The sequence below is a fragment of the Brucella sp. TWI432 genome (genome assembly GCF_039674445.1).
Classification (GTDB): domain Bacteria; phylum Pseudomonadota; class Alphaproteobacteria; order Rhizobiales; family Rhizobiaceae; genus Brucella; species Brucella chromiisoli.
In genome coordinates, this window is record NZ_JBDJNL010000011.1 from 1 (window position 1) to 57,671 (window position 57,671).

Sequence of the window (57,671 nt, forward strand, 5' to 3'; positions counted from 1 at the left end):
TCAAGCACTATCGCGGCATTGCAACACGTTACGACAAAAACCCGGCCAATTTCCTGGCTGCTGTCAAACTCATCGCTGTCCGCATCTGGTGCATCAGTTTATGAGTCTACGTCGTAAGATTTGGACCCAATCCGCAGATCACCATACCGGCCAGCGGTCTCTCGAAATGCCGCATATAAAGGCCTGACAGAAGACCGCACTCGATCACATGTTCATAAGGTCAGAAACTTCTTGCACAACGGGCGGCAACCACAGAAGACACAAGTGGTCCGCAGCGAATGCTTACAGAAGTCGCCGAACGTGCCAAGACATATTCCCCACGGTAACCATCGGGCGGTTACGTGCTTCGGCGTTTAAATGGACCCGATACCCGCGTCGAAAAATTTACCCCTCCTTTTTTTGAAGCAGATTGTGAAAGAGCTCGAAAATCAATCGATAACGGATTTGTTCGCAATTCTTAGTAAAGTTGGAAAATAATTAATAATAGATAACCACCGACATGTTTCCAGATACCCTGTCGGTGGTTTTTCAATTATTTATCGAATAATCGTGCAGAAAATCTATTTTCTGTTACGATACTGGATGTTTGCAGTTCGCAAATATGAGATTGCAGTAGAACCACTGTGGGTGGATTGGACTCCATATAAAAAATCAAAGTCTAGGTGAAAATTTGAATGTTGGTATAATTTGCAGATTGCATAAATTCATCATCTGGAATTTTGTCAGTTACCAAAATATCTATATCATCTAATGAACCTAGCTTTACCATAGCACTTTTGCCGAATTTTGAGCTATCAACGGCTAGGATGACTTTTTTTGATAACTGAATTGCTGAAGAAACGATTGTTACTTCATTCTGATCATCATCACATAAGTCACCATCTTTATCGATACCGCTTACCGAGATGATTGCGAAGTCAAACTTAAAACGATTTATAAATTCGTTAGCGTTATGGGGTAATATGCTACCATCAAATGGTCGAACAATTCCGCCTGGTATTGCTAAAGTAAAATCTGTTTTTTCACTGATAATACCTGCAGATCTTAAACTGTACGTGATAATTCGTAAATTATTCTTTGAAGTTAAATAATTGGCGACTGCTTCACATGTTGTTCCAGTATCAAGAAATATGCTTGAATTGTCTGGAATGATATTTGATACGATTTGTGCGATACTAGATTTTTGAATATTATTATCAATCCTACGTTGACGATAGGTGTCAGTATCAAGCATTGCCAATGCTGATGCCCCACCGTGAAGTTTTCTAACACTACCTTTCTGTGCGAGATCGTAGATATCACGTCTGGCCGTTTGTGTTGTTATATTGAAACGCTGAGCGATCTCATCAAGAGAAACAAAGTGGCTATTTTCAATCCATTGAATTATCTTTTTCTGTCGTACTTCTTTCTTTTTATCATCCTTATATGACATATTCATTAATTCCCTACCGTGCTCAAGCATATTAAAGTCGCTCATTTTGATTACTATTAATCAGTTCCACTAAAAGGGCATTTTTGTAATTTTATATTAATTTTAAATGTAATATTTATGACAGATATAACAAATTTTGGCTTATGAATTTAATAAACTATTAAAATAATTAATCAAAATCCAATTATTGCGATTGGAAAAGCTATCAAATGATAACTTTATTAAAAGTCCATCGTGTGTGAATCACTCTTTTTGTAATGTTATTGACATACGATCCAGTTAAATGGGGAGACACCATCATTTAGGGGTCACAAATGCAAACAATATCGAAATGGTTAATTTTCTTGGCTACAATATTATATGCCTCGACTGCGGTTAATCAGGCTAGCGCTGGCGAAGCTAATCACACAAAGGGTGACTATCAGTTAAATCTATTCGCCTTTAACATTGCATCCATGGCGGTGGGCGCTGAAAGTGCCTTCGCTAAATGGCTTACCAGCTACGATCCTGATGTTTTATTGTTCCAGGAAGACTATAAAAATTCGAGAACGTCTCTTGCTAAAACTATCGCGGAAAACAGAAGTATAGCTTTAGATAAAATAGTCGGTAATCATAGCTTTCATGATGGGCATGGCATTGCGTCTCTCGTCGGCGGTGATGCATTTGATACGAATAGTTTTAGATTAGTACCTATTAATACAGGTCTTCAAATGACGGAAGAGCCGCACCCATCAGTACGAATTAGAAAAGGTAATCAAGACTTCGATATCGTCTCTGTTCATTTTAAAGGAGATGATAGATCCGTCGGTACAAATGCACGACGTGATATCGTTGCGGACGCATTGCTTTTAGGCGAGATGGCGGATGGCTTTCGACTGCCTACTGTCATGGGGGGCGATTTTAATGCAGGTGATACTTCGGCTACTGGTCTTCGTCCCAACCAAATCTACCCTACGGCTGATAATCTTCCGACGACTATGAGCATTCTTAAAAAAAGCGTTCAAGTTTTTCGTTCGGATGTTGAACGTGAGCCCTTCGCCTATCAAAAAGACGAAGATTCGAATTATACATGGCCCAATCCAGGGTATGGCTGCACGACTAGTCGAGGGTGTTGGGGTAGTACTCAAAGATGGGATCGTACACAGATAGATCATTTTGTTATAAATAGGCCTTATGCAAAATGGTTTTACGACATGAAAACGGCAGATGATTTTAAAGCCGATGTAGCCCTTAGAACACTTAACGCTAAGGGTGCATTATCTGACCACAACCCGATAAACGTTAAAATGGGTTGGGTAATGCCAATATCTGAAATGATTGATCCGGAGAATGAAAGTAGCGGCATTCGTTTAACATTCGATTCAAACCTAACTGAGCAGGCGGCTCAAGCTGGAGCAAAGGCTAATTGGTATTCTGCTGAACTTAAGGAATTTTATCTTTCCAGAAACAATGATAGATCTGATGTTTATTTAGGTCAGATGGTTGGTGCTGATGGAAAACCTGTTCTCACGACCACTCAAATTACCACTGCTCTGGGCCTTCAAGACCCATCAGTGGCTGCAAGGCTGGGTACGGACACTGGATTAGATTTTTCGACAGATCCGAATGCCGTCTTTAAAGTTCAGTTGGATTGTCATAACGCTGCACATCTTTCATTAAGTAGTGCGTCTGAATATTGCATCGATGATCATAGCCGTTTTTCAGAGCTAGTGATTTCAGACGGGCAAACTGTAGTATTTGACGAAGCAGAAGCGCTTGGTTCTTCAAGTGCTAAAATTATACTAAATAATGGTGGACTTAGAACCACGAATACAAACGATTTATGGGCGACTTTGACATCCTCTACAACCGCTGTCAGCCAATCAATCTATTTACAATCGGTTGGATGGATCAACGTTTCGGCCCCAACGGCTTCACTTAGTTTAAGCGGTGCTATTGATGGGCAGGGCTCACTCGTAAAACAAGGTGATGGTGCACTCGTTTTGGATCATATAAATTCCTTTACGGGCGGAACCTTGGTTGAAGGCGGTGTGCTTCAGGCTGGTGTAGATGGTGCATTCGTCAACAACACGGCTTTCGCCGTGAATGGTGGCAAGCTTGATCTCAATAATTTCAATGTGAGCATGTCGTCGCTGATGGGTGAGGGCGGAACATTGAGCCTTGGTTCTGCAGCTTTGACTGTAAACCAGTCTGCCAATACGCGTTTTGACGGCAACATTGACGGTACTGGCAGCCTTACGAAGTCCGGCTCAGGTGTTCTGGTTCTTAATGGTGCCGACACCTATACAGGTGGTACAACTGTAAAAGAAGGCGGTCTGGTCATCGGTGATGCATCCCATTCAGGTGCATTCCTTGGCGGCACGGTTAGCGTTGAAAACGGCGCACATCTTAGTGGCGCAGGCTTCATCGGCGGACTTTACGCTGGTGCTGGCAGTATCATAGCGCCGGGCAATTCTATTGGCACGCTGAAGGTTACCGGCAATCTGGCATTTGATGCGGGAGCTACTTATGTTGCTGAAATTGATGCCGCCGGTAAAAGTGACCGTATCGATGTGAGTGGAACGGCAGCGCTTGGTGGCGCTAAGGTTTATGTAGAAAAGGCTGCTGGCACCTATATGCCGGGCAAGCGTTACACCATTCTGAGTGCTGAAGGCGGCATCACAGGTACATTTGGCGATATGAGCCAGAACATGCCTTTCGTAGATCTCGGTTTGGCTTATGACGCCAATGCGGTTTACCTCGATATCGCTCGTAACGATGTCGACTTCATTGCTACAGTAAAGACAAGTAATCAGAAGTCGGTAGCCCTCGCTGTGGAAGAGCTTGGTGCTGGCAACGCTGTTTACGACACGGTCGTCATGCAGGACAGCGAAGACAATGCGCGCCGCGCATTCAATGCTCTTTCGGGTGAAGTTCATGCTTCAACGCGAACTGCGATCATCAATGACAGTTCCATTGTTCGAAATGCAGTTATGGACCGCATTGGTGCAGCATTTGGTGGTGAGCGAAATGCTGCATCCTCGTCGGTCGCAACGGATGTTGATTCAGCTCAGATTTCCGCACCGCGCGCAGCAATCTGGGGACAGGCGCTCGGTCAATGGAGTGAAACCGGAGCTGACGGAAATGCCGGTAAGTTGAAGCAATCCACGGGTGGCTTCGTTGCAGGTTATGATGCGGAAGTTGTCGAAAACTGGAGGCTGGGTGCTCTCGCAGGATATAGCCGCACCAACTTCGATGTGAATGATCGCAACTCGTCGGGCCACAGCGATAATTATCATCTGGGTATCTATGGTGGCACTCAATGGGACGCGACACTGTTCAAAGCAGGCGTTGCCTATAGCTGGCACAAAATCGAAACTGATCGTTTTGTCGCCTTCCCGGGCTTTTCAGAGAGTCTTGATGCGGATTACAGCGCAAATACCTTCCAGGCTTTTGGTGAACTCTCACATCGTTTCGATCTGAATGGAACAGCGATTGAGCCATTTGCGAATGTTGCTGTGGTGCGTCTGCAAACAGACCGCTTTAACGAGCATGGCGGCAATGCTGCGCTGCAGATTGGAAAAGAAACAACGACAACTACGTTCACTACGCTTGGTCTTCGTGCTTCTGCTCCTGTCGTGTTTGGCAGCATGAATGCCAAGCTCAACGGAACAGTCGGCTGGCAGCACGCCTATGGCGACACTATACCGACTGCTGCAGCTGCATTTGATGCTGGAACAGTATTTGAAGTGGCTGGTGCACCAATTGCCAAGGATACTGCGATTATCAAGGCTGGTTTTGATATTGATCTCGGCAACCAGACGACCTTGGGTCTTGAATATTCTGGTCAGTATGGTTCGAGCTTTAATCAGAATTCGGGTAAGGCCAAGCTTAGCGTAAAGTTCTGAAAATCATGATCTTTTATCGCGCATCGTAATAATATGGCGCGCGATAATACTCTTTAAATATCTCAGCCCTGTGGACGGATTTGACTACGGCGTAGACTCATAAACTGATGCACCAGATGTGGACAGCGATCAGTTTGAGAGCGGCTAGGAAATGTCCGGGTTCTTGTCGTAACGCGTGGCGATGCCACGATAGTGTTTGATGCGATTAAAGAAGCGCTCGATCAAGTTTCTCTGGCGATAGACCCATGGCGAGAACGCAAATACGTCCTTACGGTTTGATTTGGGAGGAATATTGGCCCAGATTTTCCGTTCCGCTGCGGTCTTCCGGATCGTATCGGTATCGTATGCTTTGTCCGCAAGCAGCGTACCGCCTTCTTTGATGCATTCTAAGAGCCCCTCAGCCTGTGAACAATCAGCGGCCTGTCCACCTGTCAGGCAAAGTTTGATCGGACGGCCTTCTGCATCAACAATCGCGTGGATTTTGCTTGTGAGGCCGCCACGGGAACGTCCCGTGCCAACCATCGTCGGCATCCCCTTTTTTCCTGTGGCTCCGTGCTGGTGAACGCGGACACAGGTACTGTCGATCATCACGATATCATCGTCATAGGCTTGATAGACGGCCTCCAGCAGTCGATGCCAGGCACCAGCCCGTCGCCAACGAACGAACCGGTTGTAGCAAGTCGTTGCAACACCATAACGCTTAGGGATTTCAGACCATGACGATCCTGTGCGGAAGCGCCATAGAATGCCATTTGTCAATCGGCTTTTAAACGGGACCTTGGGGGATGCGGAGTAAAACTTGGACCACCGGAGGTAGTTCATGTATTCCCATGCAAATAGAATTCGCGCCGTTGAGCTATATATCCAGCTTGGCAAGCGGGTTAAGGCGACGATCCGCCAATTGGGCTATCCGACAAAGAATGCGCTGAGAAACTGGTATCGCGAATACCAGCAGCATCAAAACCTGCGTGTTGGTTGGCTCTGTCATGCTTCGCGTTCTCGCCGATGGAAAGTGGGTGGAAGGTGCGATCGTTACAATAGAAGACAAGACGCATGAAAATGAGCTCGCCTTTTTCTATGTGGAATCGGATGAGCATGGCCGGGGTGTCGGCCAAAAAGCGTGGAAAGAGATCGAGCGGCGGTATCTTGAAACCCGCCTGTGGACGACGCACACGCCCTATTTTCGAAAAGCGCAACATTCACTTCTACGTCAATAAGTGCGGGTTCAAGATCGTCGAATATTATAATTCTCGGCATCCTGACCCGCACGATACGTACGACTCTGATTCCAACGATAGCGGCATGTTTAGATTCGAGAAAAACATGGCCTGTCCAGGATGTTGACCCTTCCCGGCAATTGCGCCGGCAAAATCAGCACAACAACCCGGGTTAGGGGTGATTGCCAACGCCGTTTGCCCGGCGTGTCGTCCCGTGGCTGGCTCCCGACCGCATCAAACCATGCGGGTAAGAACATCGGTCGGACCGCCCTTGTCCATCAGTCGGTGTTTCAGCGCTCCCAGCACGTGGAGTCCGATTAGCACCAGAATGGCGTAGGCGCTGTACCTGTGCAGCGTCTGGAAGACAGCAAAAGCATTGTCGTTCTTGGGAAGCAGTTCCGGCAGATGCGGAATGAAGAAGAACGGGATACCATCACTCTGCGAAAAACTGCTGGACAGAGAATAGCCGAGCAGCGGAACAAGGAGTGTGAGAAGAATGAGAAGCTTGTGAACTGCATGTGAGAGGATTCTCTCCCACGGCGCGAGAGCCGAGGGCGCTGACGGCATGCTCGTTGCGTAGAGCGAGCGAAGCGCAAGGTGGACAATCGCAATCAGCCAGACGAGAATGCCGAACTGCTTGTGGTTGGGATAGAAGATCGAGGCGGTTGCCATATCGCTTTCCGGCAGGCGCGTCATATACCAGCCCGATGCAATGAGCCCGATGATGAGGCAGGCTCTTACCCAGTGAAGACAGCGGATCGGAAGGGGATACTTAACAGCCTTGAGATTGTCGGTGTTGATGGCTGACATCACAATGGTCTCCTTGATGGGATTGGTCATCTCGCCAGATTGGCGCTGGCGAATGAGAAAGACGGGCTCAGTGGACCGCCTTGACGTTGTTGAGGGCAAGGAATACGGCTGCCGAAAGCAGGCCGATCAGCGTGCACGCCGCGGTCAACAGAACCGCATGCGCCTGCGAAACGGCACTCTCGCCGGCGGTTACCAGTGCCGCAGTGACGTTTTCGGGCAGCTTACCTGCCAGGACGTAGGTATCTCGGGTCGAATGGCGAGCAGCATCTGCAAGCTCAGCCGGAACTCCTGCCGGCAGAACCAGTGCACCCATGTAGATTGCTGACAGCGCCACGCCGAAGAAGGTTATGCCGAGGCCGGTGCGAAGCTCCTGACCGGCAGCCCCTGCCTCCTCAGCCTCCACGGCTCCCATGATGGCGATTGATGAAGCCGTAAGGCCGATGCTGAGCGATAGTCCAAGCAGCATCAGGCATGCTGGTACGATGAAGCCGGGGTCATGGAAGTCCATTCGCGCCAGCCCGAGAAGGCACAGAGAGGAAAACAGTAGGGACGCGCTCGCGACCGTGCGAAGCCCTAGCCGGTTCGACAGGAAACCGGAGAAAGGACCGCCGACAGCAGCAGCAATCATGATCGGCAGCATGAAGAGGCCTGCCTGCAGCGGCAACTTTTCGAGCACAAACTGCAACTCCTGGGCAAGCGTGAGTTCGACACCTGCCAGCGCACCCGACGTGACGATCGCAGGGCGGGAAAAGAGGGTTACGTCAAACATTGGCTTCGCCACGGAGAGCTTGGAGCGAACGAAAATCGTTAGAGCCGTCGCGCCGATAAGAAGAGCGAGCACGACGATCAACAAGGGTTCCTTGCCGGCGAAACCGGTTTTGACGGCATAAGCCAATCCGATGAGACCGACAATTAGCAGCAGAGCCTGGCTTATCTGCCAGTTGCCTGAAGAATTCATTTCCTTTTTCGGCAGGATGAGAGCGATGATCGGCATGATGACGAGCACGACGGGAATATTGATCAGGAAGACCGATCCCCACCAGAAATGCTCGAGAAGCGCGCCGCCGACCATTGGACCGACCGCTGCACCGGCGGCTCCGACCGTGCCCCGGAGACCAAGCGCCATCGCGCGCTCCCCCGGGTCTTCGAAGGTGCGCCTGATGATGCCTAGGACGCAAGGCAGTATCATCGACGCGCCGAAGGCAAGCAGGATACGCCCGGTGATCAACATCCAGGGCGTCACCGAAAACGCAGCCACGAGGGAAGCAACGCCAAAAACAAACAGGCCGGTCAGAAGCATTTTCCTGTGGCCGATCCTGTCGGCCACGGTTCCCATCGGCACGAGCAATCCGGCCATCAGGAGAGAATAAATGTCGATGATCCAGAACACCTGTGTCGTCGAGGCCCGCAGCGTCAGCGACGGCACGGCGATATGAAGGATCGTCATGTCGATTACAACGGGCATAAAATGCCAGCATGACCGCAATGAGAATGAACCACCGACACACGTGCGGCGGGGAGGGGGCGTGACGTTATTCGGGTCGACAGACACCGTCATTGTTTTCACCATCAGAGGTCTTGATCGCGCAGGGCTGACAGCGGGCTGAAACCGCGACCACTTCCGCAGCGTGGACCGTATTGGCAGTACTTTGTTGTTTCATGGAGGCGTTGTGGAGAAAGCGTGGAGGCGACTTCCGTCGGTCAAGCCCGGCGACTGTGGTCAGGCGACCGGCGGGCCGAGCGGATTCTCGAACATCGCGCCGCCTTTGGCGGATGGCGCATACCGAATCGTGCCGCCTTGGTCCTCGATAATCGGGCGCACCACGGAGAGACCAAGTCCGTTGCCGGCCTTTTCCATGATGACCGCTCCTGGTGTATCTTCTGAAGGGTTCGATGGCCCAGGGCGCGATATCCTAACCGAGCCCAGGACCTTCATCGATAACGCGCAGGCGGGTGACGCGGTCTTCTACGCCAAGCATCACATCGATGGCACCGCGCACGGCATGACGACGCGCATTTGTGACGAGGGCAAGAAGCACCTGCCGAATCCGCATCGCATAGGCTTGAACCACGATATCGGCGAGACTGAGCCGAAGTTCGAAACGCTCCTTCCGCAGCTCCTGCTCCACCAGGTTACCGAGCTGTTCGATTTCCTGCTTCAGCCGCACGGGCTCGAGGCACAGGTCAAGATGGCCGCTGTCAGCCAGCGTCACGGTGCGTAGATCTTCGACAAGCCGCGCCAGCGAATCCACTTGCATGACCAGGGCTTGAAGCGCAGTTTCGTCCGGTTCGAACACGCCATCAATCATCCCTCGGAGACGGCCCTTAAGGATCGTGAGCGGGGTGCGTAATTCGTGAGCGATTGTGGCGTTCCAGAGTTTCATATCGGCCGCCAGGTCCTCGAGACTCTGCGCCATCGCGTTGAAGTCCTAGACGAGATGGGCGGTTTCGGCCCACAGGCTGAACGCATCATTGCGCGCATGGCGGTGTGGAGTGGCGATCAGTGTGTAGCGGCTGGGGCGGAAGATCGTGCCGGCTGAAGGCGCCGTGCCTAAAACGGTGCTTTGAACCGACCCGCGGCCTTTCGCAGCGAACAACGGTTTCCGGAGGTCGATCCCCTTTCAAGAGCTAAGAACGTTATGCTCATACGATTTGACCGGGTTCGAAGGTGAATTTGCGACCAAACCTATCTGACAGAACTTTGTAGCTGGTTTGCTGATTGTCCCCGTAATGAGGCAATCAGTCGAGTTTCGCGGGAGTCACCTGTCAACATAGACTGCTGCGAGATTGCCCAGATCCCAGTTTCCGCCGGAAAGGACGGCACAGACTTTTTCTTCAGGCTTGACGTCGAGTGCCCCCCCAAGCAAAGCGCCGATCGTGATAGCGGCTGCAGGTTCGGCAATGAGCTTTGCGTCCTTTGCCAAAGCGCGCATTCCCTCGACAATATGGTGATCGTCGACGAGGACGATTTCGTCGACATATTTCTCGATGATGGGATAAGGGTTCTGGCCTGGAACGCTGATTCTCAGACCATCTGCTATCGTGTTTTGCAAGGGTAGCGAGGTCCGCTTCTTGTTGATACGGCTGAGAAAGTACTTTGGTGTCAGCGCGGGCTCCGCTCCGATCACGCGCACACTGGGTCTGGTCTCTTTAATGGCCGTGGCGATCCCTGAAATCAGTCCGCCGCCGCCGACCGGCACAATGACTGTATCCACGTCAGCGAGATCATCTAGGATTTCACAGCCGATCGTTCCCTGTCCGGCCATGACAATCGGATCTTCAAATGCGTGAATCGGGGCATAGTGGTTTTCTGAAGCGATTTCATAGACCCTTTCCCATCTGGCCGCAGTGTCGCCGTCGAATAAGACGACCTCCGCCCCAAGGGCCTTTGTATTCTCAATCTTGATTTTGGGCGTGTTAACAGGCAGCACCAATATCGCCCTCACACCCAGCATCCTGGCGGCATAGGCAAGTCCCTGTGCATGATTGCCCGACGATGTCGCAATTATGCCGTTTGCGATTTCTTCCCTGGAAAGCGAAAGAGCCTTGTTTAGCGCCCCTCTTATTTTAAAGGCTCCGGTGATCTGCAGGGTTTCAGGCTTGAGGTAGAGCTTGCAGCCAACGGTCTCCCCAATCTTGTCCGCGCGCAGTAGTGGCGTGTGTCTGACATGGGGTTTCAGTCGGGTGCGGGCGTGGAGGATATCCTGTATCGTCGGAAAACTGTTCATAGCTGCTATCCGAAAAAGGAAAAGAAGGTGCCGACATTAGCGGCAATGGCGTTTTCGTAGATTGTTCGGGCTGTGGTGTTGTCCTGTATCGCCATGCCGGTGGAATCGAAAATAGTGATTTCATCATTGCTTGTCCGGCCGGGCTTTGTACCCAACAGGAGCTCTCCGATTTCAGCGTGAATATCGGTCATTGTGATAATGCTCTTCTGCAGCGGGTGCCACGTTTCACCCTTTTGTGTGCATTGCTGGACGGAATCAACAACGATCTTGGCGTGTCTGAAAAGTTCTGGGTCCAGCTCCTGTTTGCCCCGCTGATCCGTACCGATCGCAACTGTGTGCGTGCCAGGCCTCACCCAATCAGCCTGTACGACATCACCTTTGCCCCGCGGTGTCGTGATCACAATGTCGCCTCTCTCAACAGCCTCCTTTTTGGAGGGGGCGATGATTACGGGAATTGCGAATTCGCGTTCGATATCGTTCTTGTAGTCGGACAAAGCCGAAGGGGTGCGGCTCCAAGCATGGATTTCCTGAATCTGTATGACCTCCCTGATTGCCCGGATCTGCATTCTCGCCTGACTGCCTGTGCCGATCGAAGCGACAATACGGCCGTTCGGTCTTGCAAGCGCTTTTACGGACACGGCTCCGGCGGCCCCGGTGCGGAGCGCCGTGATCAGGCTTCCGTCCATGACACAGATCAATGCACAGCTCCTGGCATCGAAAAGGAGAATTGTCCCCATGCTGTTCGGCACGCCATGCTCTTCAGGATTTCGGGTAAATCCCCCGGAGTGTGCCTTCATCGAAATGATTTCAGCCTGCTTGTGATAGCCCAGCTCGAAATCTACCTCTCCCCGCCTCGCAGGAAGACCAATCCCGATGTAATAGGGCTGCTCGACCTGATTGCTGCTATAGGCTTTATAGGCGTCTTCGACAGCGCCGATGACTTGCTTCAAGTCGATGAGCCGCCTCACTTGATTCTTGTTAAGTAGAAGCGTCTGCATCGCTGACCTCCGTTCGTTCGCGACCACCGGAGCTATCGGCGGCTGTGACTTTTTCTTAAATCATCACCGGTCAGAGCACTATTTCCTGTCATATGCGAACCCTTTGCAAGCAGATTGTTGCGATGCAGGCCGCTGCTTTCGCAGAAAATTTGTCATCCTCAGGCGATGGGAAGAACGGTCGCACCTAATATTACCAACCACCAGGCGCACGAACCGCGAAGAGATTTGCGATCTCTAACAGCGTCCACTGCCGTGGAGGCCAAAACGAGTGGAAGCGCTGTCAGGATTACGAGGGGCTTGGACGCATTGATCACCGCACGAAATGGATGTGCGGCTTCGCATGATATGGTGAGGCAGACACATGCGCATCCACGGAGAAGACGTCCCTGAGCAATTCCCGGGTCAGTACATCTTGAGGCGTGCCTGACGCGACGATTTTCCCGGCCTGCATGACGAGCAGCCGATCACAGAACATTGCCGCATGGTTCAGGTCGTGCAGTGCAATGATGCTGGTGACCGCGAGCTCTGAAACGAGGCGCAGAAGGCTGATCTGGTGATGAACGTCGAGATGGTTGGTCGGTTCATCGAGAATGAGTTCTGTCGGCGCCTGGGCAATCGCTCGGGCAAGGTGGGTGCGCTGTTTTTCGCCGCCGGACAGGCTCTGCCAGGTATCGTTGCGTTTGCTGGTCAGTTCCGTGCGATCGAGCGCACGGTTGACTGCCGCCTCGTCGTCGCTGGTCCAGCCGGAAAACATTGATCGATGCGGGAAGCGGCCAAGCTTGACGACATCCACGACCTTGAGATTGGCGTTGGTGGTGGCGTGCTGCTCTATGAACGCCACGCGTTGCGCGATCGATTTTCTCCGGATCCTGCCGAGATCCTGTCCGTCAAGTGTGATCTGTCCCGAAAAAGGGCGATTGAGCCCGGCAAGGAGGCGAAGCAGGGATGTCTTGCCCGAGCCGTTTGGCCCGAGCAGTCCCAGCATTTCGGTAGGCCTGGCAATGAGCGACACGTCGTTGACGATCGTCTTGGAACCGACCTTCCAGACCAGATTGTTGGCCTTAATGCTCATGATGCTCGCTGCAGCTTGTAGAGAATGACCGAGAAGAAGGGGACGCCCACCAGGGCTGTGACCACACCGATAGGCAGGACCTGCTGAGGGACCAATGTGCGCGAAGCAATGTCCGCCAGAACCATGAAAACTGCGCCTGTAACCGCACAGGCCGGCAGGAGCCTTGCGTGAAGGGGGCCTACGACGAAGCGGGCGGCATGCGGAACGACAAGACCGACAAAGCCGATCGTGCCAACCATGCTGACGATTGTCGCCGTCATGATCGCGGTCAGCGCAAAAAGGATGACGCGTGTCCGACCGACATCGATACCAAGGGACGAGGCCGCCTCATCACCAAACGCAAAGGCATCAAGAACGCGGGAGTAAAAGATGCAGACGACCAGTCCCAAGCCGACCACGACCGAAACAAGGGCAAATTCCGGCCATCGGACACCGCCGAAACTGCCCAGCAGCCAGAACATGACGTCGCGTGCCTGCTGGGCATTTCCAGAGGTGGTCACAATATAGGAGGTTGCCGCGTTGAAAAGTTGCGACGTGGCGACCCCCGCGAGGATCGTTCGGTCTGCTCCGCCGCGCGCGCCGTTCGATAGCAGCGCGACAAACACAAATGCGGCGAACGCGCCAGCGAAGGCCCCTGCTGAAAGCGAGAAGGCGCCGGCGCCGATACCGAGTATGACGACTGCGACGGCGCCGGTCGAAGCGCCAGCGGAAATGCCAAGCACGTAGGGCTCGGCCAGCGGGTTGCGCAACAGCGCCTGCATGATGGCGCCGCACAGCGCCAGCCCCGCGCCGCAGAAGACCGCAACCAAAGCCCGGCTCAGCCGGTACTCCCATATCACGGTCTCATGAATCCTGTTGAGTTCGACCGCCGTCCAGCCCAGCTTGTTGGTGATGGCCGAGTATGTCGTCGACAGGGGGATTGGCATGTCGCCGATTCCCACGCTGATGCCGACCGCAAGCGCGATGGAAGCAAGCGAGCCAAGCGCGATCCCCACCATGGCGGGGACCCGTTTCGCGTGGTTGCCAGACGATATGAGGCCGGTCTGTGTTATCACTTCAGACCAAGCGTCTTAAGCTGTTGAGCGATCTGCTCGGCGCCATAGATAGTGCGCACCGTCGGGTTCATGGCCTGACCGTCCATGACCACGATCGCATTCTTCTTCACCGCCGGCATCTGGCTCGTGCCCGGATCGGTCTTCAGGAATTTGATCTTGGCCTCGGACTTATCGAGGTCCCACCGGTTGCGATCAACCTGTGCGACAACGATAACGTCCGGATTGCTGGCGATGATGCTCTCCCATCCAAGAGCAGGCGACTCGGCCTCGGACGTAATGGCGTTCGCTCCACCGAGCACATCGGCGATAAAGCCGGATGCACTGTTCTTGCCACCAAGATAAGCATCGGCAGACGGTGAGGGGCTGGAGAACCAGAAGACGTAGGACAGCTTCTTACCATCTTTCGGTGCATCGGCGCGTAGCGCAGCCTCGCGTTTTTTCAGGTCGGCAATTAGCGCATCTCCGCGGTCGGACACGTTGAATATTTGCGCGAGTTCGTTGATCTCCTGGTACAGGCCTTCCATGTTCCAGAGTTTCGACCGGTCGCCGTAACCAAATTTGTCCTTGGCGGCGCCATCCGCAACGCAGGTGCTTGGTGAGATGTAGCTTGGCACGCCGATCTTGTCGAAATCTTCCCGCTTTGCGACCTTGCTCGATGGGCCGAGCAGGCTTGGCAGCGCGGCCGCCACGAAATCCGGGTTTTGCGCCAGAATGGCCTCGAAGGTCGGAAACTCGACGGTCAGAACCTTGACCTTAGCATTGGCTTCGGCAAGTTGCGGAAGAACCTTGTTCGGCCAAAAAGCGGTGCCGACCATTTTGTCCTCGAGACCGAGAAGCAGCATGACTTCCGCGCTGTTCTGGCCAAGTCCGACGGCACGCTCTGGTGCCTTTTCGAAGGTAACTTTCGCGCCGCAGTTTTCGATTGTGAGCGGATAGGCTGTGGCGGCTGCTAAAGCCGGCACTCCTAGCAAACTAATTATCGCGCATATACCTGCACCTGCAAACACCCTGTTCATCGTCTCGCTGATCCTTGCTTTAATGCCTCAACCAAGTCTGAGCATCCTGTTACCATCAGCGGCGAGAAAAACAAGATTATTATCCTCATCTTTTTACTAGACGTGACGCAGGGGTATAATATTGTCGAGGATAATCACTGTAACTGGCCTTACTCTGCTCCCTCAAGCAGATCGCTTTCCTGAACGAAGATCGATCGACGCCCAACATCCATCAAATTTGATAAGCCAACGAACGCGTTCGTCAGCTGAAGGCTCGACTCAGATCGCTTAAAAGCACGCGGATGTTTGATCGTTTTCGACCGCTCTCGCTGCCTTACTTTACCTACGTTCCTTGTTCCGTAACAACCTGAAATCTCGAGATGGAAGCTTAACGTTCACCGTCTTGAGGAGTTTTTCGCGCTGAAAGAGATCAGCGGCAGTCAATGATAAGGCCGCCGCCCATCAACCAGCTGCACCACAGACGGTTTTGCTTCGTTGGATGGCATTTCGAGAATGATGTTCAACGAGTCCGGAGCGATTTTCTCCATGACTAGCGCTACTTTGGCAGATTAACAGACGGTTAACGATAATCGGCTACCTTTGGTCCCTCAAAAAGGGGGGCGGTGGATGATGGAGCAGAATATTGCACTGGCGGATTGGCTGAAGCCGTTCGTTGAGAAGCTTGATCACAAAAAGCGGCGGCAGATGTGCCCGGTATATGTTTCAGGCCTGATCGGACCGGGTGATCGCAAGAGTATCGAGCCGATGGCGGAACGCCTTGCGCCCGATCATTGCGACCGTCTGCATCATTTCATCTCGGATGGAATTTGGGACGCCAGTCCGCTTGAGACTGAACTGGCTGTGCAGGCGGACAGAATAGTCGGAGCTTCAGACGCCTTTCTGGTGGTCGACGATACGGGTCTACCGAAGAAGGGTGATCATTCGGTCGGGGTCGCTCCGCAATATGCTTCGATGCTGGGCAAACGCGCCAATTGCCAGACGTTGGTATCGCTGACGTTAGCACGCGATGAGATTCCCGTTCCGGTTGGTTTGCGACTGTTCTTGCCGGAACGCTGGACCAGTAACCAGGATCGGATGGTGAAGGCTGGCGTCCCCGAGGAGATGCGTATATCCCGCACCAAGCCGCCGATCGCGTTCGACGAGATCGACAGGCTGATCGCGGCGGGGGTGCGGTTTGGCACCGTGCTCGCCGATGCCGGCTATGGTTTATCGGCCGCGTTTCGCCAGGGGCTCAGTGCACGCGGCCTCACATGGGCTGTCGGTATTCCTAAACATCAAAAGGTCTATCCCCATGATGTCGCCCTGATTTTTCCGGTTTCCGGTCATGGCAGACCGCGCAAGCATTCGATCCCCGACACCCTGTCGATGGCGGCCGAAACGATCCTGGAAGCATCCTTCTGGAAGAAGGTCAGTTGGCGTCGCGGCACGAAAGGTCGCCTGACAGCGCGCTTTGCTGCGCTCCGCATTCGGATCGCTGATGGTAGTCCGCAACGTATCCTCGACAAGGGACAGCAGCATATGCCGGGCGAAGAGGCGTGGCTGTTGGGCGAATGGCGCTCGAACGGCGAGCGCAAATACTATCTCTCCAATCTGCCGGCCGAAGCAACGTTAAAGCAGCTGGCAGCTGCCATCAACAAATGAAAGAAGAACTCGGCCTCGATCACTTCGAAGGCCGATCATGGCAAGGTCTGCATCGACACGCGCTGATGACAATGATCGCCTATGCCTTCCTGCAACATCAGCGCCTGCACCAGGCCAAGCGGGAAAAAAACCAAGAGGTACGGCCCGCCTAAACCGACACTGCCAGCCATCCGACGCGCGGTCATGAACACCCGCCTGGCAGCGTCAGCCCAGAACGATGTCCGCACTGCAGAATCCGCTTCAGACCGCCAAAATGCATTCTGCCAAAGTAGTGCTAGGCAAACTCGGTGCGGTCCAGTTCAATATATGCCTCAGATACCAGTGGCACAGGGATCAGACTGAAACTTGTAATGAATGTCGATATCGGTAGTTGCGTGCCCCCGCAACCAACGATAACTGCACTTGCACCAAGCCCTTCTTAACGAAGGGCTTTTTTGCGTTTAAGCCTTCGCGCATCCTAACCATAAGAACGGCCAGAAGTGCCGTTTGCTTAAGAAAGTCCGGGTTCTTCTTCCCAGAGGCAAAAGTCTGGATCGCCGCCAGATCGCCGCGCAGCACAATCATCAGTTCATCATTGTTCGGAACCAGTTCGATGCGGCTGACGAGTGAGCGCAGACGTTCGGCTGCCTTTGCCCGCGTCGCTTCATTGTGAAGCTGATCGTGCAGTGCTTCCATCTGTTCATGATAAATCTTGGCCATGTTTGGATGCAAAAGGGCAGCGGGGGCTTCTGCGTCGTCGAGAAGGGCTTTGAGTTCCTTCTTGCGCGTTTCCGGTTTCGTGCCGCGTTCTTTTACCATTTCCGGTGTTGTCACGTTAAGTTTCTCTGTAAGCGTTGTTTCAGCGCCACAGCGTCTAAATCTCTATTGAGAATTAGTGTTTCTTCAGTGTGTATCCCAACGTAATGTCATTTCCCAACAATCCAAACCTGGGCCAAAGCCGTTTGGCATAATTTTTAAGACCCTGAATCCTAGTCTCTCATAGAAACCAGAACTATGCTGGCTTGTTGAAAGCACTAGCTCATCTATGTTTTGCAAATGTCGAGCTTGCTCTAACCTGGCTTTAAACAAGTACGTGCCAATGCCTTTTCGATGCATCTCTGAGCTTACCATTCCCCATGATAAAGAAGCTTGACGCTTTTTTGCATCGATAGTTAATCCACCACAAGCAATGATGTCTTCGTTAAGCGTGAGCACCAGGTAAAAGCCTTCCACACCAGATTTTCCGATCAGAAAGTCGCAAAATTCTTCGCGTTCTCCTGCTGCAAAGAAGGTCGGCACATTGCTATCGAATATTGCCAGGCAGCCGTTAAAATCGCTGACAGTATAAGGTCGGGCAATCAAGTTCGTCATCATGAGTAATTCCACGGCAGTAATTCATCAATTCGGCTCTGCTTATGGCCATTGACGATTGCTGTGAGCGTAGTGGTAAGCCATTTCTGCGGATCGACTGAATTGAGTTTGCATGTTTCAATCAGTGAGGCGATTGTAGCCCAGTTATGAGCGCCTGCTTCATGACCTGCGAAGAGTGCGTTCTTGCGGCCGAGCGCAATTGGCCGGATTGTTCTTTCGACGCTGTTATTGTCCAGCTCGACGCGACCGTCAGACAGGAACAGACACAAGCCGTCCCAGTATTTAGCAATGTATTTCAACGCTTCGCCTAATGGGGCTTTTGCCGACACGCGTGCGCGGTGATGCGCAAGCCATGTTTGCATATCGATGATCAGCGGCTTTGATTGTGCCTGACGAACCGCGAGCCGCGCTTCTGGGGTGAGCCCGCGCAATTCAGCTTCGATCTTATAGAGTTCGCCGATCCGCTTTACACCGTCTTCAGCAATCGGGGACGAGCCTGTGCGCGTAATCTCAATAAGCTTGCGACGCGCATGAGCCCAGCAATAAGCCAATTGTATATTCTGACCAACACGATCTGGTGCAATCAGTCGATTGTAGCCTGCATAGCCATCCACTTGCAGAATACCGTTGAAGCCATGCAATATCTGTTCGGCGTATTGGCCAGATCGTCCCGGAGCATAAGTGAAAGCGACACCGGGCGGGGCATTGCCGCCCCATGGTCGGTCATCCCGCGCCAAAGCCCAAAAATATCCCGTTTTGGTCTTGCCTGATCCGGGATCAAGAACCGGCGCACGCGTCTCATCCATGAAGAGTTTGCTTGATCGCTTCAGATCAGCAATCAGCGCATCAAAGACAGGGCGCAGCTCAAAGGCTGCCCTTCCCACCCAGTCAGCCAGTGTCGAGCGATCTATGTCGATGCCCTGACGGCCCATAATCTGGGCCTGGCGATAAAGCGGAAGATGGTCGGCATATTTGGAAACCAGCACATGCGCGACTGTTGCTTCTGTCGGCAAGCCTGAGGGGATCAGTCGCGCTGGAGCGGGTGCTTGCACAACACCATCCGTGCAGGCGCGGCAGGCATATTTTGGGCGATGCGTGACAATGACACGAAACTGCGCAGGGATCACATCCAGTCGTTCAGAAACATCTTCGCCAATGCAATGCAGACAACCACCGCAGGCGCAAATCAGACTTTCTGGTTCAATTACTTCATCAATGCGCGGCAGGTGCTTTGGTAAAGAACCGCGATTGATGGCACGTGGCTTTGATGCAGGCTTCTCTGAAGCTGTATCCGCTTCATCTTCTGCATGGATCGCCGCTATAGCTGTTTCCAAGTCTTCCAGGGCCAGATCAAACTGCTCAGGATTAATCTTCTCTGACTTGCGTCCAAAAGCGGCCTGTTTGAAGGCTGCAACCAGCTTCTCCAGCCGCGCAATCCGATCATCTTTACGAAGACCGAGCGCTGTTGCTGCGATCAGCATCGCTTTGAGTTCAGCAATATCATTGGGAAGATCGGCGGCATCCAGCATGGGCCGAACTTACCAAATCCGGCCTTGATATGCTTGACTATTATGTTGTCAGACTCATCGTGCCGCAGCTGTCAGGCCAGTGCTCAATAGCTATTCAACCGTAATCGGCGCTCTCACTTCCACCGCCCGGACGCGTCGCCAGTCAAGCCCTGCAAACAAAGCTTCAAACTGTGCATGGTTCAACGACATTAGCCCATCGCGGATCTCTGGCCAGCTGAACGTATGGGCTTCCAAGCGCTTATAAGCCAGAACCATACCTGTGCCATCCCAGTAGATCAGCTTGAGCCGATCCGCCTTTCGCGAACGGAAAACAAATACAGTTCCAGTAAATGGATCCTTGCGTAATTCGTTCTTCACCAACGCGGCAAGCCCGTCATGGCCTTTACGGAAATCGACAGGTTTGGTAGCCACCATGATCCGAACCCGGTTGGAAGGGAAGATCATTTGAGAGCCGCAAGCGCGCTTGCAACAGCTGCAATCCGGGATGCAGACACACCTTCTTCCAGCCGAATGATGACTTCCCCGCAGAATATCTCAACGCGTGAAGATGGTGGCGTCACCGGCTCAATTGCAGGCTCCGCTACTATGATCGCCGCAAATTCCGTATCATCTTCGGGCGAAGGCAAAACAAGCTTGCCCTGACGTGCCAGCGTGCGCCATGAAGACAGATAGTTCGCACGCACGCCGTAGCGACCGGCAATTTCCTGCACGCTCACGCCAGGACGCAAGCTTTCCGAAACAATCCGGGCTTTTAAATCAACGGGCCACTGACGATGGCTGTCACGCTTACTCTGATCCGTTGAGAGAAACTCCATTCGAGGCTCCATGGAGAAACTCCGTTCTGTCCATTCGCTAACTCTCAATGACAGAACACAAAATCAAACAGAACGTGGGGCAAGAACACCGGTTACTTTTATTCTCGCCTTCTATAATGCGATTGACGTATTCGGCCGGGATTATTTCTTCTTCGCCCGACCGCAGCTTTGTGCGGAATTTGCGGGCAGCTTTTATGTCTTCGCAATCCTCGACAACTTCTAGCAATTTTTCATAATCGGCTTTGGGAAGGAGGCGAGTTCCTCTCCAAGAGGCGTTGTGATGAATTGGACCGGTATTTTCATGCCATTCTCGCGAACTACTCAAATGCTTCCCCAATGTTGGAAGTAGTCCAAATGCTACCCTTCAGGCAATCTTTGACAGTAGCGCCGAGTATATTTGGAGGGAAACTCACGACCACAGGCAGCAAAATCAAGAGAGAAGGTATTTGCGCAATTATGCCCTAACTGCCTTTTTCCACGTACTCAGTATCAAAAAGTGAGTGCGCTCTCTTAATAATCATAATTAGGGTTAGAAAAAAATGCATAAATATAAAATAGCATAAGCTGGAATATAGAAATGATGAGAAATTGAAAAAATATAGAAAAAAGAAAATCATTAATGCTGAGCAAGAAATTACCATCGAATAAGAAATATTTGTATTTAGTTGGCGAATAAAAGCCGTCCTGAGTTCTAATTTATTATTTTTCATGCCCTGTAGATTGGCATCATTTAGCTGCGTCCAATTTCTATGATAAATGGAGAAAAGCGCAATTTGCACATTCAACAGGAGCGCCGAGAATATCGCAAAGATCGATACGGAGACTGTGTAAGTATCTTTATCTAAAATAGGGCCTAAGGCTGAAAGCAAAACGGCCGCAATTGCGGGTAGGAAAAAGAATGTTAGAAAAACATCGCGTTCTATTTTCTTACGTAATTTTACATTTTCTAGGTCTTCATGAGTGTAATCATGAAGGGTATTTATATGGTCAATAGCTATTCCTAATATGTTTATTTTCATTTTTTCAGCTTTAAGACAGAATGAATATCGATCAATATTTCATCGCTCTCTTTAAAAACAGATATAGGTGTTGGATGTCCATTTTCCCCAGTTTCAATTTCACTGGTTATGTCTATTACACTTGCATCGTTGTTATATCCTAATACGCCAATCACTCTTGTGTTTTTGCCTACTCTAACTTCACCAGACACTTTGTCAAACTCATTTCCATCAAATTCAATTACGCTTCCATCGTTCATTTTAGACTTGCTTTTAAAATATTCCCTTATGTCTTTAAATGAGCCGAGGGTGCCGTTTCTTTGAGCCTGAATGCTTAGCTGGAACTTAGCGGAAGAGAACTTGGCCTTATCCGAATAAACATCGCTCAAATCCGTAGGGTTAGACTTTTTGTTGAGTCTGACTTCTCTTACTTGATTGTCATGTAGCGCCTTGCCTTCACCGCCACCCGGTGAAACTTTAACAGCCCGCATCGTATATCCCGGGTGTTTTTGCTTAAACGCCTCAAAAATTGCCTCTTGAACGACAGTAACACACGAGCGGCCCTGAAATGACTGCATTGTCATATAGCACCAGTCGCAATTCTCTGGTGATCGGATATGAAAAGCGAGAGGAATTACTTCAGCGTAATTTGCTTCCGGTCATGAACAATACCGTAATAATTGCTGGTGTCGCCACTTGCGTAAATCACATCTTCTATATGCCAACTTCTCTGAGCTAATTTATTTGCAACCTTCAGGTTTCGTCTGTCAGATACCCTAGCAGTCAGGGAATGTCCGGTGTCTGCAATCTTTCATCTAAAGCCGCCAGTTCGCTTCCCACTCCATTGCAGCCGTTGACCGAGTTCGACAGTTTCCTTGGCCGCCCTGCCGCATATGAACCACACATCGCCGCCGTTAAATTTCCGAAAAGTGGGTCACGTCTCCAATGGAGATGACAGCTCGGTTGCGGAAAAAATCGTCCTGTCTGAGCCGGGTTATGCTTCCCGATTTGACGGGGAAGGACACGAAACCTGCCGCGTCGATAGGGATTCTCATCCACGCCGCGACGATCATGCTAAGCGTAAATCCGTGCGTCACGATGATCTGCGTCTGACAAGGACGCCCCACAACGTCGTCGACAAAAGGAAACACTCGCCTTGCGACATCGCGCCGCGTCTCGGCGCCCTCAATGCCGCAATCGTGATCCAGCCGATTATCATCCGGCGCCGGGATATAACGGAAATCCAGCCAATCTTGAGGTTTGCCACCTGCGACCCCATAGTTGATTTCTCGCAGGGCTGAGGTCTCCTGCACTGTCTGACCAATACGCCTAGCGATTGCAGCGGCAGTCTGAGACGCGCGCCGCAGGTCGGAACTGTAGATTTCGACTTCGCCTGGACCGATCATGACTGCAAGGCGTTCGGCAAGGACATCTGCCTCTCGCGAGCCGAGATGAGTTAAGTCGCTGTCGTACCAACCCCCAACCTTATTCGTCAGGTGATGGGCCGCTTCAGTATGAGTCACCACGAAGATCTCTTTTACCGCAACCAAGCCTTCTCGCCTTTCGTCCTGTCCTAGATCAAAAGCAGACAGGCAGCTTCCCACCCTGTCTCAGTCACAAGCAGGTCGATCCTATAATGCCGCTCAAAAGCAGTGGCAAGCAGCTGGTGACAAAAGATTTGGAAAGTGTATCGCTGTTCTGGAATTAATCGATAATAAAAACAGTGAGTTAGAATTCCCAAGAAGTTTCAGTTTGCATGGTTTACAAACCAAAACAGCTGAAAAATAAGAGCGAAAATCGCAAGTTATCTAATGAAATCAATTGGCTGGGGAACCTGGATTCGAACCAGGACTAACGGAGTCAAAGTCGCAACCAATATATTGATATATAATATTTTTTTCAAAAAGATGTATATCACGCCCTTTGTGAATCAATGGGTTAGTGGCGAAATGCAAACCAATTTAACGCAATTTTGCACGATGGGTTCGCATATAATTGCTAGCCTCAATTTCATCGTAAGAGGACATTCGGGCGAGCCCCGACGACGGCGGCTTTGCGCCACATTAGGTCATCGCTATGTCCGCCGCATCTGACCCTGACAGACGCGCATTAGACGCCTCGTTGACACCAATAGTGCTAGTTTGAGATCAGCTTATGATCAAGCGCTGCCAACAGCCGGGTGACAAACCGAAGTTTGCTTTGAACCGGCGGTTCATGTGAGCCTGATCGCTGAACCCGGCGCTTATCGCTGCATCGGCTAAAGTTAGGCCTGCTGCGATATAAAAACGCGCCCGGTCGAGACGACGCATCGTGAGATAACGATACGGGCTTGTCCCGTATGCTTTGCGGAATTGGCGGGCGAGTTCGTAACGATTCTGGCCTGTAACGTTTTCAAGTTCGCTTGAAGCCACGGTCCTGCAAATATTTGCCTCAAGGTATTCCCGCGCGAGGCGCACAGCTCTGGTGTCGATCACACTGCGTTGGGAGCTCCTGGTAGAAGCATCATATGCGAGCAACCCATCTGTTAGACGGGCCGTTATGTCATCTAATGCAACTGGCTCCAACACCGCGTCCATTTCCGCAAATGCGGAATGTATGGCGTTGAACAATCTCGGATCGCCTAACACAGCATCTTTCACGAATGGAAGCGCACCGGTCGGTCGGCCTAGGGCCTCTCTGACAATTGCTGGTTCCAGATAAAGCATACGATAGTGGAAGCCCTGCTCGTTTCCTGCTTCGCCATTATGAATTTCGTCAGGATGCAACACAATCACGCGCCCCGGTGTACTGTTCAAACGTGTTCCGCGGTAGTCGAAGCTCTGGACGCCATTAATTGTGTAACCGATCGAATAAGTGTCGTGTCGATGGGAAGCATATGCTTCGCCTGAAAAAAAGGCCTCTATTCGCTGGATTCCGACTTGCCATGGGGCAGAACGCACCCAGTCACCCGTGCACGATCGTTCAAGACCTGGTGTCATCTCCTGTGGCACAACACTTTCGTGACTGTCGTTAGCTGAAATTTCGTTTCTCCTTCGCGGTCTAACAATAAGGAAACACAGATGAAAATAATCAATCTTGATGAAAAACTGAACCAATTTTCAAGCCACTGGGACCCGCATGTCATCGCAGACTACAATGAAAATGACGTGATGGTGGTCAGGTTTATTGGTGAATATCCTTTCCACAAGCATGACGCGACTGATGATTTCTTCTACGTCATCGAAGGCGAAATGGAAATTGATGTTGAAGGAGAGCCGTCACGCACCGTAAAAGCCGGCGAATTGTTTGTGGTTCCTAAAGGTGTTGTACATCGCCCTCGAGCCGAGAATGAAGTCAAGGTTCTTCTGATCGAACCGAAAGGCGAACCAAATTCAGGTGATTCCGATCGCGAACCGGCCCCCAAACCTCGCATCTGATATGAGCGCTTTGGGCCGAATTTTGCTACAGCCACAGTCAAGTTGATGACCCGCTTTCGAAGACTGCTCTCAGAAACATGCCGCTTCTTTGCTTGCGACGAACGCTTGACTGCATTGCATTGGCTACGAATAGGCCGATACCGTAAGGCAGCAGCAGAAAGCCGCCTGTGCCTACCAACGTGAACCCGAACGCGGCGACAACCACACCGGCGAACATTCCAAGCGTACCAATGATTTGTGCGAAGATACCCATCGCACTATTTCTCTTTGCCGTGCTTTGTGACTAATTCTGCCAGTTCTTTCCATGACACTCTAAAATGTTTTGTCTTCGCGTTTTTTGGATAGAAGTCTACGGTGTTGTCACGTTAACTGAGCTGCAGTTGCCTGCCTAGCGGGTTGGGCGTAAATTTTGGCGATGCAGACATCAGATATCAGCTTCAAGCGTCACCGTTTTCCGCCACAGATCGTTGCTCATGCGGTGTGGCTTTATCTGCGGTTCAACCTTAGTCTGCGTGAAGTTGAGGAAATGCTGCTTGAGCGTGGAATCGACGTGTCATACGAGACAGTTCGTCGTTGGATCGCCAAGTTCGGCCCCCAGATCGCTCGCAACTTGCGGCGGCGTCAGGCGCGCCCCGGCGATATTTGGTATCTGGACGAAGTGGTCGTCAAATGCGCTGGAGAGAAATTCTGGCTCTGACGTGCGGTGGATCAAAACGGCACCGTTCTCGAAGAAATCTTGCAGAAGCGGCGTGATAAAGGGGCGGCAAAGCGACTGCTCGTGGCGTTAATGAAGCGCTATGGCTTTGCTCCCAAACGGATCATCACCGATAAGCTCCGCTCCTACGGTGCAGCAAAGGCAGAAGTGGCACCCGGCCTTGGCCATTGGTCGCACAAGGGCCTCAATAATAGGGCTGAAAACAGCCATCTGCCGTTTCGAAAACGGGAACGAACCATGCAAGGCCACCGATCACCGGGAGCGTTGCAACGGTTCGTCTCCATGCACTCCGCAACACGCAATTGCTTTTCAGTTCCGTCCCGCCGCCGAGCCGCACAAGCAATTCGATACCATCGCCTCGAAGCTTTCGATGCATGGAAAATTGCGGCCGGTGTCGCCTGAATATCTAAGAGCCGCTGACCTTTCCGGCCAGAGAAACTTAACGTGGCAACACCAGGGCAAGTCCACAGAGGCCTGTCGCAGGATCGCAAGAATTTTCCGTTCGTTAAATCTTATAACTTTCATAGAAATCTCCTCGATCATAATGCCGAGAAAATTCTACATTTAAACGCAATTAATTTCTGGGGATTAACCGTGTCACACCGTGTTAAGTCCGGTAGCTCGCATGCCAAGCGTGGATTTTCTTTGAAAAAACTCTCACTGCGCCATATGAATTTTGTATTTCCATTCAGTCCCCACTGGAAACAACCTACGATAATTCCTATGATAGAAATCCAATAGTTAAATTCCGGGGACAGTTTTGTTATTTGAAATCGTGACGGTGATATTGCTGACGGTCCTCAATGGCGTCCTTGCAATGTCGGAGCTCGCAGTTGTTTCTTCACGCCCCGCCCGATTGCGTGTGCTGGCGGATAAAGGCAGCCTCGGTGCGCGCATGGCAATCGAGCTTTCTGAAAATCCGGGCAGATTTCTGTCAACAGTCCAGATCGGTATTACACTGGTCGGTATTCTTTCCGGTGCATTTTCAGGCGCAACCCTTGGTGCACGGCTAAGTGGATGGCTGCTCAGTCAGGGTATATCGCCCTCATTCGCCGATGCTCTTGGTGTGGGTTCCGTCGTTGTTCTCATCACCTATCTGTCCCTCATCGTCGGTGAACTGGTACCAAAACAGATTGCGCTGCGCGAGCCGGAAGTCATTGCAAGCCGTGTCGCACCAACAATGAAGATGCTCTCAAAAATGGCAGCCCCCCTCGTGTGGCTGCTGGATAATTCTGGGCGTCTCGTGCTTAACCTTCTTGGTCAATCGGGTAAGTCCGGCGATGGTGTGACTGATGAGGAAATCAAATCCGTATTGGCGGAAGCGCAGAGTGCGGGTGTGATTGAAACCGAAGAATCGCGCATGATTGCAGGCGTGATGCGTCTGGCTGATCGCACCGCACGCGGTATGATGACACCGCGTCTTGATGTCGAAATGATCGATATTGGCGACAGTTTCGAAGAAATTTGCGATCAATTGCAGCATAGCAGCCGCTCGCGCCTGCCGGTGCGTGGTGACAACTCCGATGAAATCATCGGTGTTTTGCAGGTGCGGGATTTCTTCAACCAGCTTTCCTTAAAGGGCAGCGTCAATATCCGCGACATCGTGAAGGATGTTCCGGTCGTATCTGATTTTTCGGATGCACTGGACGTTGTGGAAGCGATACGCGGCACGCCAACGCATATGGTTCTTGTCTATGATGAATATGGCCATTTCGAAGGGCTTATAACCGCTGGCGATGTGATGGAAGCCATCATCGGCGCCATGCAGGAAGACCATGTCGAGGAACTGGCCATCGTACGCCGGAATGACGGCTCCTATCTGGTATCTGGATGGATGCCGATTGACGAATTTTCAGCGTTTTTGCACTTTGAAATCGATGAAGGCACAGAATACAGCACGGTTGCCGGACTTGCTCTTGAAGAGTTCAAGCATCTGCCGGAAGTGGGCGAAACTTTCGTTAAAAATGGCTGGATTTTCGAAGTGGTTGACCTTGACGGACGACGCATCGACAAACTGCTCGTATCTGCCGAACACCCGATCAGCGAGTAATTTGAGCCTGTCTTAAGTCATCCAAAGATTGCCGATCAGGATGATCAAAGCAAACGCCCCGCCATATGCGACCCAGAACATGTCACTTTCCACGAAGCGACTGAAAGGCATTTTCTGACAATTTTTAATGAACATCGCTATACCCGCCATACGGGAAGTTTTCCTGCCGCGCATCCATTATTTAATATGATATTAATAGTCAAGTTTATTTGACTGAATATTGGGATTGTCTTGTAAGTTCTCTAAAATGCGAGCAGCATGCAACAGGTGTGATGTTGCTGCTAAACTTTGAAAATTAAGTGTTCCGCACGATCAAAAGTCATTGCAGCATGGCCCCAATTCATGGAAAGAGTTGAGACATGATATGCTTCCTGCAACAATTCGCAGACGCCTATGTGACCTGCCAGAGCATTTCCAGCAAAAGTGCGAAGCGGTTTTGCGTTGGATAATGCGTGAAAATAAATAGATAGGGCATTTCCGATGATTAAATCAAAAAAGGAAATGCTCTAAGGACCAGTGAATGAACGAGAATTTGGTGTCTGTAGATGAGGATCAGGAGCGCGCACGCGTGGCCTGGCTCTATTTCGTCGGTGGTCAGACCCAACAGGAAATCGCGCAGCGCCTGAATATAACGCGTCTCAAGGTCAATAAGATTATCGGGCAGGTGCGCGAGTCCGGCCAGATACAAATCAGGGTCAGTCTGCCGCTTGTGGATTGTATTGAGCTCGCAGAGAAAGTTGCGGTCCGCTATGGCCTTGCGGAGGCTGTCGTTGTTCCTGATCTTGATGATTATCTGGAGCAGAAGCGTGTGATCGGCGAAGCCGCCGGCGCAATGGCCAGCGAGTTGATTGCAAACCGCGATATGGGTGTAGGGATAGCATCCGGTCGCACACTCAGCTTTGCAGTGCGCAGTCTGCGTGCGCGCCCAAAACCTGAAAGCTGGGTGGTTGGTTTGACCGGCGGTGTAACCAGCGGCTCCTCCACCAACACATTTGAAGTCGCAACAGCCTTCGCGCGCGCGCTGGGTGTTGAATGCCACTATCTCACCGCCCCCATCTATTGTGCGAACAGAGAAAGCCGGGATGCAATTCTGCTGAGCGATGAATTGACTGACGTCCTGGCACGAACGGAAATTGCCGATATTGGTCTTGTATCCTGTGGGTCACTTACGTCCGAGACATCACTCACACACATAAGGGTCGTTAAAGATAATCTCGATGCTGTGCTGAAACTCGGCGCAGTCGGCGAGTTTCTTGGATATTTTCTGGATGCACAGGGCCAGCCGATCGACCATTTTCTCAACGATTCAATTATCGCCCTGCCGCCTGATAAGCTCAAGCTCAAGCCGGCGTCCATTCTCGTCTCTGGCGGACTGAACAAAATACCCATCATTCGGGCTATTCTGCGCGGAGGCTATGTCAATCGTCTCGTTACGAATGAAGGCGTGGCCAGTGCTTTGCTGCAAGGTCCACGTTAAAGCGCAAATCAGATGAAACGTGCTTTATTGTGTCCAGATATAAAATCGCTTTGAACCACGAAAATTTATGCGACAGGATGATCGCGAACGGACCACGTGATCGCTTTTCCACACCTGTTGTCATTGAAGTTTCGTAAATCCGTCTTCCGGCTGTCAAGTTGAAGCAGCATAGGCATTCGCGCCTCAGTAAAGGAGCGCGTAGCAATGCCTCAATCAATTGAACTCACGAACATCGGAAAAACCTTTGGCGGAAATGAAGTCCTCAAAGGCATTGATCTTTCCATTCGTCCGGGCGAGTTCATTTCACTCGTCGGTATGTCCGGATGTGGTAAATCAACCCTGTTGCGGATTATCGCAGGGCTTGAAGCGCCCGATAGCGGCTCTGTCGCCATTGGCAATCAGGACGTAACCGACATCGACCCCAGCGATCGCAATCTCGCGATGGTTTTTCAATCCTATGCGCTTTATCCGCATATGAATGTTCGCCAGAACATTGCGACACCGCTTAAAATGCGCAAGCTGAAGCTATCGGCACGACTGCCGCTGATAGGGCGTCTGTTTTCATCCGCTAAGGTGCTGGCAGAAATCGACGATGCCGTTTTAAGGGCTGCTGAGACTTTGCATATCGAGCATCTGCTTGATCGTAAGCCTGCGCAGCTTTCAGGTGGACAAAGACAGCGCGTTGCCCTTGCACGCGCCCTGGTGCGCTCTCCGTCAGCCTTTCTCATGGATGAGCCGCTTTCCAATCTTGATGCCAAGCTGCGCGCCCATATGCGCAACGAGCTTGCGCAGCTTCATCGCCGCCTTGGTGCGACCTTTGTCTATGTGACACACGATCAGATCGAAGCGATGACCATGTCAGACCGCATTGCGCTCATGTCAGAAGGTCGTATCGAACAATTGGGAACGCCGGATGAACTTTACAGCCGCCCGGCAACGCTGACGGTTGCGCGCTTTATCGGCACACCGTCGATCAATCTGCTTCCCGTTGAAATAGACGATCAGGGGCATGTAACCTTCATCGGGAAAGCACTCGGAATAGCGGTGGCACCGGGACAAAGCGGACCGGCGATGCTGGGTCTGCGTGCTGAAGATTTGCGTGTGGTGGAAAAAGGATTGGCTGCACGTGTTGAGCGCAGCGAAACCCATGGTGCCGATCGCTTTGTTACCTGTCGTCTTCTCGATGATAACAACATCGAAATCACATTGCGCCAGCGTGCGGGCGATAGCTTCAATGAAGCGTCCGATGGCGTGCTTCATATTGGCTTTTCCCCGGATCGCATTCATTTGTTTGGCAATAATGGTTTGCGTATTGAAGCCATGCGCGAGCGGGTGCTGGCATGACGAGCACCGATTTTAAAGACGTTCGCGCTCTCGGCTATCGGGCACGTCAGTCACGCACAGCAAGACGTCTTGTCATGCGTGGATTGATGTTTGCAGCACCGGCAGGTCTGGTTTTGCTTGCAACCTACATCATCCCGATGATCGTTCTGGCGGGATTTTCGGTGACTGATTATCAGCTTGGAGCCCTCTCGTCCCGTTTTGTGGGGCTGGGGAATTTTATCAAAGCTTTTAGCGATCCCGTTTTCATACGGTCGCTGAGAAACACGGTTCTCTATGCGCTGATTGTCATACCGTTCGGCGTGTTTCTCGCGCTTGGCATTGCACTGCTTGTTTACAATCGCAAGCGGAGCCGTGGGTTCTGGGAAGTTGCTTATTTTCTTCCGGTGACTGCAACTTTGGTTGCTATGGCAACCGTCTGGCAGTTCCTGCTGCATCCTTCCATCGGCCCGGTGAATGCCGTCATCAAATGGTTTGGGTTTGAGCCGGTATCATTTTTATCCAATCCCGCTTTGCTTATTCCGACCATGGCTCTGATTGGAATCTGGCAGGTGCTCGGCTTCAACATGGTGCTGTTTCTGGCGGGACTGACGGCAATCTCCAAAGATCTGCATGAAGCGGCGCGTCTTGATGGGGCGAAAAACCCGATTGATCGTTTTTTGACGGTGACGTGGCCTATGCTTGGACCCACAACCATGTTCGTTGTCGTTACGACCTCCATTTCCGCATTCAAAGTGTTTGAGACGGTTGCGGTGTTGACCAAAGGGCGTTTCGGTTCAGAAACACTGCTTTTCAATCTTTACCTTGAAGGTTTCGAATATTCGAACACCGGTTACGCAGCAGCCCTTACGCTGATTTTTCTGGCGATTGTGCTGGTGCTTTCCATTGGGCAAACCCTCCATCTCGACAAGAAAGTGCACTACTGATGGCCGCACTTCGAAAATATATACCGCATCTCGTTTTGGCGCTGGGTGCGTTCGTCATGCTGCTGCCATTCTACTGGATGGTACTGACCTCAATTCGCTCTCCGGCAGAAGTCTTCAACGTATCGCTTTGGCCAATCCCGGAAAAATTTGATGCTGTCGAGAATTATACACGGGCGGCTGCTCAAGTGCCCATGGCGCGCTTCATGCTCAATGGTGTCATTGTCTGTTTCGGTATTCTGATCGTGCAGGTTCTAACTGCGGTTCCCGCTGCCTACGCACTGGCGAAATTGCGTTTTCCGGGCCGCAAACTCATGCTTGCCTTGGTGATTGCAGCTCTATGCGTGCCTATTCAGGCACTCGCTCTGCCGCTGTTTGTCGGTTTGGCAAAGATGCAATTGCTCAACACCTATTTCGCGATGATGGCTCCTTTCTTTCTGTCGGTTTTTGCGATCTTTCTGTTTCATCAGTCGTTTCGCAGCTATCCCGATGAAATCATCGAAGCGGCCCGTATGGACGGCTTTTCTGAGATGGAAATCTGCTGGGGTATCGTCCTGCGTGGTTCTCTGCCTTCGCTTGCAGCCTTCGCTGTCTTTTCACTCGTCGCACATTGGAACGATCTGTATTGGCCGATGGTCGTAGTCTCCGACACCAATCTCGCGCCACCACCACTCGGCATGCTGTTTTTCGCCGATATCGAGTCTGGTGCGAATTACGGCGCTCTCATGGCAGGGGCCACGATCATTACCGCGCCCATGGTCGTCTGTTTCCTGCTTGCACGCAGGCATTTTATCGCGGGCATCACGATGACCGGCGTCAAATAATCCCGTTCACCACTTACTTTCCTCCCACTGTCCACTGGAGACTTTCATGACCATCAATCGACGCCGTGTCATTAACGGCATGCTTCTGGGCCTTGCCGTTGCGGGCCTTGCCAAGCCCGGCATTGCTGCCGCGGGCGATGTCACGCTCAACGTGCTTTACAATCTGCCAGGTTTCACGAAATTCCATCAGCCGCTGGCCGATGAATTCATGAAGAACAATCCTGATATCAAGATTAACTTCCTTGCGCCGGCAGTCGGTTACAATGAAGGCCAGCAGCAGGTGTTGCGTGCAGCGGTCACGGGCAATCTCCCGGATGTTTATTTCTCTGGTTATAATCTGACGGGTGAGTTGGTGCATACGCTTGCGCCACGCAATCAGATTACCGATCTGGGACCCTTCATCGAGGCTGAAGGCGGTCAGGCGTTCCTCGATAAGAATTATAGTCCCAAGATGGCTGCACTTGGTCAGGTTGACGGCAAGAAATATGGTTTGCCGGTCAACGCATCATCGCCCATCATCTATATCAATTCTGATCTGGTGAAGAAGGCTGGCGGCGATCCTGAAAACATGCCGAAGACCTTTGCCGGTCTTATTGAACTGGCAAAGAAGATTCACGCCCTTGATCCAAAGATTGCGGGGATGGGCTATGACATCAATGGTTGGCCGGATGACTGGTTATGGCAGTCGCTGGTCTTTCAGCAGGGTGGCAAGCTGGTCGATGAAAAGACCAAAAAAGTTGCTTTTGATAATGAAATTGGCCTGAATGCACTCAAGCTTACACGCCAGTTTGTGACGGAAGGTGGCCAGAATCTGCTCGATTGGGATCAGTCGCGCCAGCAGTTTGGTGCGGGCCTCACAGGGTTCATTTTCTCGACCCCAGCCCATGTCCAGACCATTGAAGGCCTTGTGGGTGATCGCTTCAAGCTTGTGACTGCTACTTTCCCGCTTGATAATGCTGAAAATGGCGGCGTTCCAACAGGTGGCAACTCGGCTGTTATCCTGACACAGGAAAAAGAAAAGCAGGATGCGGCTTGGAAATATCTGAAGTGGATAACCGGCCCTCAAGCACAGAACGTGATTGTGCGCATTACCGGTTATTTGCCGACAAACAAGCTTGCGACCGGACCGGAATATCTGGCTCCATATTATGCCGAGCATCCCAATGTCGAAACCGCATCGCGACAGGCTGACCGCTCGTTGCCTTGGGCCGGTTATCCGGGTGGCGATTCCGTTCGTATCTGGCGCACGCAGCGTGACATTATCGGCACGGTCATGCGTGGCGAAATTTCGCCTGAAGACGGCCTCAAGCAGCTCGTTGAACAAACAAACGCACTGATGAAATAAGAGCGGCATCCGATCATTGGGGCTGCGAAACCAGCGATAGTCGGTCTTCGCAGCCTTATTCATTCCCCGAAAGACAGATTATGAAAATCATCCAGATCACCGATACCCATCTGATGCCATCGGGCATTGTGGTCAATGGTGTGGACCCTGAAAAGCAACTGCGGATCGCGGTCACAGACATTATCGAAAAACACAGCAACGCCGATCTTTTGGTGATCACTGGTGATCTTTGCAATTATGGCGATCCCGAAGCCTATGAATTGCTGCGTGAAATTCTCGCTCCTGTGCCATTTCAAACGCGTCTGTTGTTAGGCAATCACGATCGCAGACCGGAATTCATTGCTGCCTTTCCCGATCATCCGCGCGATGAAAATGGCTATATCCAGTCTTATATGGATACCGATTTTGGTCGCTTGCTGTTTCTTGACAGCCATGAAGCCGGCTTGATTGGCGGTATCTTTAAGGAAGACAGGCTTGCGTGGTTGGATGCAGCGCTTTCAGGCGCAGGCGATCTGCCTGTCACGGTTTTCATCCATCATCCACCATTTGATGCTGGCATCGCTCATTTTGATGCGATCGGCATGCATGACAATGGCGCGCTTATGCATCGTCTTCATGCGCACCCTGCCGGTGTCCGTCACATTGTCTTTGGTCATATTCATGTGCCACTGGCAGGCACGAGTGCGCAAGGCATTGCTTATAGTTCGGGGCAGGCGTGCTCTCATCGCTTCATTACGGAACTGGATATTCCAACCCCCTGGTGGACGGGCGGGCTGCCATGCTACCGCGTGATCAAACTTGATGCGCATGGGGTGCGCGCCTATAATTTTGAGGTTGGACAGGTTCCCACAAGCCGGGCAGAAATCTGCGCTGGTCCTTAGGTGGGTTTTGTAAACGGTGGTCAGTCCAAGGTTGCTTCGTCAAAGACAATGACCTGTCCGATGGTCTTTCAGTCTCTGCGATTGAGGGCTTAAGGCAAGGGGTAGTCGGGGCTTTGAAGGAAGCACCGCTTAGAGCATTTCCTGTTTTGATTGGAACATTGGAAATGTTTTCATGAAACAGGAAAACGCAATAATCTTGGGAATTTTCTGGCGGATCAGCCTGATGCAGGAGAGGTCCTCAGCACCCGCAGCGCATTCAGGATCACTGCGACATCAATGGCTTCCTGAAGGATCGCGCCTTGAACTGGAGGCAGATAACCAAGCGCTGCCACGATCATTGCTATAATGGATAGGCCTATGCCTAAGACAACACTCTCTAAAGCGATACCGCGCGACCGTTGAGCAATCTCTATACCCGTGCGGAGCCGATCTATCCTGTCGACGAGAAGCACGACGTCAGCTGCTTCTGCAGACGCTGCGGCACCTCTGGCTCCCATCGCAACCCCGACGTCTGCAACGGCAAGCGCTGGCGCGTCGTTCACCCCGTCGCCGACCATCATCACCGGGCCGTATTTTCGCTCGCTGATGACTGTGTGCACCTTTTGATCGGGTGTCAGTTCGGAGCGGATTGCATCCATCCCCAGTCCGCTTGCAATGCGTTGGGCAACTGCATCGCGATCGCCGGTTGCCAGAATGATGCGCTTGATGCCATCCTTGCGTAGCCCGTTGAGCGTCTGCATGACATCGCTGCGCACGCGGTCGGCCATAATGATGAAGCCCGCCATCTTGCCGTCTATTGCCACTGCAACCACGGCAGACCCGGCTTCTGTTTCAGGCATTTCAATCTGTTCTGACTGTGTCTGTTTTCCAACGAAGCTATTGCCGCCGACAGCAATGTTTCTGCTATCGACACGCCCTGACACGCCATCTCCGGCAATTTCCGAAACCTCTGATGGTAGCGCAAGATTGATGCCACGTCTTTGCGCTGCCAATACCAGTGCCTGCGCCATTGGATGTTTGGACATTTGATCAAGAGAGGCAGCGAACCGCAGCACCTCATTTTCGGTGAATCCCTGCTCAACATGGATAGAAACAATCTGCGGGCGGCCATCGGTCAGAGTTCCTGTCTTGTCCAGCACCAGCGTATTGATGCGGGCCATATTCTCCAATGGACGGGCACCTTTGACCAAAACGCCAAAGTGAGCGCAGCGTGAGACACCCGCAACAAGAGCGACGGGGACTGCAAGAATGAGAGGGCAGGGTGTTGCCACAACAAGAACCGCCACCGCCCTGATCGGGTCTCCCGTGAGCCACCATGCGCAAAAAGCGATCACGATGGTCACAATCAGAAAGCCGATAGACCAGCGATCTGCCAGCCTCGACATTGGAGCCTTTGAGTGCTGAGCCTTTTCGACAAGGCGAACAATGCCAGCGTAGGTGCTGTCCTTGGCTTCGTGCTTGGTAACGATATCAAAAGCATCACCAGCATTCATCGAGCCACTGAGCACATCCGCGCCGCGAGAAAGTGAAATGGGAAGTGACTCTCCTGTCAGTGCCGACATGTTTATGAAGGCATTTTCGGACGCGATGCTTCCATCGACGGGGATGATTTCGCCCTGCCGGATCAGCAGCCGATCATCCTGCCGAACGATATCAACGGCAACTTCCTGCAGGTGGTCATTCTCATACCGCATTGCCGTTCGTGGAACACGAGACAGCAGATCATGCATCTCGCGCCGTGCTTGCCCTTCGGCAAAACTTTCAAGGAACGCTCCGCCTGTGTACATGAGCGCCACAATTGTGGCCGCCAGTGTTTCCCCAAATGCAAGAGCCGCCGACATTGACATCGCAGCAACGATATCCAGCCCAAATTCTCGTCGCCATAGGCTGCGGATGATATCGACGAATAACGAAGCAAGTACCGGCAAAGTGGCAATGGTCCAAGTGAGCCGTGCGCTTTGCGTATAATTGAAAAAATGCAGGGCGAGCCCGATAATTAGCCCGCAAAGGGCAAATATCAGAAGACTGGCTTTAAACGTGTCTTTAGCCGAGCGTTGCATTTTTCACGTCTCCGCATAAGCGTTTTGGAAGAGGGAACCGGCGTTCGAAACGCGCGCTTATGGCACCGAGAGAGGTGAGAATAAAGACATCTTCGATGCTTCTGCCGTCATACAAGCCATGGGTTATTGCGTGCTTTTTCGAAGGGTGCTGGCGCCTGCCAATTTGTCTTAAGGTGCGCAGCCAAAACAGTATGGAGATGATCAGACGGCCGTGCCGACCAGGGCGCCTATGCCTGCGGTCAGTGCCATTGCCAATGCGCCCCAGAAAGTAACCCGCGCGGTGGCTTTCATCACATCTGCCCCTCCTGTTTTGGCCCCGATTGCGCCAAGTAAAGCCAGAAACAGCAAGGAAGCGATGGCGACTGCGTACAGCAGGATCGAAGGCGGCGCGATGATGACCATGAAGAGCGGTAGAGCTGCACCAACTGAGAAAGTGGCGGCGGACGTCAGTGCTGCCTGCACAGGGCGCGCTTCCATGTGCTCGACGATGCCGAGTTCTTCGCGGGCGTGCGTTTCGAGAGCGTTGTGTGCCGTTAGTTGAACTGCCACCTGCCGCGCCAGATCATGGGTCAGGCCCCGTTCAATATAGGTTTGCGTTAACTCGTCAAGCTCGGCTTCGGGCTGCGTTTCCAGTTCTTTTCGCTCACGGGCGAGGTCGGCTGTTTCCGTGTCAGACTGAGAGCTGACCGAAACATATTCACCTGCTGCCATGGACATTGCGCCGGCGACAAGGCCTGCGACACCAGCAACCATGATCTGTGTTGTGCCCGGTGAAGCGGATGCGACACCCATAATCAGACTGGCCGTTGAGACAATACCATCATTTGCCCCAAGGACTGCAGCGCGCAGCCAGCCGATCCGGGATACGAGATGTTTCTCTGTATGTGATCGGGTCATATATTCGTCTCCCGCCAATCAATGTCCGCTGCTATCTTAGCTTTAATGGGACCTTTTACCAGTGGGCTACTTTTTTGTCATTAATGGCCTGCACACACTTGAGCCTAAAGGGAGTTGTGCAGGCAGAGTGGTTGATAAAACTATTAAGATGAGGGATTGCACAGCAATTCAATATATATTATATTATTTTCTATATTGAACCAATAGGAGGCAAAAATGCCTATCACCAGGATATCAGAAAAGCTGTCGGTATCGTCTCAGCCAAGCTTGGATGAGTTGCATTCACTGCGTGGCCGTGGCTTTGGGGCGCTTATCAATAACCGACCCGATGGCGAAGATGCTGATCAGCCCGGAAACCAAACTGAATACGATCTGGCCCGTCAAAGCGGTCTCTCCTATAGTTTCATTCCGGTTACAATGAATTCGATCACTGAGGCCGATGTGCGGGCTTTTCAAAAGGTGGTCAGAGAGTCTGAAGGGCCGGTGCTCGCTCACTGCAGGACAGGGACTCGCGCGCTTAGCCTTCACCTGATTGGCGAGATGCTTGATGGGCGAATGTCTGCCGATGAGGTCACGGCATTGGGGCGTCTTCATGGTTTTGATATGAGTGCTGCCATTGCTTGGTTCAAGCAGTTTAAGCAACGTCGACCGCAGGTAAAGGGCTTCTTCGACAAAAGGACCTGGAGCGTGCAGTATGTGGTGTCAGATCCAGAAACCCGTATGTGCGCCATAATTGATCCGGTTCTCGACTTTGATGAAAAGTCAGGCTCAACCGCGACGGCCAATGCAGACGCGATCCTTGATTACGTTCGCGAGAACGATTTGACGGTCGAATGGATACTCGACACGCATCCGCATGCCGACCACTTTTCCGCAGCGCAGTACCTGAAAGAGAAAACCGGTGCAAAAACCGCGATAGGCGAGCATGTTGTCGATGTTCAGGCGCTTTGGAAGCAAATCTACAACTGGCCTGAGCTGGCTGCTGATGGCTCGCAATGGGATCGGCTGTTTGTTGATGGCGATACATTCAGTATTGGCTCGATCAATGCCACGGTGATGTTTTCTCCCGGACACACGCTTGCTTCGATCACTTACGTGATCGGTGATGCTGCCTTCGTTCATGACACGCTTTTTATGCCCGACAGCGGCACGGCGCGCGCCGATTTTCCCGGCGGAGATGCAGATGTCTTGTGGCATTCGATCCAGGCGATCCTGAGGCTTCCGGATGAAACCAGAATATTCACCGGCCACGACTATCAGCCGGGCGGTCGGACACCACGCTGGGAAAGTACAGTTGGGGATCAGAAGAAGTTTAATGCCCATATTGCCAGCATGACGGAAGATGCGTTTGTTGCGCTGCGCAACAAACGGGACAAGACATTGCCGATGCCTAAACTGATCCTGCATGCCTTGCAGGTGAACATACGCGGCGGGCGTCTTCCTGAGCCGGAAGCCAACGGAAAGCGCTACCTTAAGTTTCCACTGGACGCATTGGAGGGAGCTGCATGGGAATGACCAATGACATGAATATGATGATGAAGGGCGGTTTGTCCCCAACAGAGCTTTCTTCGCGAGCAGGTGAGGTTGCAAACCTGCTCAAAACGCTGTCGCATCCGGCGCGGTTGATGCTTGTCTGCAGTTTGGTGGAAGGCGAATATTCCGTCGGCGAACTCGAAGAAAAAGTTGATGTTCACCAACCGCATCTGTCGCAGCACCTGACCGTTTTGCGCGGTTCGGGGATTGTCGAAACCAGGCGCGAGGGGAAACAAATCTTTTACAGCCTGACGGAAGACAAGGCGGCACAATTGGTCAATGCCCTTTATGCCATTTTCTGCGTGGAGACACAAAAATGAACATTTACCTCTCATCGCTGGTTGGTGGGATGCTAATCGGCACTTCCGCCGCGATGCTGCTGGTCCTTAACGGCAGGATTGCAGGGATCAGTGGCATTGTCGGACGCCTGATACAGGGGAACGGTGTGCTGCTCAACTTTGCCTTCGTTCTGGGGCTCATACTTGGTCCGGTCGCCTATCTGATCATTTTTGGCAATTGGCCAGCTGTTCAGATCACGGTTGGCTGGCCACTGATCATCGTCGCCGGTTTGCTGGTTGGTTTTGGATCGCGCATGGGATCGGGTTGCACCAGCGGCCATGGCGTGCTGGGGCTCGCGCGTCTGTCACCACGATCTATGGCCGCAGTTGCCACTTTCCTGACAACTGGAGTGATTGCCGTGACTGTGCTGAGGGGGCTGGGCCTATGAACCGGAAGATCTATGAGTTCTGCGTTGCTCTTGCCGCTGGGGGCATTTTTGGCTTCGGCCTGTCTTTGTCTGGAATGCTGAATCCGGTCAACGTGCAAGGCTTTCTCGATATTTTTGGCGCATGGGATCCACGTCTTGCCTTTGTTCTGGGCGGCGCCGTGATGGTGGCCTTTATTGGCGTACAGATAGCGAAGCGGATGCAGCATCCTGTTTTTGCCGAGACGTTTCATATGCCCACCAACCGGCGAATTGATACGCCACTGATTCTAGGCTCTGCGCTGTTTGGTCTGGGCTGGGGGATCGGTGGCTTCTGTCCCGGTCCTGCCATCGCATCATTGTCGCTCGGGTTGCCGCAGAGCATTCTGTTCGTTGTTGCGATGCTGGTCGGCATGGCTTTTCATGACGCATTTTGGAGCAGACGCGCGTAAGCTGACCTTTTCTTGCGGCCATTGGCTTCGGAATGATAGTTGGTTAGGGTCTTTTCAGCAAAACTGCGCAGCGGTTTGCGTGGGATAACGCTTGAAAACAAATAGATAGGGCATTTCCGATGATTTAATCAAAACAGGAAATGCTCTAGCCCGTTTGGGCACGCGAATGTAACGAAAGCAGAGAACATTTTTATGCCGGCGATACCATTGCCCTTTGTTGTCGCCCTGCTCTTGAGCATTCTGCTTATTCGCGTGTTTGTTGAGAAGAGGGCATTTTTCAGACCGGCCCCCGTCTTCATCAGCGCTTGTATTCTTTTGATGATCACGGTTGGATTGCGCTGGAGTATCGATCTTCCATGGATTCGTTTCATCCAGCCGGCCATTGCTTCGCTCTTGCCACCGGTCGCCTGGCTTTGCTTTTCAAGACTGCGGCAGTCATCTGCAATGCGGGCATGGCCGCATTTTCTTCTTCCCGCAGCGGTGGTGTTCCTTTCGGCCTTTTGGGTTCAATGGCATCCGCCGATTGATCTTATTCTCGCCGTTGTTTACTTCGGGTATGGGGCTGCTCTTCTTCGCAGTGGGTCTGCGGGGGCTGATTGTTTTGAACGCGTCCGACTGAGCGATACGGACGGCGCGCGCAAGGCCGTTTCCACGGTTGGTGGGCTTCTGCTTTTTTCGGGGATTATTGATCTCATAATTGCCGGAGATTTCGGTTTCTATCGTGGACACCACGCGGCTTTGATCGTTGGGATCGCCAATATGATCATGCTTCCGATCATTGCTTATGCAATTGCTGTTATCGGTCGAAGCATACCTGATGACGAGAACCGCGAGGCTGAGCCGGAGGTTCCGTTTATCACAGAGCAAGATCGGCAGATCGTTGATATGGTCGATGTGATGATGCTTTCGAAGAAGCTTTATCGCGATCCTGATCTGACACTGAGCCGGCTATCACGCCGACTTGGTATTCCTTCCCGGCAAATATCAATGGCAATCAACCGTGCGCTTGGGCGCAATGTGTCTCAAGTCGTCAACGAATACCGGATCCGGGACGCCCGGCTCCTGCTGGAAGAGACGGATCTGCCGATCACAGTCGTGATGTTCGAATGCGGCTTTCAAACAAAGTCAAACTTCAATCGGGAATTTACCAGAGTGACCGGCGCGACCCCAAGCGACTATCGCCGCCTGGGCGCACAGCGCACGAATACCGAGCGTGGTCCTATGGTTTGATCGGGAGGGCCGTGGCTAGAAACCCGATTACCAGAAAGGAAATCTCCCGGTGGATTTCTTCGCGCTCGCGTGTTCCCGCCTCCTTGCAAACAATCCCGTCACCTGGCGTTTCTTCTTCAATCAGTGCGGCAGCGCCGGATTTGCAAAGCTGCATGAAACTGAAATGAAGTGCATCGGGAATGTCGACATAGGTCGAAGAGGCTTTGCGCAAATGCTGCGCAAGATAGCCGCTTTCAAGCACGGCAGGCATATCGCCAATATCAGTGCCAGCACTGATAACAAGTGACGGGATGTCGATGCTTGCCAGACTTTCCGGCGAAAACCCGCGCGCCAGCCCCAAATCAAGGGAAATGAAAGCTCCAAGACGCGGATCACCCATTTCCTTCTCAAGTTCACGGTTTCCAAGCCCGAGTTCTGCCGAAAGGCTGCACGCGCGGGGGCTTGTATGGATCTTGCAATCCTGTTCGAAGCGGGCAGTATCAAAGCGCGCGCCTGCAAGCGCGGTTACGGTCCATCCGCCTAACGAATGGCCGATAGCGGCAATCCGCTGTGCATCAACTTGCCCGCCAAGTTGAGGATCGGCCATCAGGGCATCGATAACACGGCTCAGATCATGTGGCCGTTCCCATAATTTGCCAGCCTGATCCGCATTTTTATTGAAGGTCGTTGTCCCAGGGTGATCCGGTGCAGCGACAATATAGCCTTGCTGAGCAAGATCGCTCGCAAGCCAGTTTAAATTGCGCCAGTTACCGCCATACCCATGCGAAAGAACCACCAGCGGATGCGAACCGGGCGTGGGGGCTGCTTCTTTCACTGCGGGCGTGCCATAAAATGCGCTATTCTCGCCTACAGTTGAGGTTTTGGACGGATCATCCGTTGGATACCAGATCGCAATAGGCAGGGATCGCGCAGCGCCTTTATCAAGTTCAATCTGCCGAAAACCGACAGTTTCGGCAGAATGAGCGAGCGTTGCGATGGAAAGCCACATTGCGGCAGTCAAAAAGGAAAACTTCAGCATGAAAGCCTCTTGGTTGATTTAACACGGCTCACATGCTTCAAAATCAGGGCATTGGAGACCTCAAACGCGATTGAGGACGTGCCATCGACCCTGATTCATGCGCTTTATCAAAGCGTGTCTGGTCAAACGTGTGCTGACAGACGCGCTGGCGGTCAACTTATGCCCATGGCGGACCTGCCGCCCATTCTCGACGCAGTGCTTCTATAAAACGGCGCACCTTGGGCGAGACGTGACGGCGGGTGGGGTAAACTGCGGTGATTGGCAGTTCTTGGCGGTGTTGCGCCTGTAGGACAGGCACAAGGCGACCCCGCTTTATATCTTCGCCGACGAGGAAAGCCCCAAGCTGGGCAATGCCAAGACTGTTGAGCGCTGCATCGCGAATGGCTTCGGTGTTATTGAGCCTTAAGTTCCCCTGAACGGCAACGTCACGTAGCTCGTCACCGATCTGGTAACGCCATGGCACTGGCGCGTTTGCATAGGTGAATACAATCTTCTTGTGATGCTGGAGATCTTCTAGGCCTTGCGGGGTTCCGTGCTGTTGCAGATAGGCCGGTGAGGCGCAGGTGATAAGATGGTGGGGGGCAAGAACCTGTCGGATCAATCCACTGTCAGTCGGTCCACCAATGCGAACGGCGACATCAATTCCATCGCTGACGAGATCGCAATAATCGTCTGAGAATGTGATGTCAGCTTCCAACTCTGGCCAGTCAGCCAAAAATCGGTGAAGCACGGGCAGCACGTGCAATCGACCAAAAGCCGTTGGCACATCAAGGCGAAGTCGGCCCTTGGGGACTTGATTGCGCTCAGCCAGTATCGCCTCCGCATCATCGACCTCGCACAGGATGCGCAGCGCGTGGTCATAAAACAGTCGGCCTTCCTCGGTCAGGCTGACACTGCGCGTTGTACGGTGGACCAAACGGGTGGCGAGGTTTTCTTCAAGCCGGGCAATGCTCTTTCCGACGGCTGATCGCGTGACGCCTAGCTTCTCGGCAGCCTGGGTAAAGCTTGCTGTGTCTGCAACACGAACAAAGGCCAGCACATCACCAAAATGATCAAGCATTGTATCCAAATTGTCCCATCTGTTGCCGATTTCAATCACTTTATCAATTTATCAGACCCAGTAAAGACTGCACTCACGCTGGGGCGCAGTTCTTTCGCCTTCGATAAGAGGTAGCCGATATGGAAATGATGACTGAATCAGAACAGACGACGAAATATGGAGGATGGGCATCGGTCTATGTGGTGGGCCTCACGACTTTCGCGGTCGTGACAACAGAAATGCTGCCTGTCGGCCTCATGACCGCGATTGCAAGGGCAATGGATGTTTCAGTCGGAACCGCCGGATTTATAATCTCGGCCCCCGCAATCCTTGCAGCATTTTTTGCCCCTGTTGTCGTCGCCATGGCGGGCAACATTGACAGGCGGAAAATTCTTGCTGGTCTTCTCACTGTGTTGACTGTCGCCAATATTGCCTCTGCCATTGCCCCATCCTTCCAATGGCTCCTTGTCGCGCGGGTCGCCGTTGGGTTTTGTATGGGCGGTATATGGGCTGTTGCCGGAGGACTTGCACCGCGACTGGCGCCAGCCCAATCCGTTGGAGTGGCGACGGCAATCATTTTTGGTGGCGTCGCCGCCGCGTCGGTGATGGGTGTGCCGCTTGGCGCCATGATTGGGGATGCCGCCGGGTGGCGATGGGCATTTGGCACAATGGCAGGGTTCAGTGCGACCGTGCTCGGTCTTAGTCTGTTGGTTTTACCTGCTTTGCCGGTTAATCAGTCTATCGGGTTCAGCAAATTTACAGCTGTGTTAAAGCACAGGCTGGTTCAGCTTGGGTTGATCCTCACGCTGCTGCTCGTCGCAGGACATTTTATGGCCTACACGTTCATAGGGCCGCTTTTACGAACAGTCTCCGGGGTTGCGCCCGAATGGATCGCTGCGCTGTTATTCATTTATGGGGCGGCGGGAATTGTCGGAAACTTTCTGGCAGGCACGATGGCCGCAAAGAGGCTCGGACTAACTCTCGTGTCAATTATTATTGGTCTTTCAGCGGCAATCCTGGGGTTTGCCGTTCTGGGCGAGACACCCGCTACAGCCCTCGGACTCCTCGTTTTATGGGGGCTGGCTTATGGCGGTGTTTCCGTCACTTTACAGATATGGATGATGAAAGCCGCACCATCTGCCATTGAGATCGTGACCGCGCTTTTCGTCTCTATCTTCAACATCGGCATTGCAGCCGGATCGTTTCTTGGTGGGCTAACTGTCGACCACTTCGATCTGCATGCAAACCTTCTTTTTGCTGCCATTTTACCCGCTTTTGCGCTGCTTCTCATGTTCGTTCTTCAACGGAGAGACTGAATTGACCTATGATATTTTTGAACTTGGCGACATCCAGTTACAATCAAAACGCTGCATCCGCGATGCGAAGCTGGCTTATAAAACCTATGGCATTCTGGCTCCTGCCAAGGACAACGTTATCCTTTATCCGACGTCCTTTGCCGCCACACATGATGATGCAGCATGGCTAATCGGTCCGGGACGGGCGCTTGATTGTGATAAATATTTTATCATTGTGCCCGATATGTTTGGGAACAGCCTATCCAGTTCTCCCAGCAATACGCCAGCGCCAGCGGGCGCAAGCCGCTTTCCAACGGTGACGATCCACGACAATGTCAAACAACAACACCGCCTTTTGACCGAAAGGTTTGGCATTGAGACGATACATCTCGCCATAGGCTGGTCTTTGGGCGGTGCGCAGGCGTTCGAATGGGCGGCGGCTTTCCCCGATATGGTAAAACGCCTCTTTGCTTTTCAAAGTGCTGCCCGCACATCGCGACATTTTTATCTGTTCTTTGAGAGTGTGCGCGCTGCAATCGAGTTGGATGCCAGTTTTAAGAAAGGCTTTTATACAAAACCACCCCACCGTGGGCTGCGTGTCGCCGCCCGTATCTATGCGGCATGGGGCTTTTCGCAGGCATTCTTCCGGCAGCGATTGGACGAAAAGGCGTTGGGCTATGCATCGCTTGATGACTTCCTCATCGACTTCTGGGAGGGGTGGTTTTTAAAACGGGATGCAAACGACATCCTGTCCCATCTGTGGACTGGGCAGCATGCCGACATCAGCGCAAACGAAAAATACCTCGGCGATCTCAGCAAGGCGCTGGCCGCAATCCGAGCCGACACGATCATCATGCCTGCATCCAGTGATCTGTATTTTCCTGTTGACGATGCTGTCCGGGAAGCGTCGCAAATTTCGAAGGCGGAACTGCGGGTCCTGGAATCTGTCTGGGGGCATGTGGCTGGCGAAGGAATGAACGATGATGATACTGCGGTCATTGAGCGTGCCATCACCGACTTGTTGAGCCGATGATACCTCAATGAGGTTGGACATCCGCGCGATTTTCGTCCGACAACAGCGGATACTTGTGGGTCGCAGATACCAGGCCGACAAGTATCCTTTTTTCGGGCACGCGAGGGTTGTTTTGGAATGAACGTCGCCTGTTTTTTGCTTGCGCCTGAGTCGGCGTATCTGTCTTATAAAATTGAAATACTTATATTTTATTCCCATCGTCGAATGAATGCGAAAGCTAAACAGCTCAAATTCGTGATGGCTTAAACAGAATGCCGATTTCCTCTGCCATAAGATCAGAACAATTTGCTTTACGTACCTCAAACTCGACGCTAAGATCGTTCCCGTGACGCTTTGGGAGGAGTTCACATGCGATCAAATATGGGATCACTGATAAGCCGTAATGCGCCTTGTTCAGACAACGCTGTCTTTGGCGTGCGCGCATGAGTGCGACTGAGAAAGAGAACGCTGTTCCGCTTCTCGAAGCGGTATCGCTGTCGAAGTCTTTCGGGCCGGTTCAGGTTCTCAAGAATATCAACCTGAAAATTTACGGCGGCGAAGTTCACGCGATTATCGGCGAAAACGGCGCTGGCAAATCGACATTGATGAAGCTTCTTGCCGGTAATGAGCGTCCGACCAGTGGCGAAATTCGCGTTGATGGCAAGCCGATAGCTTTTTCGAACCCGGTGGAGGCCGAGGCGCAGGGTATCGTGCTCGTGCATCAGGAAATTCTGCTGGCGCCTGATCTCACCGTAGCGCAAAACATCTATTTAGGTCGTGAGCTTTCTAACGGGCTTGTTGTCGATGATAAATCGATGCGCGAGGGCGCGCGCAAAGCCATTCGTGATCTTGGTGCTGATATTGATCCTGATATCATCGTGGGCCGTTTGTCGATAGCGCAACGTCAACTGGTGCAGATTGCCCGCGTGCTGCTTGTCCCCCATCGCGTTGTGATTTTCGACGAGCCAACTGCATCGCTGACGCCGGTTGAAACCGAAGCACTGCTGAAGGTTATTTGCGATATTCGCGCCAAGGGCGTTGCCGTTCTTTACATCTCCCACCGCCTGCCGGAAGTGAAAGAAATTTCTGATCGGGTCACGGTTCTGCGCGATGGAACGCTCGTTGCTGCTCACATGACGTCCGAGCTTCAGCCAAATGATATGGCGCGCCTGATGGTTGGCCGTGACGTTGCCAAGCTTTATCCGGACCGATCCGCCCAGCATGGGCAGGAAAAGGTGCTTGAGGTCGAAGATTTCAGCGTTCCGGGTTATGTCAAAACAGCAAGTTTCACCCTGAGCCGCGGCGAAATTCTGGGCTTTGCAGGTCTCGTTGGTGCGGGGCGTACCGAGCTTATGGAGGCGGTTGTCGGCCTTCGGCCCGGTAAGGGGCAGGTTCGCCACAATGGCAGGGCAGTCAATTTCCATAATGCGCATGAAAGTTTGTCTGCGGGGATCGCTTATCTGAGTGAGGACCGAAAAGGCAAAGGCTTGTTGCTTGGCAAAGACCTTGGCGTCAATCTGACATTGGCATCGATCCGCAAGTTTGTCCGCGGTTTGCAGATCGACCGGCAAAAGGAGCGTGTGGCGCTCGATGATGCGATCAAGGAATTTGATATTCGCACAGGCCGCAAGGATATTCTGGCCGGTCAACTTTCCGGCGGAAATCAGCAAAAGTTGCTGCTGGCCAAGATGATGATGCTCAATCCCTCTATTGTCATCATTGATGAACCAACACGTGGCATCGACGTGGGCACGAAAGAGCAGATTTATCAGTTCATTGCGAACCTTGCCGATGAAGGAAAATCGATCATCGTTGTTTCGTCTGAAATGCCAGAATTGATCGGTATATGTGATCGTATCGTCGTCATGCGTGAGGGCCGTATTGCCGGTGAGGTGACCGGTGAGCGCATGAACGAGCATGATATTGTTGTCCTTGCAACAGGCGTCAGCACGCAAGCAGCATAGATAAAAAGGGGAGTGAATGACTGACGTAGTGAATGACAAGAGCAAAGCGCCGAAGACGTCAAAAGACTGGGATTTAAGGGCGATCGCGCCTTTTATTGCGCTGCTTTTGCTGCTTGTTCTCGGAACGCTTGCCAATCCGAATTTCATCAGCATCGACAATTTGCTGAATGTTGCAACGCGCAGTGCTTTCATCGCAATCATTGCGCTGGGCGCGACTTATGTCATCTCATCGGGAGGGCTTGACCTCTCGGTTGGTGCCATGGCTGCCTTTGTCGGCAGCATCATGATTTTGTTCATGAATAGCGGCGTTATTGCCGATCCGGTGATGATGTTGATCGCGGCCGTGCTTTTGGCCGTGGTTGTGGGTGCGCTGTGTGGGCTGACCAACGGATTGATCACCACTCTAGGCGGAATTGAGCCCTTTATCGCAACACTTGGCACGATGGGCATCTATCGCGGTCTGACGACATGGCTGTCGCAGGGCGGGGCTATTACGCTGCGCAATCCAGAGATCCAGTCGCTTTACCGTCCTGTTTATTTCGGTGATGTGTTTGGTGTGCCAATTCCGGTCATTGCGATTTTCGTAACGGCAGCAATTGCGGCCTTTGTGCTCTATCGCACGCGCTATGGACGGCATGTCATTGCGGTCGGCTCCAGCGAAGATGTCGCGCGCTATTCGGGTATTTCTGTCAGGCGCGTTCGCACCATTGCTTATGTTGTGCAGGGCCTTTGCGTGGCTGTCGCCGTCTTGCTTTATGTTCCACGACTGGGTTCGACTTCCGCCACGACCGGCATGTTGTGGGAGCTTCAGGCAATTACAGCCGTTGTGGTTGGCGGTACGGCTTTGCGCGGTGGCGTGGGGCGCGTCTGGGGCACGATCTGCGGCGCCTTCATTCTCGAAATCGTCGGTAATATCATGCTGCTTTCCAACTTCATCAGCGAATATCTGATCGGCGCCATTCAAGGTGCGATCATCATTATCGCTATGTTGGTGCAACGCTCGCTCTCGCGACGATGAAATGCCGGGGTGCGATGTCAGGTATGTCACACCCCGAATGACAAGTTTGACAGGATTGAAGGGGCGGTCCGGTCACAAAGGGTAAAGCCCCCGACCACATGGGAGGAAAAAATGCGAGGAAAGTTTTTAAGTCTGGCTTTTGCTGCTTTGACAGCCGGAGCTGTGGCCTTCACCGGCATGGCAAGCGCTCAGGACAAGAAGGTAACGATCGGCGTCTCGATTCCTGCTGCGGATCATGGCTGGACCGCTGGTGTCGTCTATCATGCGGATCGTGTGGCCAAGCTTTTGATGCAAGAGCATCCGGGGCTTAACGTGATCGTCAAGACATCGCCCGATGCTGCCAGTCAGGCAAATGCGTTGCAGGATCTTGCCGTTCAGGGGCTTGATGGGCTTGTCGTCTTGCCGACCGATCCTGATCCACTGGTCAATGCAATCAAGGAAATCAAGGACAAGGGTACTTTTGTTGCGCTTGTTGACCGTGCGCCAAGCAATAACGACAATTCGATCCGCGATCTTTACGTCGCGGGCAACAATCCGGCGCTCGGACAGGTTGCAGGCGAATATATCGCTAAAAACATGCCCGATGCTCAGGTTGTGGTCATTCGCGGTATGCCGATCCCGATCGATCAGCAGCGTCAGGACGGCTTTGACAAGGGTATTGAAGGCTCGAACGTCAAGGTCCTTGATCGCCAGTATGGCAACTGGAATCGCGATGATGCTTTCCGCGTGATGCAGGACTTCCTGACCAAATATCCGAAGATCGATGTCGTCTGGTGTCAGGATGACGACATGGCAGTTGGTGTGCTTGAGGCCATCAAACAGGCCAATCGTGATGATATTCAGTATGTTATCGGTGGCGCGGGTTCCAAGGACATGATCAAGAAAGTCATGGACGGCGACAAGCTCATGCCGGTTGATGTGCTTTATCCGCCTGCGATGGTTTCAACAGCCATGCAACTGGCAGCCGGTCACTTCTACGATCAGATTCCAGTCAGCGGCGAGTATATTCTCGATGCAACACTGATCACCAAGGACAATGCCGAGCAGTTCTACTTCCCGGGTTCACCGTTCTAATATTCAAATGCGCGCCCGGTTCACGGGCGCGCGGTTGCACAAATTCAATAAAGTTGCGTTCGATTTGGAGAACTTTTGATGAAAACGATCAAGGGGCCGGGGATTTTTCTCGGGCAGTTTGCTGGCGATGAAGCGCCATTTAATACATGGGATGGCATCACGAAATGGGCTGCGGAAAAGGGCTATGCCGGTGTGCAGGTGCCGACCTGGGCAAGCCAGTTGATCGATCTGAAAAAGGCCGCTGAATCCAAAGATTACTGTGACGAGTTTGCCGGTGTCGCGCGTGAAAACGGCGTGGAAGTGACAGAGCTTTCCACCCATCTGCAAGGTCAGCTTGTTGCTGTTCATCCGGCCTATGATGAAGCATTTGATGGTTTTGCTGTGCCGGAAGTGCGCGGTAATCCCAAAGCCCGTCAGGCATGGGCGGTTGAACAGGTGAAGATGGCTATCCGTGCCTCCCGCAATATGGGCATTGGCGCTCATGCAACATTCTCAGGTGCTTTGGCGTGGCCGTTTATCTACCCATGGCCGCAGCGTCCCGCTGGTCTGGTTGAGACTGCTTTTGACGAATTGGCGCACCGCTGGTTGCCGATCCTTGATCATGCAGATGAGCATGGGGTAGACATCTGCTACGAAATCCATCCGGGCGAAGACCTGCATGACGGTGTGACGTTTGAGATGTTCCTTGAGCGTGTGAAGAACCACCCGCGTGCGAACATGCTTTATGATCCGTCGCATTATGTGCTGCAATGTCTGGACTATCTCGACAATATCGACATTTACAAAGACCGTATCAAGATGTTCCACGTCAAGGATGCCGAGTTTAATCCGACAGGTCGGCAGGGTGTCTATGGCGGTTATCAGGGCTGGGTTAATCGCGCTGGCCGTTTCCGTTCGCTGGGTGACGGACAGGTTGATTTTGGCGCAGTGTTCTCGAAAATGGCTGCCAATGATTTCGATGGCTGGGCGGTTGTTGAGTGGGAATGTGCGCTCAAGCATCCTGAAGATGGTGCGCGTGAAGGTGCGGAGTTTGTGAAACACCATATCATTCGCGTGACGGAAAAAGCCTTTGATGATTTTGCCGCTGGCGGAACCGATGATGCAGCCAACCGGCGTATGCTCGGACTTTGAGGAAACACGATGACCATTGAAGCAAAAACCAAAGAAACCGCCAATCCACGCATTCGTTTGGGTATGGTTGGCGGTGGTGCCGGTGCGTTTATCGGCGGTGTGCATCGTATGGCATCCCGTCTCGATAACCGCTTTGAACTGGTGGCCGGCGCATTGTCCTCCTCGCCTGAAAAGGCACAGGTTTCGGGACGCGAACTTGGGCTTGCGGAAGATCGTATTTACTCAAGCTATAAGGAAATGGCGATCCGCGAAGCACGCCTTAAGAATGGCATTGAAGCGGTGGCGATCGTGACGCCAAACCACGTGCATTACGATGCGGCAAAGGAGTTTCTGCGCCGCGGCATTCATGTGATTTGCGACAAGCCGCTGACCTCGACTTTGGCTGATGCAAAGAAGCTCAAGAAAGTGGCCGATGAGAGCGGCGCATTGTTTGTGCTTACGCATAATTACACCGGCTATCCGATGGTTCGTCAGGCGCGTGAGATGATCGCTAATGGTGAGCTTGGCGATCTGCGCGTTGTGCAGGTGGAATATGCGCAGGACTGGCTCACCGAAGCGGTTGAGGAAACGGGTGCCAAGGGGGCTGTCTGGCGCACCGATCCGGCGCAATCCGGTCTTGGTGGCGCAACGGGTGATATCGGTACCCATGCGTTCAACCTTGCATCCTTTGTCACCGGCCTGACGCTGGACAGCCTGGCGGCTGATCTCGATAGCTTTGTTGCGGGGCGTCGTCTTGACGATAATGCCCATGTGATGCTGCGTTTTGCAGGTGGTGCTAAGGGTATGCTCTGGTGCAGTCAGGTGGCACCGGGCAATGAAAATGCGCTGCGGCTGCGTGTTTATGGCACCAAAGGCGGCATTGAATGGGCGCAGGAAGATCCAAACCGGCTGTGGTTTACACCGTTTGGTGAACAGAAGCGCCTAATCACCCGTGGTGGTGCGGGTGTCGGGGATGCCGCAACACGTGTCACGCGTATTCCGAGCGGTCATCCGGAAGGCTATCTTGAAGCTTTTGCGACGATCTACAGTGAAGCTGCCAATGCTATTCAGGCGCGACGCGACAATACAAAACCTGAGAGTGCGGTGATCTATCCGACTGTCGATGATGGCGTGAAGGGCGTTGCCTTCATTGACGCTTGCGTGCGATCGTCTAATAAAAATGGCGGATGGGTCAGTCTTTGACATGAAATAAAACCGAGAAAACGCCGTCCTTTTGGGCGGCGTTTTTGCTATATCGTCAAAGCTTGTTGGATGACACAGTTCATCTGCCGTAGAAAAGCCATCTTGATTTCATGTTTGTCCGAAATGTGCCTGATAAAGCCAACCAGTTTTCGGTCGTCGCTGTAGGGTGCGCGAATTCAATACCGTTCGAAAGCGTGTACCATGCAGAAATTCCGTCCTGTGATTGCCAGCGGACCGCTGTGCCTTTTAACGGCACTTTATGTGCTCATTTTTACAAACACATCGTTCTGGCGCGCGGCTGGAAATTTTTATGCCGATTCACCGTTCAGGCTTGCAGGCATAGTCGTCGTTGTTTTGCTGCTTTATGTGGCACTTTTTGTTTTGTTTTCCGCGAAATATGTCATCAAGCCGATGCTGATATTTTTCATATTGGTCGCGGCTGGCGGTTCTTACTTCACAGATACCTTTGGCACAATTATCGATAAATATGTCATTGAAGCGGCGCTGACGACAACGCAGGCTGAATCCGGCGCACTGCTTACGCCAAGCTTTATGTGGCACATGTTTCTTTACGGTGTTGTGCCTTCTTTATTCATCGTATGGGTTCGCGTCAAACATCGGCCCATTCTGGGTAAATTGCTGGTCAATACAGGCGTTATCCTAAGTTGCGTCATAGCATCGCTTGTCATCATTGGTACGAATTACGCGGCTTATTCATCGATGTTTCGTGAGCATGGTGCTGATATCATGCAAAAGCTTATGCCAAGCACACCGATTGCCAGCACGATCCAATATGTATCGCATGTTTATAAAAACCGCTCTATTGTGATGGAGCCGCTTGGGTTGGATGCGCGGCAGGCGCTGACGCAATTGCCGGGCGGCAAAAAGCTTGTCACCGTTGTCGTCGTGGGCGAAACAGCACGTGCGCAGAATTTCAGCCTCAATGGCTATGCGCGGGAAACCAATCCTGAATTGAAGCAGCGCGACGTTATTGCCTTCACCGATACGACGAGTTGTGGCACGGAAACCTCTGTGTCTGTGCCTTGCATGTTTTCGCCTTTCACCCGCAAGGATTATTCCAATACGAAATTTCGCGGTTCGGAAAACCTGATGGATGTGCTTAAACATGCAGGTGTCGACGTGAGCTGGTATGAGAATAATACCGGCAGTAAGGGCGTTGCCGAGCGGATCAAACTCATTGATTTGCAGGGTGCACAAGACAAGCGTTACTGCGACGGCGGCGAATGCATTGATCAGATTCTGGTCGATAATTTGTCAAAGGCACTGGATGACATATCGCAAAACACGACGATCGTTCTGCATATGACGGGCAGTCACGGTCCGGCTTATTATCGCCGCTATCCGGCGGAATATGCAGGTTTTACGCCGGATTGCCGCTCGAATGATTTCGCAAAATGCTCGCGGGAAGAAATTGTCAACGCCTATGACAATTCGATCCTCTATACGGATCATATTCTCTCGGAGATCATCGATCTTCTCAAAGCGCATGAGGACAAGCTTGCACCCGCGATGATTTATATGTCTGATCATGGCGAGTCGCTTGGCGAAGACGGTCTTTACCTTCACGCCGCGCCCTATTTCATCGCGCCATCGCAGCAGACGCATGTTCCTTTCATTACATGGTTTGCGCCTGATTATGTCGCGGATATGGGACTCAATCTTGATTGTCTGCGCAAGACAGCGGGCGAGCCATCATCGCATGATAATCTGTTTCATACTGTGCTTGGCATGATGGCGGTAAAGACGTCGGCTTATGATCAGAAACTTGATCGATTTGCGGCCTGCCGGACACCGCATAATGTCGTGTTGCAAGAGCCGCAGGGATCAAAGAGCTAAAGAGGGCTTTGCGTGTCTGAAAGTCTTTTGAAGTTTAAAAGAAAACCCCGCTCATTGAGCGGGGTTTTCTGTTTTGCGTATGATTAAACGTAGCGGTTGACCACGTTTTCCAGATATTCCTGACGGCCAGATTTTGGCTGCGGATTGATATCCTTTGCTTCGACTTCTGACGTGATTTGCTCCAGCGATAGGCCCGTTGCAAGCTTTTTGCCAAAATCGCTCGACCATCCTGCATAACGCTCATCGAGAGGCTTGGACAGCGCGCCGTCTTCCAGCATACGAGCGGCAGCCTTGAGGCCGCGGGCGCAGCAATCCATGCCGCCGATGTGGCCGATCAGAAGATCCTGTGGATCAAGCGACTGACGGCGCAGTTTGGCGTCGAAATTGGTGCCACCATTCTTGAAGCCGCCGTCGAGCAGAACCTGATAATAGGCCAGCGCCATTTCCGGCACATTGTTCGGGAACTGATCCGTATCCCAGCCCGACTGATAGTCGTTGCGGTTCATATCGATAGACCCGAGAATACCGAGGCTGCGGGCCAGTGCCAGTTCATGCTCGAACGAATGGCCTGCAAGGATGGCATGGCCCTGTTCGATATTGACCTTCACTTCATTTTCAAGGCCATAGCGCTTGAGGAAGCCGTAAACCGTTGCCACATCATAATCATATTGATGCTTGGTTGGCTCCTGCGGCTTTGGCTCAATCAGGATCGTGCCCTTGAAGCCGATCTTGTGCTTGTACTCAACCACCAGATTGAGGAAACGGCCCATATTGTCGAGCTCGCGACCGAGATCTGTATTGAGCAGGGATTCATAACCCTCGCGACCGCCCCAAAGCACATAATTATCACCGCCAAGGCGCTTGGTTGCATCCATACACGTTTTGACGGTAGCAGCGGCGAAGGCGAACACTTCAGGGTCGGGATTTGTTGCTGCACCCGACATATAGCGGCGGTGCGAGAAGAGATTGGCGGTGCCCCACAGAAGCTTGATGCCGGTTTCAGCCTGCTTCTTTTCAAAGATATCGACGATTGCTTCGAGGTTGCGGGTATTTTCGGCAAAGTTATTGCCTTCCGGGCGCACATCGGCATCGTGGAAGCAATAGAAAGGCGCGCCGAGAAGCGAAAAGAATTCGAATGCCACATCCGCTTTTAGCTTTGCAGCTTCAAGACCATCCTTATACCACGGGCGATCGAATGTACGCCCACCGAACGGATCGCCGCCTTCCCATGCGAATGTGTGCCAATAGGCGACCGCAAAACGCAGGTGATCTTCAAGGCGCTTGCCAAGGACAATTTCGTCTGGGTTGTAGTGGCGGAACGCCAGCGGATTATCGCTGTCTGGTCCTTCGTAACGTATTTTCTGGATGTCGCCGAAAAATCCGGTGCTCATCATGCTCCTCCAATGTTGATGTGAGTGTGCTGTGCTCTTGCTTGTTAAGCGAGTGGACGCAATGCGGGGTAAAGTGCGTGATAGCGCTGATAGGCTTCGTCATAGGACGAAAGCAGCGCCTGTTCGGGCTCGATGGTGCGGGCTGTGCGCGGTGGCGTGCAGATCGCGAAAGGATCAGCACCACTGGCAGCGATCAGCCCGAGGCGCGCCGCACCAAATGCCGCGCCAAAGTCGCCTTCTTCCGGCAGCGAAATGGGGACATTCAAGGCCGTTGCGATTGATTTAAGCCAATAGGTGGACCGTGAACCGCCGCCCACAGCGATGAGTGATTTGATCTGCGTGCCCGCCGATTGCAAGGCGACAAGATTGTCACGGATGGCAAAGGCCACGCCTTCAAGGACTGCCTGCGTCATAGCCTTGCGATCAGTCTCATGCTCAAGGCCGCTGAAAACGCCACGGATTTTTGCATCATTATAAGGCGTGCGCTCGCCGGAAAGATAAGGCAGGAATGTCACGCTGCCAGGAGCTTTGAGTGCGTCGCCAAGCTCAGTGTCGAGCGCATGCGGTGTTGCGCCTGCTATGCGGGAAAACCACTCAAGCGCGCTGGCTGCTGACAGGATAACGCCCATCTGGTGCCAAGTGTGGGGAAGCGCATGACAGAAGGCGTGGACGGCACTTTCAGGCTTGGGCTGATAAGCGCCATTGGCTGCAAACAACACGCCTGATGTGCCGAGCGAAACAAAAGCATTGCCGGGTTGAACAGTCCCCATGCCACATGCGGATGCCGCGTTGTCACCTGCGCCGCCTGCAACGACAGGCGCCTTTGAAATTCCCCAGCGCGCAGTCAGCTCCGCGCGCAAAATGCCAGTCGCGTCGCTGCCTTCGGCAAGCTTGGGCATCTGGCTTTCAGTCAGTCCCGTCTTCGAGAGAAGTTCAGCCGACCATTTTCGCGCGCCGGTATCCAGCCAGCTTGTGCCTGCGGAATCGGACATGTCGGACACATATTCGCCGGTCAGCCAGAGGCGCAGATAATCTTTTGGCAAAAGAACCATGCGGGTACGGGCAAAAATATCCGGCTCATTGCGCGCAACCCAGACGAGTTTCGGCGCTGTAAAACCCGGAAAAACGATGTTGCCGGTGATCGCACGGAAGGCTGGATCAGCATCTAATTCTGCCGCTTCCTTATAGCTTCGGGTGTCATTCCAAAGAATGCAGGGGCGAAGCACCTGATCGTTTTCATCAAGCAGCGTTGCGCCATGCATCTGGCCGGAAAGGCCAATGCCTGCAATGGCTGCAAATTCCTTTGGATGGACTGTGCGTAGGCCATCGATTGCCGTTTCACAAGCCTTGATCCATTGGGCTGGATCCTGCTCGCTCCAGCCCGGATGCGGACGCGAAACATCAAGTTCACCATGCGCGGAGCCGATAAGCTTCTGCTCGCCATCGATCAGAAGCGCCTTTACGCCAGATGTTCCAAGATCAAGCCCGAGATACATATTTGCTCCAGTTGAATTGCCGTTTGGTCTGCGCCTCAGTCGAGCTGCGGCAGGTTGTCTTTGAGAAAAATTTCGATGCGGATATGTTCCTGCCCCTGCACAATGGCGAGGCGGTCCGCAGTGGCTTTAAGAATGCGAATGGCGCTGCGAATTTCATGACCGGCGTCCTGCGCAAGCACGGCATGAACGAGGCCATCTTTGAGTGCCTGCGATGTAACGCCGTCGCGCTCGTGGGCGATGACCAGAGGCCGATTGTCATTGCGTGACGCTGCAAGCGCACGGACAAGTCCGCTGTTTCCGGCTCCCAGACTGTAAATTCCGGCCAGATCTTTGCGTTTTTCGAGAAGATCAAGCGCAAGTTTTTCAACGCGCGCGCTTTCGTCGAAACCTTCCAGAACGGGAAGGATCGTGTGACTGGAAAAGTCGGCCTCCATTGCGCTTTTGAAACCCTCAAAACGCGCCAGATGATCGTGCACTTTCAGCGAGCCAGCGATAACCGCAATGGCACCATCGGTGCCGCTCGCAAAGAGACCCAGCAAACGCGCCGCCGTGCGTCCGGCGGCAACATTATCGATGCCGACATAATGCGCGCGCGAAGAACCGCCAAGATCAGACACCAATGTGACGGCATGGATGCCTGATTCGGTCAGTCTCTTACATGCTTGGCGCACCGGATCAGTATCGACGGCCACAAAAGCCACACCATCGGGTTTGCGTTCAGCACTTTCATCCAGCGCTTTCACAAGAGCTACTTCATCAAATGCCGGAATAAGCACCAGATTGATCAGAACCCGCTCGG

General features: G+C 52.4%; 50 protein-coding genes and 3 pseudogenes (1 of these 53 running past the window's edge). 25 read left to right on the forward strand and 28 right to left on the reverse strand.

Annotated elements, in window-relative coordinates; all coding sequences use genetic code 11:
- Window positions 1-658 precede the first annotated feature (658 nt).
- Window positions 659-1,477: a DeoR/GlpR family DNA-binding transcription regulator gene (locus ABE527_RS14910; protein ID WP_499697387.1), complete on the reverse strand. Its 819-nt coding sequence runs from the start codon at window positions 1,475-1,477 to the stop codon at window positions 659-661.
- Window positions 1,478-1,746: 269 nt separating this feature from the next.
- Here ABE527_RS14910 and ABE527_RS14915 point away from each other — a divergent pair, with 269 nt between their 5' ends.
- Complete coding sequence (locus ABE527_RS14915) at window positions 1,747-5,319, forward strand: autotransporter domain-containing protein (RefSeq protein ID WP_499697388.1); 3,573 nt, start codon at window positions 1,747-1,749, stop codon at window positions 5,317-5,319.
- Between the two features lie 97 nt (window positions 5,320-5,416).
- Here the strand turns inward: ABE527_RS14915 and ABE527_RS14920 are convergent.
- Window positions 5,417-6,081: pseudogene (locus tag ABE527_RS14920) on the reverse strand (IS5 family transposase); the annotation flags it as partial.
- Between the two features lie 94 nt (window positions 6,082-6,175).
- Entirely contained in the window at window positions 6,176-6,307 is a 132-nt protein-coding gene (locus ABE527_RS14925; protein ID WP_499697460.1) for a hypothetical protein, read from the reverse strand.
- On the opposite strand from ABE527_RS14925, the gene ABE527_RS14930 reads away from it, so the two are divergent.
- Window positions 6,306-6,536, forward strand: coding sequence for a GNAT family N-acetyltransferase (locus tag ABE527_RS14930; RefSeq protein ID WP_499697457.1), 231 nt, complete (start codon window positions 6,306-6,308; stop codon window positions 6,534-6,536). The two genes, ABE527_RS14925 and ABE527_RS14930, sit on opposite strands and share 2 nt — an antisense overlap.
- Before the next feature lie 234 nt (window positions 6,537-6,770).
- Here ABE527_RS14930 and ABE527_RS14935 read toward each other — a convergent pair whose 3' ends face one another.
- From ABE527_RS14935 to ABE527_RS14975, 9 genes are all read right to left on the reverse strand, one after another.
- A complete protein-coding gene (locus ABE527_RS14935) occupies window positions 6,771-7,346 on the reverse strand; it encodes a cytochrome b (protein ID WP_499697389.1) in 576 nt (191 codons plus the stop codon).
- 67 nt (window positions 7,347-7,413) lie between these two features.
- The gene (locus ABE527_RS14940; protein WP_499697390.1) at window positions 7,414-8,832 is read right to left on the reverse strand and encodes an MFS transporter; all 1,419 of its coding nucleotides are present in this window, start codon (window positions 8,830-8,832) and stop codon (window positions 7,414-7,416) included.
- Between the two features lie 234 nt (window positions 8,833-9,066).
- The gene (locus tag ABE527_RS14945) at window positions 9,067-9,204 is read right to left on the reverse strand and encodes a hypothetical protein (RefSeq protein WP_499697391.1); all 138 of its coding nucleotides are present in this window, start codon (window positions 9,202-9,204) and stop codon (window positions 9,067-9,069) included.
- Window positions 9,205-9,259: 55 nt separating this feature from the next.
- Window positions 9,260-9,763 carry a histidine kinase dimerization/phospho-acceptor domain-containing protein gene (locus ABE527_RS14950; RefSeq protein ID WP_499697392.1) on the reverse strand — a complete coding sequence of 168 codons (504 nt, stop codon included), beginning with the start codon at window positions 9,761-9,763 and terminating at the stop codon, window positions 9,260-9,262.
- 342 nt (window positions 9,764-10,105) lie between these two features.
- The gene (locus ABE527_RS14955) at window positions 10,106-11,074 is read right to left on the reverse strand and encodes a threonine/serine dehydratase family protein (RefSeq protein ID WP_499697393.1); all 969 of its coding nucleotides are present in this window, start codon (window positions 11,072-11,074) and stop codon (window positions 10,106-10,108) included.
- Window positions 11,075-11,079: 5 nt separating this feature from the next.
- Entirely contained in the window at window positions 11,080-12,072 is a 993-nt protein-coding gene (locus ABE527_RS14960) for an ornithine cyclodeaminase family protein (RefSeq protein ID WP_499697394.1), read from the reverse strand.
- Between the two features lie 310 nt (window positions 12,073-12,382).
- Complete coding sequence (locus tag ABE527_RS14965; RefSeq protein ID WP_499697395.1) at window positions 12,383-13,144, reverse strand: ABC transporter ATP-binding protein; 762 nt, start codon at window positions 13,142-13,144, stop codon at window positions 12,383-12,385.
- Window positions 13,141-14,142, reverse strand: coding sequence for a FecCD family ABC transporter permease (locus tag ABE527_RS14970; RefSeq protein ID WP_499697396.1), 1,002 nt, complete (start codon window positions 14,140-14,142; stop codon window positions 13,141-13,143). The genes ABE527_RS14965 and ABE527_RS14970 overlap by 4 nt, the downstream gene beginning before the upstream one ends.
- A 53-nt stretch (window positions 14,143-14,195) precedes the next feature.
- Complete coding sequence (locus tag ABE527_RS14975; RefSeq protein WP_499697397.1) at window positions 14,196-15,215, reverse strand: ABC transporter substrate-binding protein; 1,020 nt, start codon at window positions 15,213-15,215, stop codon at window positions 14,196-14,198.
- Between the two features lie 606 nt (window positions 15,216-15,821).
- Here ABE527_RS14975 and ABE527_RS14980 point away from each other — a divergent pair.
- Window positions 15,822-17,008: pseudogene (locus tag ABE527_RS14980) on the forward strand (IS701 family transposase).
- A gap of 181 nt (window positions 17,009-17,189) precedes the next feature.
- Here ABE527_RS14980 and ABE527_RS14985 read toward each other — a convergent pair.
- The 8 genes from ABE527_RS14985 to ABE527_RS15020 form a co-directional block, all read right to left on the reverse strand.
- Complete coding sequence (locus ABE527_RS14985) at window positions 17,190-17,669, reverse strand: hypothetical protein (protein WP_499697398.1); 480 nt, start codon at window positions 17,667-17,669, stop codon at window positions 17,190-17,192.
- A 69-nt stretch (window positions 17,670-17,738) separates the two neighbouring features.
- Window positions 17,739-18,209 carry a GNAT family N-acetyltransferase gene (locus tag ABE527_RS14990; RefSeq protein ID WP_499697399.1) on the reverse strand — a complete coding sequence of 157 codons (471 nt, stop codon included), beginning with the start codon at window positions 18,207-18,209 and terminating at the stop codon, window positions 17,739-17,741.
- Window positions 18,206-19,735 carry an IS66 family transposase gene (gene tnpC, locus ABE527_RS14995; protein ID WP_499697400.1) on the reverse strand — a complete coding sequence of 510 codons (1,530 nt, stop codon included), beginning with the start codon at window positions 19,733-19,735 and terminating at the stop codon, window positions 18,206-18,208. Before tnpC ends, ABE527_RS14990 begins: the two co-directional genes overlap by 4 nt.
- Before the next feature lie 90 nt (window positions 19,736-19,825).
- A complete protein-coding gene (gene tnpB / locus ABE527_RS15000; RefSeq protein ID WP_499695011.1) occupies window positions 19,826-20,179 on the reverse strand; it encodes an IS66 family insertion sequence element accessory protein TnpB in 354 nt (117 codons plus the stop codon).
- Complete coding sequence (locus ABE527_RS15005; RefSeq protein ID WP_499697401.1) at window positions 20,176-20,550, reverse strand: transposase; 375 nt, start codon at window positions 20,548-20,550, stop codon at window positions 20,176-20,178. The genes tnpB and ABE527_RS15005 overlap by 4 nt, the downstream gene beginning before the upstream one ends.
- Before the next feature lie 1,015 nt (window positions 20,551-21,565).
- Window positions 21,566-22,126 (reverse strand): hypothetical protein, encoded by a 561-nt coding sequence (locus tag ABE527_RS15010; protein ID WP_499697402.1) that lies wholly within the window; start codon window positions 22,124-22,126, stop codon window positions 21,566-21,568.
- A gap of 336 nt (window positions 22,127-22,462) precedes the next feature.
- Window positions 22,463-23,098: a histidine phosphatase family protein gene (locus ABE527_RS15015; protein WP_499697403.1), complete on the reverse strand. Its 636-nt coding sequence runs from the start codon at window positions 23,096-23,098 to the stop codon at window positions 22,463-22,465.
- Window positions 23,099-23,695: 597 nt separating this feature from the next.
- Window positions 23,696-24,526, reverse strand: a complete 831-nt coding sequence (locus ABE527_RS15020; RefSeq protein ID WP_499697404.1) for an AraC family transcriptional regulator — start codon at window positions 24,524-24,526, stop codon at window positions 23,696-23,698.
- An 81-nt stretch (window positions 24,527-24,607) separates the two neighbouring features.
- On the opposite strand from ABE527_RS15020, the gene ABE527_RS15025 reads away from it, so the two are divergent.
- The gene (locus tag ABE527_RS15025; RefSeq protein WP_499697405.1) at window positions 24,608-24,964 is read left to right on the forward strand and encodes a cupin domain-containing protein; all 357 of its coding nucleotides are present in this window, start codon (window positions 24,608-24,610) and stop codon (window positions 24,962-24,964) included.
- Window positions 24,965-25,001: 37 nt separating this feature from the next.
- Here the strand turns inward: ABE527_RS15025 and ABE527_RS15030 are convergent, their stop codons facing one another.
- Window positions 25,002-25,217, reverse strand: coding sequence for a hypothetical protein (locus ABE527_RS15030; protein WP_499695004.1), 216 nt, complete (start codon window positions 25,215-25,217; stop codon window positions 25,002-25,004).
- A 162-nt stretch (window positions 25,218-25,379) separates the two neighbouring features.
- Between ABE527_RS15030 and ABE527_RS15035 the strand changes: the two are divergent.
- The 8 genes and pseudogenes from ABE527_RS15035 to ABE527_RS15070 all read left to right on the forward strand — a co-directional run bounded on the left by ABE527_RS15035 (window position 25,380) and on the right by ABE527_RS15070 (window position 34,520).
- Window positions 25,380-26,081, forward strand: a pseudogene (locus ABE527_RS15035) (IS6 family transposase).
- Between the two features lie 358 nt (window positions 26,082-26,439).
- Entirely contained in the window at window positions 26,440-27,729 is a 1,290-nt protein-coding gene (locus ABE527_RS15040; protein WP_265985067.1) for a hemolysin family protein, read from the forward strand.
- A 520-nt stretch (window positions 27,730-28,249) separates the two neighbouring features.
- On the forward strand, window positions 28,250-29,206 hold the full coding sequence (locus ABE527_RS15045; protein WP_499697406.1) for a sugar-binding transcriptional regulator: 957 nt from the start codon (window positions 28,250-28,252) through the stop codon (window positions 29,204-29,206).
- 204 nt (window positions 29,207-29,410) lie between these two features.
- A complete protein-coding gene (locus tag ABE527_RS15050; RefSeq protein ID WP_499697407.1) occupies window positions 29,411-30,550 on the forward strand; it encodes an ABC transporter ATP-binding protein in 1,140 nt (379 codons plus the stop codon).
- Window positions 30,547-31,473, forward strand: a complete 927-nt coding sequence (locus ABE527_RS15055; protein ID WP_499697408.1) for a carbohydrate ABC transporter permease — start codon at window positions 30,547-30,549, stop codon at window positions 31,471-31,473. Before ABE527_RS15050 ends, ABE527_RS15055 begins: the two co-directional genes overlap by 4 nt.
- Entirely contained in the window at window positions 31,473-32,294 is an 822-nt protein-coding gene (locus ABE527_RS15060) for a carbohydrate ABC transporter permease (protein WP_499697409.1), read from the forward strand. The genes ABE527_RS15055 and ABE527_RS15060 overlap by 1 nt, the downstream gene beginning before the upstream one ends.
- Window positions 32,295-32,340: 46 nt before the next feature.
- The gene (locus tag ABE527_RS15065; protein WP_499697410.1) at window positions 32,341-33,639 is read left to right on the forward strand and encodes an ABC transporter substrate-binding protein; all 1,299 of its coding nucleotides are present in this window, start codon (window positions 32,341-32,343) and stop codon (window positions 33,637-33,639) included.
- An 80-nt stretch (window positions 33,640-33,719) separates the two neighbouring features.
- Complete coding sequence (locus ABE527_RS15070; RefSeq protein ID WP_499694999.1) at window positions 33,720-34,520, forward strand: phosphodiesterase; 801 nt, start codon at window positions 33,720-33,722, stop codon at window positions 34,518-34,520.
- Window positions 34,521-34,735: 215 nt separating this feature from the next.
- On the opposite strand, the gene ABE527_RS15075 is transcribed toward ABE527_RS15070, so the two are convergent.
- Both ABE527_RS15075 and ABE527_RS15080 read right to left on the reverse strand, forming a co-directional pair.
- Window positions 34,736-36,580, reverse strand: coding sequence for a heavy metal translocating P-type ATPase (locus tag ABE527_RS15075; RefSeq protein ID WP_499697411.1), 1,845 nt, complete (start codon window positions 36,578-36,580; stop codon window positions 34,736-34,738).
- Between the two features lie 201 nt (window positions 36,581-36,781).
- Window positions 36,782-37,477, reverse strand: a complete 696-nt coding sequence (locus tag ABE527_RS15080; protein ID WP_265985075.1) for a VIT1/CCC1 transporter family protein — start codon at window positions 37,475-37,477, stop codon at window positions 36,782-36,784.
- Between the two features lie 216 nt (window positions 37,478-37,693).
- Between ABE527_RS15080 and blh the strand changes: the two genes are divergently transcribed.
- The 5 genes from blh (at window position 37,694) to ABE527_RS15105 (ending at window position 41,395) form a co-directional block, all read left to right on the forward strand.
- Window positions 37,694-38,992 (forward strand): bifunctional sulfur transferase/dioxygenase Blh, encoded by a 1,299-nt coding sequence (gene blh / locus ABE527_RS15085; RefSeq protein WP_499697412.1) that lies wholly within the window; start codon window positions 37,694-37,696, stop codon window positions 38,990-38,992.
- A complete protein-coding gene (gene bigR, locus ABE527_RS15090) occupies window positions 38,983-39,330 on the forward strand; it encodes a sulfite-sensing transcriptional repressor BigR (protein ID WP_499697413.1) in 348 nt (115 codons plus the stop codon). Before blh ends, bigR begins: the two co-directional genes overlap by 10 nt.
- Window positions 39,327-39,737 carry a YeeE/YedE family protein gene (locus tag ABE527_RS15095; protein ID WP_265985078.1) on the forward strand — a complete coding sequence of 137 codons (411 nt, stop codon included), beginning with the start codon at window positions 39,327-39,329 and terminating at the stop codon, window positions 39,735-39,737. The genes bigR and ABE527_RS15095 overlap by 4 nt, the downstream gene beginning before the upstream one ends.
- On the forward strand, window positions 39,734-40,165 hold the full coding sequence (locus ABE527_RS15100; RefSeq protein WP_265985079.1) for a YeeE/YedE family protein: 432 nt from the start codon (window positions 39,734-39,736) through the stop codon (window positions 40,163-40,165). Before ABE527_RS15095 ends, ABE527_RS15100 begins: the two co-directional genes overlap by 4 nt.
- 192 nt (window positions 40,166-40,357) lie before the next feature.
- Window positions 40,358-41,395 (forward strand): helix-turn-helix domain-containing protein, encoded by a 1,038-nt coding sequence (locus tag ABE527_RS15105; protein WP_499697414.1) that lies wholly within the window; start codon window positions 40,358-40,360, stop codon window positions 41,393-41,395.
- Here the strand turns inward: ABE527_RS15105 and ABE527_RS15110 are convergent.
- Together ABE527_RS15110 and ABE527_RS15115 are read right to left on the reverse strand one after the other, a co-directional pair.
- Window positions 41,385-42,413 (reverse strand): alpha/beta hydrolase family protein, encoded by a 1,029-nt coding sequence (locus tag ABE527_RS15110; protein WP_499697415.1) that lies wholly within the window; start codon window positions 42,411-42,413, stop codon window positions 41,385-41,387. The two genes, ABE527_RS15105 and ABE527_RS15110, sit on opposite strands and share 11 nt — an antisense overlap.
- Before the next feature lie 157 nt (window positions 42,414-42,570).
- Window positions 42,571-43,473: a LysR family transcriptional regulator gene (locus tag ABE527_RS15115; protein ID WP_499697416.1), complete on the reverse strand. Its 903-nt coding sequence runs from the start codon at window positions 43,471-43,473 to the stop codon at window positions 42,571-42,573.
- A 125-nt stretch (window positions 43,474-43,598) separates the two neighbouring features.
- Here ABE527_RS15115 and ABE527_RS15120 point away from each other — a divergent pair, with 125 nt between their 5' ends.
- From ABE527_RS15120 to ABE527_RS15155, 8 genes are all read left to right on the forward strand, one after another.
- Window positions 43,599-44,768 carry an MFS transporter gene (locus ABE527_RS15120; RefSeq protein ID WP_499697417.1) on the forward strand — a complete coding sequence of 390 codons (1,170 nt, stop codon included), beginning with the start codon at window positions 43,599-43,601 and terminating at the stop codon, window positions 44,766-44,768.
- A gap of 1 nt (window position 44,769) precedes the next feature.
- Window positions 44,770-45,780: an alpha/beta fold hydrolase gene (locus ABE527_RS15125; RefSeq protein ID WP_499694989.1), complete on the forward strand. Its 1,011-nt coding sequence runs from the start codon at window positions 44,770-44,772 to the stop codon at window positions 45,778-45,780.
- Window positions 45,781-46,202: 422 nt separating this feature from the next.
- On the forward strand, window positions 46,203-47,723 hold the full coding sequence (locus ABE527_RS15130; RefSeq protein WP_499697418.1) for a sugar ABC transporter ATP-binding protein: 1,521 nt from the start codon (window positions 46,203-46,205) through the stop codon (window positions 47,721-47,723).
- Between the two features lie 16 nt (window positions 47,724-47,739).
- Window positions 47,740-48,741, forward strand: coding sequence for an ABC transporter permease (locus ABE527_RS15135; protein WP_265985086.1), 1,002 nt, complete (start codon window positions 47,740-47,742; stop codon window positions 48,739-48,741).
- Window positions 48,742-48,852: 111 nt separating this feature from the next.
- Window positions 48,853-49,815 (forward strand): substrate-binding domain-containing protein, encoded by a 963-nt coding sequence (locus ABE527_RS15140; protein ID WP_499697419.1) that lies wholly within the window; start codon window positions 48,853-48,855, stop codon window positions 49,813-49,815.
- 78 nt (window positions 49,816-49,893) lie between these two features.
- On the forward strand, window positions 49,894-50,946 hold the full coding sequence (locus tag ABE527_RS15145; protein ID WP_499697420.1) for a sugar phosphate isomerase/epimerase family protein: 1,053 nt from the start codon (window positions 49,894-49,896) through the stop codon (window positions 50,944-50,946).
- Between the two features lie 9 nt (window positions 50,947-50,955).
- Complete coding sequence (locus ABE527_RS15150) at window positions 50,956-52,128, forward strand: Gfo/Idh/MocA family protein (RefSeq protein WP_265985089.1); 1,173 nt, start codon at window positions 50,956-50,958, stop codon at window positions 52,126-52,128.
- A gap of 201 nt (window positions 52,129-52,329) precedes the next feature.
- On the forward strand, window positions 52,330-53,985 hold the full coding sequence (locus ABE527_RS15155; protein WP_499697421.1) for a phosphoethanolamine transferase: 1,656 nt from the start codon (window positions 52,330-52,332) through the stop codon (window positions 53,983-53,985).
- An 83-nt stretch (window positions 53,986-54,068) separates the two neighbouring features.
- Here the strand turns inward: ABE527_RS15155 and xylA are convergent, their stop codons facing one another.
- The 3 genes in view from xylA to ABE527_RS15170 are tightly spaced (at most 44 nt apart) and all read right to left on the reverse strand, a layout consistent with a single transcriptional unit that may run on beyond the window.
- Window positions 54,069-55,376 carry a xylose isomerase gene (gene xylA / locus ABE527_RS15160; RefSeq protein WP_499697422.1) on the reverse strand — a complete coding sequence of 436 codons (1,308 nt, stop codon included), beginning with the start codon at window positions 55,374-55,376 and terminating at the stop codon, window positions 54,069-54,071.
- A gap of 44 nt (window positions 55,377-55,420) precedes the next feature.
- Window positions 55,421-56,872, reverse strand: a complete 1,452-nt coding sequence (gene xylB, locus ABE527_RS15165) for a xylulokinase (protein WP_499697423.1) — start codon at window positions 56,870-56,872, stop codon at window positions 55,421-55,423.
- A 35-nt stretch (window positions 56,873-56,907) separates the two neighbouring features.
- Window positions 56,908-57,671, reverse strand: the 3' portion of a protein-coding gene (locus ABE527_RS15170; protein WP_499697424.1) for a LacI family DNA-binding transcriptional regulator. It continues 271 nt past the right edge of the window; only the last 764 of its 1,035 coding nucleotides appear in the window; its start codon lies off the right edge, out of view; its stop codon occupies window positions 56,908-56,910.

Coding starts and splice junctions, on each gene's coding strand:
- ABE527_RS15145 (WP_499697420.1), top strand. CDS start 49,894: ATGAAAACGATCAAGGGGCCGGGGATTTTTCTCGGGCAGTTTGCTGGC.
- ABE527_RS15115 (WP_499697416.1), bottom strand. CDS start 43,473: ATGCTTGATCATTTTGGTGATGTGCTGGCCTTTGTTCGTGTTGCAGAC.
- ABE527_RS15055 (WP_499697408.1), top strand. CDS start 30,547: ATGACGAGCACCGATTTTAAAGACGTTCGCGCTCTCGGCTATCGGGCA.
- ABE527_RS15065 (WP_499697410.1), top strand. CDS start 32,341: ATGACCATCAATCGACGCCGTGTCATTAACGGCATGCTTCTGGGCCTT.
- ABE527_RS15095 (WP_265985078.1), top strand. CDS start 39,327: ATGAACATTTACCTCTCATCGCTGGTTGGTGGGATGCTAATCGGCACT.
- ABE527_RS15025 (WP_499697405.1), top strand. CDS start 24,608: ATGAAAATAATCAATCTTGATGAAAAACTGAACCAATTTTCAAGCCAC.
- ABE527_RS14935 (WP_499697389.1), bottom strand. CDS start 7,346: ATGTCAGCCATCAACACCGACAATCTCAAGGCTGTTAAGTATCCCCTT.
- ABE527_RS14930 (WP_499697457.1), top strand. CDS start 6,306: ATGCTTCGCGTTCTCGCCGATGGAAAGTGGGTGGAAGGTGCGATCGTT.
- ABE527_RS14925 (WP_499697460.1), bottom strand. CDS start 6,307: ATGACAGAGCCAACCAACACGCAGGTTTTGATGCTGCTGGTATTCGCG.
- ABE527_RS15050 (WP_499697407.1), top strand. CDS start 29,411: ATGCCTCAATCAATTGAACTCACGAACATCGGAAAAACCTTTGGCGGA.
- ABE527_RS15100 (WP_265985079.1), top strand. CDS start 39,734: ATGAACCGGAAGATCTATGAGTTCTGCGTTGCTCTTGCCGCTGGGGGC.
- ABE527_RS14990 (WP_499697399.1), bottom strand. CDS start 18,209: ATGATGACGAACTTGATTGCCCGACCTTATACTGTCAGCGATTTTAAC.
- ABE527_RS15110 (WP_499697415.1), bottom strand. CDS start 42,413: ATGCTGAAGTTTTCCTTTTTGACTGCCGCAATGTGGCTTTCCATCGCA.
- ABE527_RS15155 (WP_499697421.1), top strand. CDS start 52,330: ATGCAGAAATTCCGTCCTGTGATTGCCAGCGGACCGCTGTGCCTTTTA.
- ABE527_RS15140 (WP_499697419.1), top strand. CDS start 48,853: ATGCGAGGAAAGTTTTTAAGTCTGGCTTTTGCTGCTTTGACAGCCGGA.
- ABE527_RS14970 (WP_499697396.1), bottom strand. CDS start 14,142: ATGGTGGGGATCGCGCTTGGCTCGCTTGCTTCCATCGCGCTTGCGGTC.
- tnpC (WP_499697400.1), bottom strand. CDS start 19,735: ATGCTGGATGCCGCCGATCTTCCCAATGATATTGCTGAACTCAAAGCG.
- xylB (WP_499697423.1), bottom strand. CDS start 56,872: ATGTATCTCGGGCTTGATCTTGGAACATCTGGCGTAAAGGCGCTTCTG.
- ABE527_RS15020 (WP_499697404.1), bottom strand. CDS start 24,526: ATGACACCAGGTCTTGAACGATCGTGCACGGGTGACTGGGTGCGTTCT.
- ABE527_RS14965 (WP_499697395.1), bottom strand. CDS start 13,144: ATGAGCATTAAGGCCAACAATCTGGTCTGGAAGGTCGGTTCCAAGACG.
- ABE527_RS14975 (WP_499697397.1), bottom strand. CDS start 15,215: ATGAACAGGGTGTTTGCAGGTGCAGGTATATGCGCGATAATTAGTTTG.
- ABE527_RS15105 (WP_499697414.1), top strand. CDS start 40,358: ATGCCGGCGATACCATTGCCCTTTGTTGTCGCCCTGCTCTTGAGCATT.
- ABE527_RS15060 (WP_499697409.1), top strand. CDS start 31,473: ATGGCCGCACTTCGAAAATATATACCGCATCTCGTTTTGGCGCTGGGT.
- ABE527_RS14915 (WP_499697388.1), top strand. CDS start 1,747: ATGCAAACAATATCGAAATGGTTAATTTTCTTGGCTACAATATTATAT.
- ABE527_RS15030 (WP_499695004.1), bottom strand. CDS start 25,217: ATGGGTATCTTCGCACAAATCATTGGTACGCTTGGAATGTTCGCCGGT.
- ABE527_RS15130 (WP_499697418.1), top strand. CDS start 46,203: ATGAGTGCGACTGAGAAAGAGAACGCTGTTCCGCTTCTCGAAGCGGTA.
- ABE527_RS15070 (WP_499694999.1), top strand. CDS start 33,720: ATGAAAATCATCCAGATCACCGATACCCATCTGATGCCATCGGGCATT.
- ABE527_RS14955 (WP_499697393.1), bottom strand. CDS start 11,074: ATGAACAGTTTTCCGACGATACAGGATATCCTCCACGCCCGCACCCGA.
- ABE527_RS14950 (WP_499697392.1), bottom strand. CDS start 9,763: ATGGCGCAGAGTCTCGAGGACCTGGCGGCCGATATGAAACTCTGGAAC.
- ABE527_RS15075 (WP_499697411.1), bottom strand. CDS start 36,580: ATGCAACGCTCGGCTAAAGACACGTTTAAAGCCAGTCTTCTGATATTT.
- bigR (WP_499697413.1), top strand. CDS start 38,983: ATGGGAATGACCAATGACATGAATATGATGATGAAGGGCGGTTTGTCC.
- ABE527_RS15150 (WP_265985089.1), top strand. CDS start 50,956: ATGACCATTGAAGCAAAAACCAAAGAAACCGCCAATCCACGCATTCGT.
- blh (WP_499697412.1), top strand. CDS start 37,694: ATGCCTATCACCAGGATATCAGAAAAGCTGTCGGTATCGTCTCAGCCA.
- ABE527_RS15135 (WP_265985086.1), top strand. CDS start 47,740: ATGACTGACGTAGTGAATGACAAGAGCAAAGCGCCGAAGACGTCAAAA.
- ABE527_RS14945 (WP_499697391.1), bottom strand. CDS start 9,204: ATGGAAAAGGCCGGCAACGGACTTGGTCTCTCCGTGGTGCGCCCGATT.
- ABE527_RS15005 (WP_499697401.1), bottom strand. CDS start 20,550: ATGGAGTTTCTCTCAACGGATCAGAGTAAGCGTGACAGCCATCGTCAG.
- ABE527_RS14910 (WP_499697387.1), bottom strand. CDS start 1,477: ATGAGCGACTTTAATATGCTTGAGCACGGTAGGGAATTAATGAATATG.
- xylA (WP_499697422.1), bottom strand. CDS start 55,376: ATGAGCACCGGATTTTTCGGCGACATCCAGAAAATACGTTACGAAGGA.
- ABE527_RS15010 (WP_499697402.1), bottom strand. CDS start 22,126: ATGCAGTCATTTCAGGGCCGCTCGTGTGTTACTGTCGTTCAAGAGGCA.
- ABE527_RS15120 (WP_499697417.1), top strand. CDS start 43,599: ATGATGACTGAATCAGAACAGACGACGAAATATGGAGGATGGGCATCG.
- ABE527_RS14960 (WP_499697394.1), bottom strand. CDS start 12,072: ATGCAGACGCTTCTACTTAACAAGAATCAAGTGAGGCGGCTCATCGAC.
- ABE527_RS15045 (WP_499697406.1), top strand. CDS start 28,250: ATGAACGAGAATTTGGTGTCTGTAGATGAGGATCAGGAGCGCGCACGC.
- tnpB (WP_499695011.1), bottom strand. CDS start 20,179: ATGATCTTCCCTTCCAACCGGGTTCGGATCATGGTGGCTACCAAACCT.
- ABE527_RS15080 (WP_265985075.1), bottom strand. CDS start 37,477: ATGACCCGATCACATACAGAGAAACATCTCGTATCCCGGATCGGCTGG.